This is a genomic window from Streptomyces sp. NPDC006711, assembly GCF_042869775.1.
Classification (GTDB): domain Bacteria; phylum Actinomycetota; class Actinomycetes; order Streptomycetales; family Streptomycetaceae; genus Streptomyces.
Genome location: NZ_JBIAGO010000003.1, coordinates 56463 through 114133 on the forward strand (window position 1 = coordinate 56463; position 57671 = coordinate 114133).

General features: G+C 74.2%; 21 protein-coding genes (1 of these 21 only partly in view). 19 read left to right on the forward strand and 2 right to left on the reverse strand.

What is annotated here, in order from left to right:
• Positions 1 to 5166 carry the 5' portion of a PA14 domain-containing protein gene (locus ACFYM2_RS08095; RefSeq protein ID WP_388834366.1) on the reverse strand. It extends 582 nt beyond the left edge of the window, so the window shows 5166 of its 5748 coding nt (coding positions 1-5166); its start codon is at positions 5164 to 5166; the stop codon falls past the left edge of the window.
• Between the two features lie 746 nt (positions 5167 to 5912).
• Here ACFYM2_RS08095 and ACFYM2_RS08100 point away from each other — a divergent pair.
• On the forward strand, positions 5913 to 8954 hold the full coding sequence (locus ACFYM2_RS08100; protein ID WP_388834369.1) for a BTAD domain-containing putative transcriptional regulator: 3042 nt from the start codon (positions 5913 to 5915) through the stop codon (positions 8952 to 8954).
• A 64-nt stretch (positions 8955 to 9018) separates the two neighbouring features.
• Here ACFYM2_RS08100 and ACFYM2_RS08105 read toward each other — a convergent pair whose 3' ends face one another.
• Entirely contained in the window at positions 9019 to 9198 is a 180-nt protein-coding gene (locus ACFYM2_RS08105; protein ID WP_358994037.1) for a hypothetical protein, read from the reverse strand.
• Positions 9199 to 9722: 524 nt separating this feature from the next.
• Here ACFYM2_RS08105 and ACFYM2_RS08110 point away from each other — a divergent pair.
• The 18 genes from ACFYM2_RS08110 to ACFYM2_RS08195 all read left to right on the forward strand — a co-directional run bounded on the left by ACFYM2_RS08110 (position 9723) and on the right by ACFYM2_RS08195 (position 57575).
• Positions 9723 to 10943: a BTAD domain-containing putative transcriptional regulator gene (locus ACFYM2_RS08110; RefSeq protein WP_388834372.1), complete on the forward strand. Its 1221-nt coding sequence runs from the start codon at positions 9723 to 9725 to the stop codon at positions 10941 to 10943.
• A 200-nt stretch (positions 10944 to 11143) separates the two neighbouring features.
• Complete coding sequence (locus ACFYM2_RS08115; RefSeq protein WP_388834375.1) at positions 11144 to 13969, forward strand: penicillin acylase family protein; 2826 nt, start codon at positions 11144 to 11146, stop codon at positions 13967 to 13969.
• 345 nt (positions 13970 to 14314) lie between these two features.
• Positions 14315 to 15373 carry a ketoacyl-ACP synthase III family protein gene (locus ACFYM2_RS08120; RefSeq protein WP_358994046.1) on the forward strand — a complete coding sequence of 353 codons (1059 nt, stop codon included), beginning with the start codon at positions 14315 to 14317 and terminating at the stop codon, positions 15371 to 15373.
• Positions 15370 to 16917: an AMP-binding protein gene (locus tag ACFYM2_RS08125; RefSeq protein WP_358994049.1), complete on the forward strand. Its 1548-nt coding sequence runs from the start codon at positions 15370 to 15372 to the stop codon at positions 16915 to 16917. The genes ACFYM2_RS08120 and ACFYM2_RS08125 overlap by 4 nt, the downstream gene beginning before the upstream one ends.
• The gene (locus ACFYM2_RS08130) at positions 16907 to 18391 is read left to right on the forward strand and encodes a type III PLP-dependent enzyme (protein ID WP_388834379.1); all 1485 of its coding nucleotides are present in this window, start codon (positions 16907 to 16909) and stop codon (positions 18389 to 18391) included. The genes ACFYM2_RS08125 and ACFYM2_RS08130 overlap by 11 nt, the downstream gene beginning before the upstream one ends.
• A gap of 5 nt (positions 18392 to 18396) precedes the next feature.
• A complete protein-coding gene (locus ACFYM2_RS08135) occupies positions 18397 to 18666 on the forward strand; it encodes a phosphopantetheine-binding protein (protein WP_358994055.1) in 270 nt (89 codons plus the stop codon).
• A 57-nt stretch (positions 18667 to 18723) separates the two neighbouring features.
• Positions 18724 to 19728: a TauD/TfdA family dioxygenase gene (locus tag ACFYM2_RS08140; protein ID WP_388834382.1), complete on the forward strand. Its 1005-nt coding sequence runs from the start codon at positions 18724 to 18726 to the stop codon at positions 19726 to 19728.
• A 125-nt stretch (positions 19729 to 19853) separates the two neighbouring features.
• The gene (locus ACFYM2_RS08145; RefSeq protein ID WP_388834385.1) at positions 19854 to 21059 is read left to right on the forward strand and encodes a hypothetical protein; all 1206 of its coding nucleotides are present in this window, start codon (positions 19854 to 19856) and stop codon (positions 21057 to 21059) included.
• A gap of 242 nt (positions 21060 to 21301) precedes the next feature.
• A complete protein-coding gene (locus tag ACFYM2_RS08150) occupies positions 21302 to 21538 on the forward strand; it encodes an MbtH family NRPS accessory protein (protein ID WP_350228447.1) in 237 nt (78 codons plus the stop codon).
• 110 nt (positions 21539 to 21648) lie between these two features.
• The gene (locus ACFYM2_RS08155) at positions 21649 to 27258 is read left to right on the forward strand and encodes an amino acid adenylation domain-containing protein (protein ID WP_388834388.1); all 5610 of its coding nucleotides are present in this window, start codon (positions 21649 to 21651) and stop codon (positions 27256 to 27258) included.
• Positions 27255 to 28832: a pyridoxal-phosphate dependent enzyme gene (locus tag ACFYM2_RS08160; RefSeq protein WP_388834391.1), complete on the forward strand. Its 1578-nt coding sequence runs from the start codon at positions 27255 to 27257 to the stop codon at positions 28830 to 28832. The genes ACFYM2_RS08155 and ACFYM2_RS08160 overlap by 4 nt, the downstream gene beginning before the upstream one ends.
• Positions 28829 to 32248, forward strand: a complete 3420-nt coding sequence (locus tag ACFYM2_RS08165) for an amino acid adenylation domain-containing protein (protein WP_388834393.1) — start codon at positions 28829 to 28831, stop codon at positions 32246 to 32248. The genes ACFYM2_RS08160 and ACFYM2_RS08165 overlap by 4 nt, the downstream gene beginning before the upstream one ends.
• Positions 32245 to 33600, forward strand: coding sequence for a serine hydroxymethyltransferase (gene glyA / locus ACFYM2_RS08170; RefSeq protein ID WP_358994074.1), 1356 nt, complete (start codon positions 32245 to 32247; stop codon positions 33598 to 33600). Before ACFYM2_RS08165 ends, glyA begins: the two co-directional genes overlap by 4 nt.
• Positions 33601 to 33638: 38 nt before the next feature.
• Positions 33639 to 38201, forward strand: coding sequence for an amino acid adenylation domain-containing protein (locus ACFYM2_RS08175; RefSeq protein WP_388834396.1), 4563 nt, complete (start codon positions 33639 to 33641; stop codon positions 38199 to 38201).
• Between the two features lie 71 nt (positions 38202 to 38272).
• Complete coding sequence (locus ACFYM2_RS08180) at positions 38273 to 44680, forward strand: amino acid adenylation domain-containing protein (RefSeq protein WP_388834399.1); 6408 nt, start codon at positions 38273 to 38275, stop codon at positions 44678 to 44680.
• Between the two features lie 74 nt (positions 44681 to 44754).
• Positions 44755 to 45864, forward strand: a complete 1110-nt coding sequence (gene vioD / locus ACFYM2_RS08185) for a capreomycidine synthase (protein ID WP_388459974.1) — start codon at positions 44755 to 44757, stop codon at positions 45862 to 45864.
• Between the two features lie 58 nt (positions 45865 to 45922).
• A complete protein-coding gene (gene gntD / locus ACFYM2_RS08190) occupies positions 45923 to 46954 on the forward strand; it encodes a guanitoxin biosynthesis L-enduracididine beta-hydroxylase GntD (RefSeq protein ID WP_358994086.1) in 1032 nt (343 codons plus the stop codon).
• A gap of 91 nt (positions 46955 to 47045) precedes the next feature.
• Positions 47046 to 57575 (forward strand): amino acid adenylation domain-containing protein, encoded by a 10530-nt coding sequence (locus ACFYM2_RS08195; RefSeq protein WP_388834403.1) that lies wholly within the window; start codon positions 47046 to 47048, stop codon positions 57573 to 57575.
• The last annotated feature ends 96 nt before the right edge of the window (positions 57576 to 57671 follow it).

A 57671-nucleotide genomic window follows, 5' to 3' on the forward strand; every position in this document is an offset into this window, starting at 1 on the left:
GGGCTCGCCGACGGTGGCGTCGGTGCCGGGGTCAGTGGCCCTGACCTCGTCGCCTTCGTGGATCTCGCTGATCGGCTTCGTACTGCCGTCGGCCATCTCCACCAGGGTGTCCGAGGAGAACGAGTTGCACTTCTCGACGGCCGTGGCGGCCTTGCCCAGCGTCGACGCCTCCTTGGCGGCGGACTTGGCCACGGTGCCGGCGAGTTTGCCGCCGGGGATCATGCCGAGCGCGTCCATCGCCGCCGCGGCCTTGTTGCCCTGGGCGAGTTGGCCGGCCGCGGCCACTCCGGAGGACACCGTCCCGATCGGCCCGGGTACGTAGGCGACCACCTCGGCCGCGGTGGTCGCCACGTGCACGACCGACTTCCAGGAGAACGTCCCCGCCAGATCGACCCCGTTGACCGGGTCCGCGTTGACGTAGTCGTAGTCGTTGGCCGAGCCGCCCGCGACCGGGTCGACTTGCAGGAATCGGCCCAGGACCGGCAGGTAGACGCGGGCGCCCATTTCGATGGCCTGTTGTCCGGCCAGGTGCTCCACCGGGCGTTCGTGCTGGCCGAGCCAGCCGAAGTCCATGCCGCCGGCGGCCGTTGCCGGGTTCGGGAGGTCGGTGAAGGCGCCGGTGGTGGGGTCGATGTTCTGGCCGTACGGGTCGTAGAGGCGGATGTCGCCGGTGCGGGCGGCGGTGCCGTCCGCGGTGAACAGGACGTCGCCGTGGATGTTGGGGTAGGACCAGTTGGTGGTGGCGGCCCGGTCGTAGTTCTTGGTCAGGAGTACCCCGCCGGGCAGCGCGACGATCCGCTGGAGCAGGCCGCCGTCCTTGTCCAGGATGAGATCCGCGTCGTCGTCCTTGGAGCTGTAGGAGTAGCGGGTGGTCCCGTTCTTCGAGCCGTCGAGGGCACCGGTGACCGTGCGGGCGGTCAGCCGGTCGGCCGCGTCCCTGGTGTAGGCGATCGCGGTGCCGGACGCCGTCGTCGTGCGGACGTGCCGCTTGGTGGAGTCGTACCCGAGGGTGTCGCCCCCGAGCTTGACGGTGTCGCCGTGGTCGTCGTAGGCGAGGGAGAGCGTGAGGCCGCCGCTGGTGGAGGTCAGCCGGTCGGCGCCGTCGTAGCAGTAGGCGGTGGTGACCGGGGAGGCGCCGTTGAGGCTGTCGGTGGACGCCGTGCGATTGGTGTTCAGGCCCGCTGTCCTGGCCGGCCCGCAGCCGTCGGCCGGGTCGAAGCGGTAGGTGAGCTGGTGGTGCGGGACGCTCGCCGCGACGAGCCGGCCCACGGTGTCGTAGGCGTAGGAGTAGTTCGCGGCGGTCTTCCCGTCGGCCGTCACCACCTCGTCGGTGACCCGGCTGTCACGGGAACGGGTCACCGTGTCGACCACCGTGGAAGCGGCGGTCTTCCAAGTCAACGCCGTCGGCTTGCCCGCGTCGTCGCGCGCCATGGCGTCGAGGCGGGATCCGTTGCCGTAGGCGACACCGGCCAGTTCGGTGGCGGTGTCGTAGGCGGGGGTGGCGACGGTGGTCCCGTCCACCTTGACGTCGGTCAGCTGGTTGGCGTCGTTCCAGGCGTACGCCACGGTGCTGGAGACGCCCTTGACCGTGGTGGTGTCCTTGATGAGCCGCCCGACCTGGTCGTACGTGGCGTTGGAGGTGACGCCGTTGGCGTCGGTGTAGCCGACCTCCTGGCCCAGCAGATCGACCACTGTGGTGATCGATCCGTTTTCGTCGGTCATCTTCGACGTCAGCGGATCACCGCCCACCGCGAAGTCGACGGCCACGGTGCGCGCCGGCTGCCCCCCGTACGCGGGCGCGCTTTTCTTGACCATCCGGCCGCGTACGTCGTAGCTGGTGCAGGCCCACGGCTCCTCGTTGGTCCGCTGCGCCACCACCCGGCCCGCCTCGTCGTACACCGTCTCGCCCGTCAGCGCCGGGCCGCTGCCCGGTTTGGGGGTGGTGGACGTTTTGCTCATGCCGCCCTGGTTGGCGGCCGGCGCGTTCGGGTCGCACGGGTTGGCGCGGGTCTCGTGGTCGCCGTAGTACACGGTCGTGCCGCGCTTGTCGGGGTCGGCGATGTCACCGGCGGGCAGCGCGGAGGCCAGCTTGCGCGAGTACGTCTCGCCCGGGCGCTCGTAGGTGGACCGGGCGGTGAGGTTCAGTCCGCCGGGGTCGGCCGTGGTGGACACCATGAGCCCGTACACCGGGTCGATGCCGGCGGCCGGATCGGAGTAGCCGCCTGCGCTGTGCTTGGTGGGCGCCCGCTCCGTGGTGCCTCCGGAGCCGTCCTCGGTGGTGGAACCGGTCGCCAGGCCGTACCGAGGCGCGAGCTTCGTGCCGGGCACGGGCGCCGGCGCGCCGGCGCCCGGCGGGCTCCAGGTGAAGGTGAGCGCGCCGGTCGTGCCGGAGCGGTTGTAGTAGTCGACGCGGACGCGGTGTCTGCTGCCGGCCGTGGTGTTGGTGTACTTGCCGGCGACCGCAGTGGCCGGCTTGTCACCCCAGCCGTCGACGGTCAGCACGTCGTCCACCCACAGGCGCACGCCGTCCACCGCGGTGAACCCGAGCCCGTAATCCCCGGCGGCGGGGAACTCCATCTCGCCGGTGAACCGCCCCGACCAGCCGGCGTTGTTCGCCACCGGCGGGCTCGTCCCCCACGAGCGCGACAGGGCCCCGTCGACGGCGCCGACCCCGGTGGCGAACACCCGCGGAACGCCTGCCAGTTCGGGGCTGTCGTAGTAGGCGGCCGACAACCCCGTCAGACCCTCGTCGTAGTCGGTGTGGGTGTGCGGCATTTTGGGTGCGCACGCGCGGGTCGGGGTCTGCCCGTCGAAGCAGGACGCCGGCGCGGGGCCGTACCGGTCGATGGGGCGGTCGGCGTGGTCGTACACCGTGGTGGAGCGCCGGCCCGCGCTGTCGACCGCCGCGGTGGCCTGGTCCTTGGCGTTCCACTCCGCCGATATGCTCGCCCCGGTGAAGTCGGTGGTGACCAGCGTGCGGCCGGCGTCGTCGTACGTCACGGTGCGGGAGCGGGTGGAGTCATAGACCCCGGCCAGGGCCACGGTGGCCTGCTTGCGCTCCAGGTAGTACTGGTAGAAGTGCTCGCCGCGTCTGTCGCTCGAGCGGCCGTCCGGGGCCGGGGCCAGTACCTGCACCGCGCGCAGGGCCGGTGGTTCCTGGGGCTGTTCGATCACGGAGTCGTAGCCGATCACCGTACAAGCGGCGGCGACATCGCCCGTGTTGGTGCACCCGTTCTCGGCGGACGGGGCCTGGCGGGCCACCCAGTCGTAGGCCAGGCTGCCGCGCAGGGTGGCGAGCGGGCCAATGCTGTCGAGGGCCTTCTGCCTCTCTTCCTCGTTGTCGCCCGCCTGGTCGTAGCGCTCCTTGGCCGAGGCCCGGCCGACGTAGTCGAAGTCCTGCATGTCGGCGCCTGGGTTCTCGATCCGGGCCAGGGTGCCCAGCTGGTACCAGAGCCGGGTCTCGCTGCCGTCCCAGTAGTGGATCCGGCACAGCATCCGCGGCGGGGCAGGGTCCGAGCCCGGCGGCCGTGACACCCCTCCGTAGCAGCTGTCGCTGTTGTCGGTGTTGTAGAACAGCTGGTGCGACCGGCCCGAGACCGGGTCCTTGATCTGGGTCAGCCGTGGCGGTGTCCCGCTGTAGACGTACTGCAAGGCGGCCGGTTTCTTGCCGTCCAGGACCGATTCCACCGCGGCCAGTGTGCCGTCGGGGTTGAACAGCGACACCGTGTCGCCCTCGGTGAGCGTGATCCGGCCCGTGCCGTCGAAGGCGAGCACACCGTCCTCACCCACGGGCGGCGTGTATCCGCCCGTGGACGCCTTGGTCCAGGTGTGCTTGCCTCCGGCGCCGTCGGTGAGCACCACCGAACCGTCCAGCATCTCGGCGTGGCTGTAGCCGCTGGACTGCGCCGACAGCGTCCACCCGGCGGGCAGAGACTGCGAGTCCGCCGAGAACAGCCATTCCGTCGGTACGATCCGCGGTTCGAGGTTGTGGCTGCGCTGGTCGTCGGGGCCCGTGGTGCTCTTGGCCCACAGCACCATGCGGGGGCGTTGATCCGAGTGGTGGTACAACTCCACGCGCAGCGGGACCAGTTGGCCGGCCTTCAGGGCGATGTCGTGGTCCTGGTGCGGGCCGGGCAGCAGGAAGTCGTCGCCGGGGTCGGCGGCTTCGGGATTGTCGTAGACGAGTTTGTCGCCCAGCCAGACGCGCGCGCCGTCGGTGTGCGCGCCCGCGAACCGGAAGTCACCGGTGACCGGGGCCTTGAACTGGCCTTCCCAGCGCACGACGAACCAGTTCTTGTCCAGGGCGGGCGGCATCGGATTGTCCCGCCACGGCAGGTTGTCCGGGTTGCCGCTCCAGGTCATGCCCCAGTCCAGGTTGACCTGCGACTCGCCGCGCACCATCACCGGCAACGTGTCGGGGGTGCCAGCGTGGTTCGGATCGTTGAAGTACGAGGCGCGCACGCCATGCGGTGCGCCCTCACGGGAGTTGTAGGCGAGGTTCACGCCGGCCGGTCCGCCCACCGTCTGGAACGCCGGCCCGCCGGCCTCGATGTGCGCGTTGCCGTTGAACAGGTTCACCGTGACCGGACCCAGGTGATCCGTGGGCGCCGGCCCCGGATCCCCCACCCGCTGATTGAGCGTGAAGTGCCCGACCCACTGCGGCGGCGTCGCGGTCGGCGCGCCGGACGTCGCGGTGGCCGCCGTCCAGGTGTAGCGGCCGCCGTCGTGCAGCACGTGCTTGGGGACCGTCCATTGGGGCTGGTCCAGGCAGCCGGAGTCCACCACGCTGCCCGAGCGTCCGTCGAAACCGGTGGAGATCTTGAAGCAGTACAGGATGCCGTCACCGGCCGGGGCCACCTGCAACACCGGTGTCTCGGTGGCCACCACCGCGCCGTCGATGGGCGCGACCAGGCTCGTCCGGGGGGCGGGGCCGGCGTCACGCACCGTTCTTCGCGCGTCGAACCGGGCGTGTTTACCGGTCGCCAGGGGTGTGAAGTCCGCCTTGGGCTGCTTGGGTTCGGCCTGTGGCTTCTGCCGGGCCCCGGACGGCACCGACAGGATCGGCAGGTTCCGCGGCACCTGTCTCGGCGCCGCCGCGGCCGCCACGGGCGGCACCGCCTCCGTCTGCGCCAGTGAGACCACCAACGCCAGCGCCAAGGTCAACATGATCGCCCGCATGCACGACCGCACGGACCACAGCGCTCTGCCGCCGCCTCTGGTCACAGCTCCTCCAACGTCGTCGACGTCCGTCGGAGCCCACGGCGGGACCCACCGCGCGTTCTCCCCGTTTGCGCGCCCGGCGGGTCGAGCCGGGCGGCGACTGTGATGGTGCGGTACAGGCGGCGCGTGGGGAACAGAAGCGGTGCACGTTGGCCGGAATCACCAAACGCCGGAGCGTCCGGCGGAACACCTCCCACGTCGCGCACCGGGCCCCCTCCCACCTTCCTGTCAGGGACATGCTCAACCCGTACGCTCCCAGGGACGTGGAAGCGGAGGGTGCCAACCCGCGCACGTCGTGAGCCAGTTGGCGTGGACCATTCGGTGGCGCGGGGTACGTTCGCCGGTCCCGGCGCGGCCGGTCACCCTGGCCGAGGCGACCATGAAGCGGTGGCCCGTGCGTCGATGCCGGGAGGACACGCGCGCCTTCCGGGCGGATCCGCTCACTTTCGGCTGGACCTCGCGGATAGCGCTCGCCCTCCGCGTCCCGCACCCCGGAAGATGGACATGTCGACTGTTGAGGGAGATACCTGCCCGAACGTCCATCGTCGTGGGGACGTTCGGGCAGACCCGGTTCGGACGAGTGAGGACGTCGCGCCGCCCGGTGTGATAATCGAGAGCTGATCGTCGGGGGTGTGGGGGCATCCCGTAGCGGCGGCACGACCAGCGAGGCCGATGGGAAGGATGACGGATCCATGGGGGAGGCCATCCGGTTCACCGTGCTCGGGGCCGTGCGGGCGGTCCGGGGCGGTGACACCCTCACCACCGGCTCGCCGCAGCAACAGGCGCTCCTGGCCGCGCTGTTGCTGCGGTCCGGTCGGGCCGTGCCCGCCCATGAGCTGATCGCCGCCGTCTGGGGCGACGAGGCGCCGGACTCCGCCCTGTCGAGTCTGCGCACCTACGCGTGGCGGCTGCGCGGGATCGTCGAGGAGGACCGCTCCTGCCCCAAGGTCCTCGTGTCGCTGCGCGACGGCTACCAGCTGCTCGTTGGGCCCGGCGCGGTGGACGCGCTGTACGCCGAGGAACTGGCGGCCGATGCCGCGCGGGCCCGGGCGGCGGGCCAGGAGGAGGAGTGCGGCAGGCTGCTCACCGAATCCCTCGCGCTGTGGCAAGGCGAGCCACTGGCGGGGGTGCCGGGGCCCTTCGCCGAACAACAGCGTTCACGGCTCACCGCGCTGCGCCTCGCGCTCCAGGAGGAACGCTTCGCGCACGATGTGCGTCAGGGCCGCTTCGCGCTCGTCATCCCGGACCTCATCGGCTTCACGCAGGAACACCCGCTCCAGGAAAGGCCGTACGGCTTCTTGATGCGCGCCCTGTACGTGACGGGCCGCCAGGCCGACGCGCTCGCCGTGTTCGGCCGGGCCCGCCGGACCCTCGCCGATGAACTGGGCATCGACCCGGGCCCCGAGCTGAGCGCGCTGCACCGACAAATCCTGGCCAACGATCCGCTTCTGATGGGCCGCGTGGACGGCGCCCCGGAACCGGGCACCGGGCTCACCGCGCCTCCCGCGCCCGAGGCCTCGGCCGTGCACGACGCCGGGCCCGCCGCCCCGCACGCCCCCGAGCCGCCGGCGCCGACGCGGCCCGCCCAGCTCCCCGCCGACATCTCCGACTTCACCGGCCGCGCCGGCCAGGTCCAGGCCCTGTACCGCGCGCTCACGGCCCCCGCCCGCCCTTCGCTCACCATCGTGTCCGTCACCGGCATGGGCGGCATCGGCAAAAGCACCCTCGCCCTCCAGGTCGCCCACCAGGCCAAACCGGACTTCCCCGGCGGCCAGCTCTACGCGGACCTGCGCGGCAACGGCCTGGAACCGGCCGACCCCGGCGCCGTCCTCGGCAGTTTCCTGACCGCTCTGGGGATCCCCGGCCAGGGCCTGCCCGCCTCCACGGAGGACCGCGCCCTGCTCTTCCGTACGGCACTCGACGGCCGCCGCGTCCTGGTCGTGCTCGACAACGCGCGTGACCCCGCGCAGATCAGGCCGCTGCTGCCCGGCTCGGCCGACTGCGGCGTGATCATCACCAGCCGGGCCATGCTCGCAGGGCTCTCCACCACCCTCCAGAGCGACCTGGACGTCTTCGACACACGGGAGGCCATCGCCCTGCTGCGGGCGATCGTGGGAGCGGAACGCATCGGCGCGGAACCCGAGGCGGCGGCCGAACTGGTCGCCCTGTGCGGCCACTTGCCCCTCGCCGTGCGCATCGTGGCCGCGCGGCTCGCGGCCAGGCCGCGGTGGCGGGTGGCGACCATGACCGGGCGCCTCGCCGACGAACGGCTGCGCATCGGCGAGCTGCGCGCCGGGGACCTGGGCGTGGCGGCCGCCTTCGAACTCGGCTACCACCAGCTGCCCCGCCCCCAGGCCCGGGTGTTCCGGCTGCTTGCCCCCGTCGCGCGGCAGGGCATCGGAACGGCGGCCGCCGCGGCCGCCCTCGGCCTGGACGAGTACGACGCCGAAGAACTCCTGGAGTCCCTGGTCGACGCGGCCATGCTGGAGGCGCCGCTGCCGGGCCGCTACCGCTACCACGACCTCGTGCGCTCCTTCGCGCTCCAGCTCGTGGTGGTGGAGCGGCCGGGGTCCGAACCTGCGGAGAGCGAGGAGGCGGCCGCCGCTCTGGGACGGCTCCTCGATCACCTTCTGGACGGGGCGTGTTCGGCCTTCCAGGCGATGGTGCCAGGCGACCCGGTCGGCGCGATCCTCGGCGGCAGGCCCGAGTCGGGCCCCCATTTCGCCACGCTGGCCGAGGCACGCGCCTGGGTGGCGGCCGAATTCGACTGCGCCGTCAACGCGGCGGCCCTGGCCGCCCAGAGCCCGGCCAACGCCGGCCCGCGCATCCTGCGCACGGCGGGCGATCTGCTGGTCGCCCTCAGCCCGTTCGGCCGGGACATCCCCTACCGTCAACTGGCCGCCGCCGCGCGCAAGGTGGCCGACACCGCGGCGGCCCACGGCGACGACCAAGCGGAGGCCCGGGCCCGTTTCGTGTGCGGCAACGCCGCCGTCCAGTACACCCAGCTGGCCGAGGCCGAGCTGCACACCCGGCTCGCGACCGAGGCCTGCCAGCGGGCGGGGGACGAGGTCATCCTTCAGCAGATCCTCAACGACCGGGGCCTGATCGCCCAGTGGCAGCGGCGCTTCTCGGACGCGGTGGACTTCTACGACCGCGCCACCGAGCTGGCCCGCGAGCTCGGCCACCGCTCGGGCGAGCTCATCACCGTCCTGAACGCCGCCCAGGCCCGGCTGCGCAGCGGCCGTCCCGCCGAGGCGGCGCAGGCGTGCGAGGGCGTCCTTGAGCGACTGCGTACCGTACGGGATCCGCACGGGACCTCCTACGCCTGGTACGTCCACGGGATGGCGCTGCACGAACTGGGGCGGCGGGCCGACGCCGTGGCGAGCTACACCGCGTGCCTGGACATCTGCGCCTCGGCCCGGCTGCGGGGACGCGAGACGCAGGCCAGGTTCCGGCTCTCGGACAGCCTGCGGGACCTGGGCCGATACGACGAGGCGCTGGCGCAGGCCGAGCAGGCGCTGGGCCTCAGCGAGGAGTTGGGGTCCCAGCGCGAGCGCGGGCACTGCCTGCTGGCGCTGGCCCGCGCGCTGGCGCAGACCGGCGCGAGCGGCACGGCCCTGGCCCGTGCGCGTCAGGCCCACGACGTGTTCATGGGACTCGGCCTGCCCGACGCCGATCAGGCCGAGCTTCTGGTGCGGTCGCTCGGCGGCCTCGTGGGGGCCGTGGAAGGGTGAGCAGCCCGGCGACGGGGGAGGCGCCGGACTGCTCGGTCTGAGGGCGCGCATGGCGCGCGGCGGTTCAGCCCTGGCTGTTCCACTCGTCGATGTTGGATGGGCCGCCGGCCCGGACGCTCACGGTGTTCGCCGACGCCTGCGTCCCGTCGTGGGAGACGGCCACCGAGACCAGCGAGGCGGCGCACACCGCGGTGACCAGGACCGCGGCCTTGCGCAGGATCAGGGACTTGATGGATCGCTTCATGAGGTGCCGTCCGCTCCGTGGATCGTCGTGCCGAGTACGGGGAGAGCCGGTATCCGTCGTGGAGGCGGCTGCTCGGTGACCACTTTGGTCCCCACCGATCTACGGCGGATATACGCCGGATAGGAGGCCGTTCGCGCGGCCCCGGCGGGCTTGAGGATCCCACGTATATGCCTCCCGTGCAGCATTTCTCGTCAGACGGTGGCCGCCCTTGGCCCACGTCCTGACGCGAGCGAACCAGGGAGTGGCATGGACGGTGGCGAACCGGTGTCCGGCTTCGGTCGACCGCTCGGGCTCCGGCACGGACGCGACGGCCCTGCCGCGCCCGGCCCCTCCTGTGGAGCCTGACCTCAACTCGACCCGACCGCACGGACGTCGGCGACGCGTGACCGGCGCCGCCGACCCCACCGCACCACCGGGACCGCGCTCCGCTCCGTCACGGCGCCGGTCGGCCACGCCCACGCACCGTACTCCCACAACTGCGCCCGAGCCGTCCCGCGACGGAGCCCGGCTCGGCGGAGGTCCGCATGACTACCGCTCTCCCCTCCTCGACCGCCCTCTCCTCCTCGCCCACGCTCCCCTCCTCGGCCAGTCTCCCCTCCTCCGCCCTTCCCGCTCCCGCCACCGGTCTGCCGGCCGGCCTCAGCTTCGAAGTGCTCGGGGAAGTCCGGGGCTGGCGGGACGGCGTCGAACTCCCCCTCGGCGCGCCCCGGCAGCGCGCCCTGCTCGCCGTCCTGCTGCTGCGCGCCGGCTCCCCTGTCGGCCGCGACCACCTGCTCGACGGAATCTGGGGCGACGCCGCCGTACTGGACGGCGCCAACCTGGTGCAGGCCTACGTCTCCAAGCTGCGCCGGCTCTTCGAGCCCGGCCGGGCCCCACGCGCCGCGAGCGAAGTGCTCACCCGCATCGGCGCCTCCTATCGGCTTTCCGTCAGCCCCCAGCAGTGTGATCTGGGCCGGTTCCAGCAGTCCGCCGCCCACGCGCGGGCACTGCGTGCGTCCGGTCAACCAGGCGCCGCTGAGCGGACGTTGGCCACCGCGCTGGACTCCTGGCCCGGCCCCGCGCTCACCGGCGTGAGCGGTCCGCTGCTCGACGTCGAGCGTGCCCGGCTCGCGGAACTGCGCCTCGCGGTCGTCGAGGAGCATGCCGAGCTCGCCCTCGAACTCGGCTGCCACGCGCGCCTGGTGCCGCATCTGACGGTCCTCACCGCCGAACACCCCTACCGCGAACGGCTCTGGGCCCTTCTGATGGTCGCGCTCTACCGAGGCAGCCGGCAGGCCGACGCGCTGGCCGCCTACCAGCGCGCCCGGCACACGCTGATGGAGAACCTGGGACTGCTGCCCGGGCCGGAACTGCGCCGGATCGAGGAGGCGATCCTCGCCGGACGCCCCGACCCGCTCGCCCGCCGCACGCCATCCGGCGCGGCCGACGCCGCGCCCGGTCACGACGAGCCGAGTCACGACGAGCTCAGTCACGAAGACCCGTCTCACGACACGTCGGCGCAGCACGGCGCGGCGGGCTTCGGAGCGAGTGGCTTCGGCGCGGCGGGCTTCGGCGCGGCTCGCGGCGGGCCGCGTGATGGCGGGGTCGGCGGGGTCGGCGGGCTTTCCGTCGGGGCGCACGCGGCGAACCCCGTGCCCGGCCGCCCCCGGCTGACCCTGGTCGGCGCGGCGCGGACTTTCCCGGCCGCACCCTCCGCCTCCGGTCACGGCTCCTGGCCCGAGGGAGCGGCCCGGCTGGCCCGCTGAGCCGACGGGCGTACGCCGACGGAAACGCCTCCGACGGGCAACTACCGCTCAAGGCAGCCCGGTTGCACCTCCCCCGCCTCCACCTCTTCGCCGGTCTCCACGACCCGGCCCCCCACCGCCGCCGTGCGCCGCGTTCCCGCGTCCGCGCACGGCGGCCGTCGCCATGGCCGCCATCCCGCCGATCAAGGAAGCACCGCCCCATGACAGTCCAGACCGACACGTCCCCGCCGGACGATCCCCGTCCCGCCACTGACCCCGACGCGGACACGCCGGCCCCAGCCGGCTCCGGCCCCGGGGCCCAGGACGCCCCCACGTCCACTTCCGACGCCGCCACCCCCGCGCCCCGCTCCCGGCGTCGGCGCGTGCGGCGGATCGTCAAGCGTGCCGCGGTCGCCCTCACCGCGCTGATCCTGCTCGCCGTCGGCTCACTCGCGGGGTACGCGTACTGGACGGTCCACCGCTCGCTGCCGCGACTGTCCGGCGCCGTCGCCGTGCCCGGCCTGGACGGTGAGGCCCGGATCGTCAGGGACGCCTCCGGCATCCCGCAGATCTACGCGGCCAACGCGCACGATCTGTTCATGGCCGAGGGCTACGCCCAGGCCCAGGACCGCTTCTGGCAGATGGACACCCAGCGGCACGTCACCTCCGGCCGGCTCGCCGAGATGTTCGGGCCGAGCCAGGTGCAGACGGACAAGGTGGCGCGCACCTTCGGCTGGTACCGGGTGGCCGAGCAGGAGGTGACGATGCTGTCACCGGAGACCCGCGCGTATCTGCGGGCCTTCTCCGACGGGGTGAACGCCTATCTGGCCCACCACCAGGGCGCCGAACTCTCGGTGGAGTACCCGGTGCTCGGCTTCGTCTCCGGCGACTACCGGCCCGAGCCGTGGACACCGGCCGACTCGGTCTCCTGGCTCAAGACCATGGCCTGGAACCTCAATACGGGCATGATCGACCAGTTCCAGCACGCGATGCTGGCGGCCCGGTTGCCGGCCGGGACGGCGGACGCCCTCTCCCCCGCCTACGACTACCAGCGCTGGTCCCCGATCGTCCCGGACCGGGCGTCCGCCAACGCGCCGCAGGCGCAGACCATGGCCGCGACCCCGGTCCCCGCTCCGGTCTCGCCCTCGGCCCCGACCCCGGACCCAGCCCCGTCCCCGGCCCCAGCCCCGACTACGCCTGTTCCCGCGACCGGCGCCGTCTCCCCCGCCACAGCCACCGCCCCTACCACCCCCGCCGTCCCCGACGCCGCGTCGGCCGCGCTGGCCGACAGTGCGAAGGTGCGTACCGTCCTGGCCGCCGTCCTCGGCCCCCAGGGCACCGGCATCGGGTCCAACTCCTGGGTGGTGTCCGGCAGTCGGACCACCACCGGCAAGCCGCTGTTGGAGAACGACCCGCATCTGACGCCCTCGCTGCCGGGCATCTGGTACCAGGTCGGCCTGCACTGCACGCGGTCGGGCCCGGACTGTCCCTATGACGTCGCCGGCTTCACCTTCGCCGGCATGCCGGGCGTGGTGATCGGCCACAACGCGGACATCTCCTGGGGCTTCACCGACCTGGGCGCCGCCGACTCCGACCTCTTCGTGGAGAAGGTCAGCGGCTCCGGGTACGAGTACAAGGGCGAGCGGCTTCCGCTCACCGTCCGCAAGGAGACCATCAAGGTGGCGGGCGGCCACCCGGTCGACCTCACGGTGCGCTCCACCCGGCACGGCCCGCTGATATCGGACGTACTCAAGTCGGCCGACGAGGTCGCCGACGACGGCAAGGAACCGGACGTGCCGCCGCACACCGCGCGGGACGGCTACGCGGTCGCCATGCGGTGGACGGCGCTCGACCCCGCGCCCACCATGAACGCCCTCTTCGCCCTCGACCGGGCCAGGGACTGGGACGGCTTCCGTGCCGCCGCCGCTGCCTTCGCCTCACCCGTACAGAACATGATCTACGCGGACCGGGCCGGGAACATCGGCTACCAGACACCGGGCCGCATCCCCGTGCGCGAGGCGGGTGACGGCCGCCGGCCGGTGCCGGGGTGGACCGGGGCGTACGACTGGACCGGCTATCTGCCCTTCGACCAGTTGCCCACGAGCTTCAATCCGCCCGAGGGTTACATCGTGACCGCCAACAACGCGGTCGTCGGGCCCGGCTACCCCCACCTGATCGGCAGCGACTGGGGCACCGGCTACCGCAGCCGGCGGATCATCGACCTCATCAAGCAGGCCGGCAAGCTGGACGTCGCGGCGATGGAACGGATCACTCAGGACACCTGGAACGGCAATGCCGCCACCCTGGTGCCGCAGCTGCTGCGGGTCCAGGTCGGCGCGGACGCGAAAGGCGCCCAGGACCTGCTGCGCGGCTGGGACTTCACCCAGGGCGCGGACTCGGCTCCCGCCGCCTACTTCAACGCGGTCTGGGCGGAGTTGCTGAAGGAGGCGTTCACCGACCGGCTGAGCAGGGCCGGGGTGAAGAGTTACGCCTACCCCGACGGCGGCGGACGCTGGTTCGACGTGGTGCGCGGTCTGCTCGGCCAACCCGACAGCCCGTGGTGGACCAGCGCCACCGACCCCTCCGTCCATGGCCGGGACGCGATGCTGCGCCAGGCGATGGAGCGGGCCGCATCCGACCTGCACAAGCGGCTCGGTGACCAGCCGCAGAAGTGGCGCTGGGGCGCCCTGCACACCCTGACGCTGCGCAACGCCACCCTCGGCACCGGCGGGCCGGCACCCTTGCAGTGGCTCCTGAACGCCGATCCGATCGGCGTCGGCGGCGGCACCGACACGGTGATGGCCAACGGATGGGATCCCCAGAAGGGCTTCGAGGTGATCTGGGTGCCGTCGATGCGGATGGTCGTGGACATGGCCGACTTCGAGCGTTCCCGCTGGATCAATCTGACCGGCGCCTCCGGCCACGCCACCGCGGACACGTACACCGACCAGACCAAGCTCTGGGCCGACGGCAGCAGCCTGCCGTGGCCGTACGGCGCGGCGGCGGTGGACAAGGCGGCCCGCGACCGCCTGCGCCTCACGCCCTGACGCGAACGCGCCACTGCCGCCCGAGGTTCCGCTCACGCGACGGTGCCCGGTCCCCGCTCCACGCGGGGGCCGGGCACCGTCGCGTGAGCCCTTGCGCGCCCGGCGCCGCGCGCTCCCCCCGGGCGCCACCAGAGGGAGTTCAGTGGATCGTCAGACCGGCTGGGCCGCCCGGTCAGGGGGACGTCAGCGGGGCGCAAGGCCGCTGCCGGTCGCGCGTCAGACACAGCCCAGACCGCCACCGACGGACGCTCAGTGCGGGACAACCGCGCGGCAGGACGCGGACGGCAGGCTCGGGAGCGACAGTCACCCCGGGCGTCCCGCCACGGGGCCGGAGATCGGAGAGACATGCGCTGGGAGCAGGTGTATCTGGCCGGCACGGGCGTCTGGCTCGGTGACCGCGCGGACGCCGCTGAGGCGGTCGCGGACGGTGCGTACGACGCCGAAGAACACGCCGTCAACCAGATCCACTCGGTCAGCTCGGCCACGGCCGGCGGAGCGGACGATCCGGCCGCGCCCGAGATGGCGGTCCGCGCGGCCCGGACCGCGCTGCGCCGGGCGGGCCGCGCGGCGGAGCGGGTGGGCACCGTCTTCCACAGCTATCTGTGGTTCCAGGGCGCCGAGTTGTGGCCGAGCGCCGCCTACGTGGCGCAGCACACGGTGGGCCCTTCGGTGCCCGCCTTCGACCTGTTGCAGCAGTGCAACGCGGGCCTGGCAGGACTTGAACTGGCCGCCCGGCAGCTCCGCGCGCGCCGGCCCGGCGAGGACGAAGCGGTGCTGCTCACCACGGCCGACCGTTTCGCGCCGCCCGCCTTCGACCGCTGGCGGGCCGAGCGCGGCCTGGTCTACGGCGACGGAGGCACCGCGCTGGTGCTGAGCTCCGCCCCCGAGGGCGCGGCGGCCCGGCTCCTGGCGACCGCGACCCGGGTGGACAACTCCCTTGAGGGACTGGCCCGTGGCACCGGATTCCGCGCGGGACCCGAACAAGAGCCCCGGCCCGTGGACTTGGCGGCGCGGGCCGAACAGTACTTCCGCGCCGAACGCAATCTGCGGGCCGCGACCACCCGCACGGCCGAGGTGGCGGCCGAGTCGATCCGCGCCGCGCTTGCGGACGCGGGGACCACGATGGAGCGGATCGACCGGGTGGTGCTCAACGCCACCGGTCAGCAGCGGATGCGCTGGCAGCTGGAACACCAGCTGGGCGTGGACGAGAAGTTCTCCAACTGGGAGTTCTGCCGTGACGTGGGGCACCTGGGTGCCGGGGACCATGTCGCCGGCCTGAACGAACTCCTCGAAACCGGCGAGGTCGGCGAGGGGGACCGGGTCCTGCTGGTCGGCGGGGGCACCGGCTACAGCTGCACGAGCGCGGTCGTGGAGATCACCGACGCGTCCGGGTGGTACGCGTGAGCGCCCCGGTGTCGGCGGACACCGCCGCGCACTCCCACCCCCTTCTCTCCCCTCCGCTCGACGACACCCTCGTCGTCGACCTTCTCGACGCGGCGGCCGCCGCGCGCCCCGGGGCCGTCGCCGTCCGGGACGGGCACGGAGCCTGGAGTTACGCCGAACTGGCCGACGCCAGCCGGGCGGTGGCGGCCGGCCTGGCCCGGCTCGGCGGTGTGGTGCCAGGTGACCGGGTCGTGGTGCGGCTCGGCAACCGGCGGGAGTTCGTCGCGCTCTATTACGGCGTGCTGCGCGCCGGCGCCGTCGCGGTGCCGCTCAACCCGGAGATGAAGGCGTTCGTGCTGCGCGGCGTGCTCGCGGATGCCTCGCCCGCCGTGGTCGTGCTGGACCCCTGTGAGCCGGAACAGGTCCACGAGGCCGTCGCCGCCTGCGGAGCCCGCTCCCTCACCCCCGCCGATCTCCTGGCCTACGACGCCGTCGCCCTCGACACCACGCCCCGCCCCTGCCCCGACGCGCTCGCCCAGTTGCTCTACACCTCCGGCAGCACCTCCGCGCCCAAGGGTGTGATGGGCACCCACCGCCACGTGGTGTTCGCCGCCCGCGCGATCGCCCGCCGTCTCGGCTACCGCCCCGACGACGTGGTGCTCGCCGCGCTGCCGCTCTCCTTCGACTACGGCCTCTACCAGCTGCTGCTGGCGGCGATCGGCGGGAGCGAGCTCGTCCTGGCGGACGCGGCCGCGCCCGTGCGCGCCATGAACGTACTGCGCGAGTGCCGGGCCACCGTGGTGCCGGTGGTGCCCTCGCTCGCGGAGATGCTGTGCCGGCTCGCGGCTCGCGGCGCACCACCTGAGCATGTGCGGCTCTTCACCAACACCGGTGCGGCGCTCGCGGGTTCGGCCATCGAGGCGCTGCGCGCCGGCTTTCCCGGCGCGGCCGTGGTGGCGATGTACGGGATCACCGAGTGCAAGCGGGTCACGATCGCGGAACCGGACGCCGACCTGGTCCGGCCCGGCTCGGTGGGCCGGGCCCTGGACGGCACCACGGTCGAGGTACTGGACGCGCGGGGCGACGCACTGCCGCCGGGTGAGGTCGGCGAGATCGTCGTCGGCGGTCCCCATGTCATGGCCGGCTACTGGAACGCGCCCGGCCTGACCGCGCACCGCTTCCGGCCGGACCCGCGCACCGGACGGATCCGGCTGCACACCGGCGACCACGGCCGCCTCGACGCCGAGGGGCACCTCTACTTCTCGGGTCGCGTGGACGACCAGTTCAAGCGGCGCGGCGTCCGCATGGGGACGCCGGAGATCGAGGCCGCGGCCCTGGACGTGCCGGGCGTACGGGCCGCCGCCGCTCTGCCGCCACGGGACGGGCTCGATCTGCGCCTGGTCGTCACCGGCGACGACGGTCTCGCGGCCTCCCTCGTCATCGAGGGCCTTGAGCGGCGCCTGGAACCGGCGAAGGTGCCCGCCACCTGCCGGGTCATCGCCCGGATGCCCCTCACCCCCAACGGCAAGATCGACCGGAAGGCCCTGGACACCGATGAGCACTGACATCTGCCCCACGGGCCCGGCCCCGGCGGCCCGTGCCGAGCCGCCCCCGTCGCAGGACCTGCTCGCCGCCGACCTCGTACGCCGCTACGGCAGCCCCCTGTACGTCTACGACCTGCGCAGGGTCGAACGGGCCGCCGAAGACCTGCGCGCGGCGCTGCCCGAGCACTCCCGCCTGTACTACTCGCTCAAGGCGAACCCGCATCCCGAGCTGGTGCGCACCCTGCGGCTCGCGGGCGCGCTGCCGGAGATCTGCTCGACCGGGGAGCTCGCGGCGGCTCTCGCGGCGGGCTTCGACGGCGGCGACTGTCTCTACGGCGGCCCCGGCAAGACCGCTGGGGAGGTGCGCGAGGCGCTGGCCGCCGGGGTACGCACCTTCTCGGTGGAGTCGCCCGCCGATCTGCGCCGGGTCGGCGCCCAGGCGCGCTCCCTGGGGGTGACCGCGCGCTGTCTTCTGCGCGTGAACGGCGCCGGCGCGGGCGCGGGTGTCGGTCTGCGGATGACCGGCGGGGCCTCGCAGTTCGGCCACGACATCACGGACGGGCTGCCCGACTTGTCCCAACTGCTCGTCGCTGGAACGCAGTTGTGGGGGCTGCACTTCTTTCCGCTGACCAACGCCGTCGATCCGGCGGGGCTGCTGGCCGAGGCGGTCGCCTCGATCCGTACCGCCGCCGCCCTTGAGGCCCACTGGGGCGTGCCGCTGCGGATGCTCGACCTCGGCGGCGGCTTCGCCTGCCCCTACGCGGCGCCGGGCGAGCGGCCGCGCTACGACGCCTTGCGCGCACCGCTGACGGCCGCGCTGGACGAGCATCTGCCGGGCTGGCGGGGGCGGTTGGAGCCGTCGTTCGAGTCCGGGCGGTATCTGGTCGGTGACAGCGGTCGCCTGATCTGCACCGTCACCGAGGTCAAGGAGAGCCGGGGCACGACGTTCGGCGTCCTCGACAGCGGTATCAATCATCTGGGCGGTCTCTCCGGGGTGGGCCGGCTGCCGTCCCTGCGCGCCGAACCGCTCCGGGTCGCTGAGCCGGGGGCCGAGACCGAGTCCGGGGCCGAGACCGACCGGGTGGATGCGGCGGCCGCCGGGCACGAGGCGGGCCAGACCCGTCGGGTGACCCTGGTCGGCCCTCTGTGCACCCCCGCCGACGTGATCAGCCGGGCCACCGAAACCGTGCCCCCTCGGCCCGGCGCCCTGCTGGCCGTGCCCAACGTCGGGGCGTACGGAGCGACCGCGAGCCTGCTCGGGTTCCTCAGCCGGCCCGCGCCCGTCGAAGTCACCGTGCGGGACGGCCGCGTTGTCGGCGCCGGCCGGCTGACCCTCACGCGCGAGCCGCTTCCCGTCCACGAGCCCGCCACCCAGGCCTGCGGCGCCGACGGCACCCCCGACGGCACCCCCGACGCCACGGCCGCGAGCGACACCGGTGCCCGGCCGGGCACCGACCACCACCGCGACCCCGCAGGTCGCACCGCGAGGAGCTGAACACCGTGATCACACAACCCCGTTGGGACGAGCGGTACGAGCGCGTTCTGACCGCGCTGCTGCCCAGGCTGGCCGATGAGCGGCCGCTGTCCGCCGAGCGCGGGCTGCGGTCCGCGGGGCTCGACTCGATGGCCGTCGTCGAACTGCTCATCCAGCTGGAGGAGGCCTACCACGTAGCCATTCCCGACGAGGAGTTGGGGCCCGAGGCCTTCGAGACCGTCGGCAGCCTGTGGGCCGCGGTCGCCCGGCAGCTCGACGCGGCCGGCCCGCGCTGACCGTCCCGGCCGTCCGATGGCCGGACGGCCCGACCGCTTCGAGAAAGGCTGGCAGCTGTGCCGGTTTCACTGGACATCGACATAACGACACCCGATCTGGTCCTGACCGGGGCCGAGACGAGCGCCACCGAGCGGGTCGCCGCGCTCCTGTGCGCGGGCCCCGAGGCGCGGATCGACGAGCCCGCCTGGGTGGCGTCGGCCCGCGACCACTGGGAGGAACTGCCCGCCCGGCTGCGCCGCACGCTGCGCTCCTTCCGCCGCGACCCGGGCCCCGGCGGCGCGCTCCTGGTGCGCGGGCTGCCGGTCGCCGCGCCCGGCCTTGGCGCCACACCCGTGACGGACGGTTCGGTGCAGCGCACGGCCAACGTGCCCGCCGCCGTGCTGATGCTCGCCGCGTGCGGGCTCGGTGACCCGGCCGCCTTCCGGCCGGAGAAGACCGGCGCGCTGGTGCAGGACGTCGTGCCGGTGCCCGGACGGGAGGACTTCCAGGGCAACGCGGGCTCGGTGCTGCTCACCTTCCACAACGAGAACGCCTTCCACCCCCACCGGCCGGACTTCGTCATGCTGCTGTGCCTGCGCGCCGACCCGGGCGGCCTCGCCGGGCTGCGCACCTCCTGCGTGCGCGAAGTGCTGCCGCTGCTCGACGACGCGAGCAGAACGGCGCTGCACCTGCCGGAGTTCCGCACCGCGCCGCCGCCCTCGTTCGGCGGGGCCGGCGGCCTTGCCGAGCCGCACCCCGTGCTCACCGGGGCCCCCGACGACCCGGATCTGCGGGTCGACATGGCTGCCACCAAGCCGCTCACCGAGCGGGCCTCGGCGGCCCTTGAGGAGTTGCGGCGGCTCTTCGAGCGCACCGCGCGCACGGCCCGTCTGGAGCCGGGCGACCTGGCCGTCGTCGACAACCGGATCACCGTGCACGGACGTACCGCCTTCCGTCCGCGCTTCGACGGCACCGACCGCTGGCTCCAGCGCACCTTCGTCCTCGCCGACCTGCGCCGCTCGCGCGCCCACCGCGCGGGCGACGGCCATGTGCTGGCCGACCCGGCCCCGCACGACGCCTGACCCCGCGCCCCCCCGCAGCCTGGTCGGCCCGGTCCCGCAAGGCCCGCGCCGGCCAGGCTGCGCCGTCCTGCCCGTGAACCTCCGGGCCGTCTCCCGGCCCGGCCGCACACCACAACGGAGCGACCGTGACCGCAGCACTCTCCTCGGCCCCCGGGGCCGGGCATGCGCCCGCCGTCCGTACGGACACACCCGCCGACGACCCGTCCCGAGCGCCCGGCGTCGGTGGCCCCAGCCTGATGGCGGCCCGGCCCGAGCCCGCCGACCTCGACCCGCGCCGCGCGCTGCGGGAACTCGCGCGCTGGCGCGGCGCGGGTCAGGACGCCGCGAGTTTCCCCTATCGCGCGGTGCTCGGCCACTACCGGACCGTCGGCAAGAACGCGGTCGGTGACGAACTCCTGACGGCGCTGCGCGCCATCCGTCCCCAGGGTGGCGCGGGGCCGGCGCGGCTCCTCGCGGACTGGCTGCCGCAGGTCGTGGACGGCCGCCACGGCGACTACGCCGGCTATGCGGGGATCCCGGTCTACACGTCGCTCGCCGAGAACGGCGCGAGCACGGACCACGTGATCACCGCCCTGCTCGCCGACATCGTGGAGACCGAGACGGCCACGCTGGCCGGCGCCCCGGCCGGCCGGCCCAGGGCCAGGGCGGCGCTGCGTGCCCTCATCGCGGCAGCGGGACTCGCGGCCCGGTACGGGACGACGAGCACGCCCCGCGCGCCCGACGAGGACGCCGCCCTGGTGCGCGCGGGCGCCGAGGCGGCCCGGGCGGCGCGGGAGAGGGTCACGGCCGACGTGCTGCGGGCCGTGGAGCTGACGCTGACGCCCACCACCCGCAGCCATGACGAGCAGATGTTCATCCGGCTCATCCAGATCTTCGAGGCGGTCTTCGCGGCGGTCGCCCGGGCCGTGGCGGCGGCGACGGAGGCGGTGGGCACGGGCCGGATCGACCTGGCACAGAAGCTGCTCGACGAGGCGACCCGCCATGTCACCGGCACATCCGGGGTCTTCCGGGTGCTGACCACGATGCCCAAGGACGCCTTCGCGGTGATACGGGCCAACACCGACGGGCGCAGCGCGGTGCAGTCCCGGACCTACCGGGCCGTGGAGCGCTCCTGTCCTACGCTGCACCTCGCGCTGGTGCGCAGTGGCCTCCCTGAGGCCGAACTCGCGCCCGCCATGGCCGAGTTGGACGCGGCGTGGGGCGCGATGAAGCGTACCCACTGGGGCATCACGATGAAGGTCATCGGCACCGTGCGCGGCACCGGCGGCACCGACGGCGCCTCCTATCTGCGGGAGGCCGCCGAGGTCCGGCTCTTTCCCGCGCTCGGCTGACCCACCCCCTTTCAGACGGCGTTCAGTGAGCCGTCAGTACGGCGCAGGCGGCACGACGGGGGACCGTCCGGCCGCGCACAGGACCGGGCCAGGGCGCGCCCAGGGGCCGCCAAGGGCAGGCCAAGGGCGCCGTCAGGGCCGGACGACAGCATCGAAGACAGAGCGGCCGGCCCCCACGGCCCGCCCGCTCGGCGGCACCCGACACGGCCGCCGCCATCCACCCACCGGATCGGAGCGCAGTGATGAGCAGCGAGGACACCACCGTCTACCAGGTCGTGGTCAACCACGAGGAGCAGTACTCGATCTGGCCCGCCGACCGGGAGCTGCCCGCCGGCTGGCGTGCCGAGGGCGTACGGGGCGAGAAGGCGCAGTGCCTGGCCCACATCGACGAGGTGTGGACGGACATGCGGCCGCTGAGCCTGCGCCGGGCGATGGAGCAGCAGGCCGCGGGGGCCGACGCGGTGCCGTCCGCCGGCTGAGGGCGAGCGCCGCGGCGCGAGCAGCACCGCCGCGACCGGCGGGCGGCGCCCCGGGTGACGGCGGCGGCAGGGACAGGGCATCGGACACCGAACGGTAAAGGGAACAACGCGTGGACCCGCGACTTGAGCATCAGGACTGGATCTCGGCGATCGCCGCCACCGCGGCGGCGGATCCGGACCGTACGGCCTTCGAGTTCTCCGGAAGGGAGGACGCGCCGGCCGAGCGGCTGAGCTACGGGCAGCTCGACCGGCGGGCCCGGGCCGTCGCGGCCCGGTTGCGGCGGCGCGGTCTGACCGACTCCCCGGTGCTGCTGCTCCAGCCGCCCGGCCTCGAGTACGTGGTGTCCTTCGTCGGCTGCCTGTACGCGCGCGCCGTCGCGGTGCCGGTCTACCCGCCCAACCGCCGCCCCCGCTCCCTTGAGCGGCTGGTGGACATCGTCGCGGACTGCGGGGCGACGGTGGCGCTGACCACCGCCGCCGTCCGCGAACGGCTGCTGCCCGGCGACCCGGACGGCGCGGTGATGGACGTGCTGCGCCTGCTCGCCAGCGACCGGGTGCCCGAGGAGGAGGCCGGGGACTGGGTGCGCCCGCGCGTCGACGCGGACACGGTGGCGTTCCTCCAGTACACCTCCGGCTCCACTTCGGCGCCGCGCGGCGTGGTGCTGACCCACGGCAATCTGCTGCACAACTCGGCGCTGATCCAGCGGGCGTTCCGCACCACCGTCCGTACGCGCGGCATGTCCTGGCTGCCGCTCTTCCACGACATGGGCCTCATCGGCGGCATGCTCCAGCCGTTGTACTACGCCGGCTCCTGCTCGCTGATGGCGCCCACCGCCTTCGCCCAGGACCCGCTGCGCTGGCTGCGCGAGATCAGCAGGACCCGGGCCACGGTGAGCGGCGGCCCCAACTTCGCCTACGACCTGTGCGCCGATCTGGCCACCCCCGAGATGCTGGCAGGACTGGATCTGAGCAGCTGGGAGGTGGCGTTCAACGGCGCGGAGCCGGTGCGCGCCGAGACCTTCCGCCGGTTCGCCGACGCCTACGCCCCTGCGGGCTTCCGCGCCGATGCCTTCACCCCGTGCTACGGCCTCGCCGAGGCCACCCTCATCGTCTCGTGCAAGCCGCACGGCACCGCCCCCGCCCGCTTCCAAGCCCCGAACACGCTGCTCGCCGGCGTACCCGACGAGGCCCCGGGCGCGCCCGGTTCGGCGGCCGCCAGCGGGACCACCGAACTCGTCAGCAGCGGACGCCCGGACGGCTCCCAGCGCCTCGAAATCGTCGACGCGCTCACCCGGCGGCCCGTGCCGGCCGGGGCGATGGGCGAGATCTGGCTCTCGGGTCCGAGCGTGGCCCAGGGCTACTGGAACCGTCCCGAGCACAGCGCCGCGACCTTCGGTGCCCGCCTCGCCGATGAGGCGGGGAACGACGAGAGCGCCGACGAACAGACGGCCAAGGACCGCCCCGCCTTCCTGCGCACCGGCGACCTGGGTCTGCTGCACGAGGGCGAGCTGTACGTCACCGGGCGGCTCAAGGACCTGATCATCGTCCGTGGCCGCAACCACTACCCGCAGGACATCGAGCGGACCGTCGCCGGCGTCCACCCCGCGCTGCGCGCCAACTGCGGCGCCGCCGTGCAGGTCGAACTGGCCGGCGCGGCCGAGCTGGTGATCGTGCAGGAGGTGTCGCGCGACCATCAGGACGACGACCTGGCGGCGCTGGCCCGCGCGGTCCGTGAAGGCGTCGCCGAGGCCCACGGGGTGCGGCCGGCGGCGGTGGTCCTGATCCGCGCCGCGACGCTGCCGCGCACGTCGAGCGGCAAGGTGCAGCGCCATGTGTGCGCCGCCTCCTACTTGGCGGGGGACCTCACGGCGCTGGCGCACAGCGGCCGTCCGCAGGGCGCGGCGGCCGAGCGGTCGGTGGCCCTGGACGCCGGTGCGCTGCGCGCGGCGGACCCCGCGACGCGTCCCGCGCTGCTGCTCGCCGCGCTGCGCGCCCTGCTCGCCGCGCGCCTCGGCATGGCCGCCGACGACCTCGCTCCCGAGCACCGGCTCGCCGAACTCGGCCTCGACTCGCTCGGCGCGGTCCGTCTGCGGCACGAACTGCGCACCACGCTCGGCGTCGACCTCGCCCTGACCGAAGCGCTCGCCCTCGACCTGTCCGGCCTCTCGCGGCTGCTCGCCGAGCGCTTCGCGGCCGGGGCCCAAGCGATCGAACCGACGGTGGTGGCCGAGGCCACCGAGCCGGGCGACCACCCGCTCTCCCCCAGCCAGGCCGCCCTGTGGTTCCTGCACCAGGTCGCTCCGGAGAGCCCCGCCTATCTGGTCTCCGCCGCGTTTCGGGTGCACGGCGCTCTCGATGCGGCCGCCCTGCGCACGGCTCTCGCGGCTCTGTCCGAGCGGCACGCGGTGCTGCGCAGCACCTTCCCGCGCACCGGATCCGGTCCGGTGCAGCGGGTGCACGCGGCCCTTGAGCCCGCCTTCGAGCAGATCGACGTCTCCGTCCTGAACGCCGCCGAACTCGCCGGTCTGATGACGGAGACGGCCGAGCAGCCCTTCGACCTGGAGGCCGGACCGCTGCTGCGGGCCCGGCTGTTCACCGGCGCCGACGACGGCCACCGCCTCGTCCTCACCGCCCACCACCTCGTGGCCGACCTGTGGTCCCTCTCGCTCCTCCTCGACGAACTGGCCACCGGCTACCCGGCGGCGCTGGGGGGCGAACCCGCCCCGGCCCCCGCCGCCGCCGTCCCGTTCGCCGCCTTCGCCCGCCGCCAGGCCGAGCTGCCCGGCACCGCGAGCGGACGCCGTCAACTGGAGCAGTGGAAGCGGGAGTTGGCAGGAGTCCGGGCCGGCACCTCGCTCCCCGCCGACCTCCCGCTGCCCGAGCGTCAGCGGCTGCGCGGCGCGGCCGTACCGCTGGCCGTGGACAGCGCCACCACCGAGGCGCTGACGGCCCTGGCCCGGCGCGAGGGCAGCACCCTGTACACGGTGCTGCTCGCCGCCTTCCAGCTGCTGCTCGCGCGCTGCACCGGCGAGTGGGACGTGGTCGTCGGCACCCCCACCCACGGCCGCGCCGACGCCGCGTTCGCCGGGACGGTCGGCTCTCTGGTCAACACCGTGCCGCTGCGCACCCGGATCGAGGCCGCCGAACCGTTCACCGCCCTCCTCGCCCGCGTGCGCGACGGCGCCCGCAGGGCTCTGGACGGCTCCGACGTGCCGTTCCCCGCGCTGATCGAGCTGATCCGCCCGGACCGCGATCAGGGCGGACGGCCGCTGGTACGCACCCTGTTCAGCCTGCAACAGGCACCCGGTGGCCACGCCGAAGCGCTGGTGGCGATGGCCACCGGTCGTGACGGCGTCCCCTTCACGCTGGGCGCCCTGGACTGCTCGACGCTTGCGCTGCCGGTCGGCGGCAGCCAGTTCGACCTGCACCTCACCCTGGGCGCCGCCGAGGGCGGGCTCGCCGGTTCGGTCCGCTACGACACCGACCGTTACCTGCCACGGACCGCCGAACACTTCGCCGCGCGCTTCGTCACCCTCCTGTCCGCGATCGCGAAGGACACCGCACGCCCGGTCGGCGCGCTGCCGCTGCTGCCCCCGGCCGAGCGCCGGGCCGCCCTCGCCGAGGGCAACGACACCGCGCTCGCCTACGATCCCGCCGACGGCGTGGTGCGCCGCTTCGAGGCCCAGGCCGCCCGGACCCCTCGGGCCGTCGCGGTCACCGCCGCCGGACCGCAGGACGGTGAGCAGCTGGACTACCGCACACTCGACCGGCTGGCCGACGGCGTCGCGGCGCGGCTGCGCGCCCTTGGCGTCGGTCCGGGTGACCACGTAGCCGTCCTGCTCCCCCGCACCCCGCCTCTCCTGGCCGCGCTGCTCGGCGTGCTCAAGTCCGGCGCCGCCTATCTGCCGCTGGACCCGGGCCACCCGGCCGAACGCCTGGCGCTCGTGCTCGCCGACGCCGGCGCCGCCGTCGTCCTGACCGACCTGCCGGACGAACGCGTCCCGGCCGGCGACTGGACGGTCCTCGCACTCGATACCGTCGAAGAGGCCGAGCGCGCCGACGACACCCTGATCGCCCCCGAGTCCCCCGCCTACGTCCTGCACACGTCCGGCTCGACCGGCCGTCCCAAGGGTGTGGTGGTGCCGCACCGGGCGCTGGCGAACCTGCTGGCCTCCTTCGAGCGCGACCTGCCGCTCGCCCCCGGCGCGGGCTGGCTCTCCGTCACCACGCCCGCCTTCGACATCGCCGCGCTCGAATACTTCCTGCCCCTGGTCCATGGCGCGACCGTGCACCTGGCCGACGCTGCGACGGCCGGCGACGGCTCACGCCTGCGCGGCTGCCTGGAGACCGGCCGGGTCAGCCACCTCCAGGCCACGCCGGTGACCTGGCAGCTGCTCCTGGACGCGGGCTGGTCCGGCACTCCGGGTCTGACCGCGCTGTGCGGCGGGGAGCGGCTGCCGGCGGAGCTCGCCGCCGAACTCCTGTCCCGTGGCGTACGGCTGTGGCACGTGTACGGGCCGACCGAGACCACCGTGTGGTCGGCGCGCGGCGAGCTCACCGAGGCCGGCGGAGCACTGCCGCTCGGCTCGCCGGTCGCCAACACCCGGCTGTACGTGGTCGATTCGGCCCTTGAGCCGGTCCCGTCCGGGGTCACCGGTGAACTCCTCATCGGAGGCGACGGCCTGGCGCACGGATATCTGGGCCGTCCCGGACTGACCGCCGAGCGCTTCGTGCCGGACCCGTTCGCCGCCGTACCCGGCGCGCGGCTCTACCGCACCGGTGACCTCGTCCGGCGCGGCCCCGATGGCGCGCTGCTCTTCGTCGGCCGCGCCGACACCCAGGTCAAGCTGCACGGGCACCGCATCGAACTGGGCGAGATCGAGACCGCGTTGGAGCGGCTGCCCTCGGTACGCCGGGCCGCGGTCGTGGTGGACGGCGAGGGCGCGCGGGCCCGCCTTGTCGGGTACGTCGAGCAGCGGGAGACGCCCGCGGCGCCGGCCGAGCTGCGCGAGCGACTGCGCCGCACCCTGCCCGGCTATGCCGTGCCCTCAGTCCTCATGACACTGGACGAGCTGCCCCTGACCGCCAACGCCAAGGTCGACCGGCGGGCCCTGCCCGCGCCCCGGGCCGCCGTCGCGCCGGAGACCCTGGAGGAGCCGGTCGGCGCGACCGAGCGACGGATCGCGGCGCTCCTGGCCGAACTGCTCGAAGTCGAGCGGATCGGCCGGCACGAAGACCTCTTCGAGCGGGGCGCCCACTCGCTGCTCCTGGCCCGCTTCGCCGAACGGGTCCGCGCCGAGTTCGGCGCCGCCCCCGCACTGCACCAGCTGTTCGAACGGCTCACGGTCGCGGCCGTGGCCACGCTGGTGGAAGCGGCCGCCGCCCGTCCGGCCGGGACGCCCGCCGGCCGCCGGGCCCCGGTCCGGGTGGACCGGTCCCGCTACACCGTCGACCGCGCCCCCGACGGCACCCTGCGCCGGGCTCCGGGCGGCGCCACGGGCGGCCCGAACGTGGGCCCGGGTTCGCCAGCGAGCCCGATCGCCGACGTGGTCGCGGACTCGTCCGCGAGCCGGGTCGCCGACTCCGCCCTGGGCACGCACTCGCCCGCGAACCCCGTCCCCGGCGCGGTCGCCACCCCGGCCGCCCGCTCCGTCGTCAGCTCGGGCTCCGCCGTCGGCCCGCGCTCCGCCGTCGGCCCCGGCGCGGGGGAGGCACGATGACCGCCGCCCCGCCGCTCCTCGCCGACCGGACGAAGACCGGCCCGGATCCCGCGTCGAGCCGTCCGTACCTGCTGCGCTGTCCCGTCTGCCAGGAGAGCTACCAGGACGACGGGCTGCGTCTCGACTGCGCCGTGGCCCACCGCCCCGGCCTCCTGCGCACCGAGTACGCCGCCTCGTTCGCCCCCGCCCCGGCCAGCGGCCCGTTCCGCTACCGCTGCTGGCTGCCGACCCGGGGCCAGGTCCTGCCCGAGAGCCGTGGCGGCGCCACCTACCGCGCCGAACGGCTCGGCCGCGCCCTTGGCCTGAAAGAGCTGTGGGTCGCGTTCAGCGGTTACTGGCCAGAGCGCGGCGCGACCCTGGCCACCGGCAGCTTCAAGGAGCTGGAGGCGCAGGCCGTGCTGGCCCGGCTGCCCGAGCGGCCACCGGTCCTGGTGGTCGCATCCGCCGGCAACACCGCCGCGGCCTTCCAGCGGGTCTGCTCGGATCAGGGCGTCGAGTGCGTCCTGGTGGTACCGGACGCGGCACTGCCCGCGCTCGCCGCGGCCGGCGAACGCGCCTACTGCGTCCGGCTGGTGACGGTGGCGGGCGACTACAGCGACGCCATCGAGCTGGCCGACGCCATCGCCACCCGGCCGGGCTTCCAGGCCGAGGGCGGCACCCGCAACGTGGCCCGGCGCGACGGCCTCGGCACCGCGTTCCTGTCCGCCGCCGAGACCATCGGCCGACTGCCCGACCACTACGTACAGGCCGTGGGCAGCGGGGCCGGCGCGATCGCCGCACACGAGGCCGCCCGGCGGCTGCTGGCGAACGGTATGCCGGGATCGAAGCGGGTGCCGGTGCCGGACCGTATGCCGGAGCCGGCGCGTGCGGCGGCGTCGGACGGGAAGCACGCGCTGCCCAGCGGCGCGAGCACTCGGTCCGGGGCCATGGAAGCCGGGACCACAGAGTCCGGGGCCACAGGGTCCGGGCCCACGGGGTCCGGGCCCACGGGGTCCGGGCCCACGGGGTCCGGGCCCACGGGGTCCGGGCCCACGGGGTCCGGGCCCACGGGGTCCGGGGCCATTGATGTGCGGCTCGGCGGTCTACCGCAGCTGACGCTCTGTCAGAACACTGATTACGCACCGATGTTCCACGCGTGGCAAAACGGTTCGGCCGAGCCGGACGTCCGCTCGGAATCCGCGACACGGGCGGCCGTGGCCCGGGCGTACGCCCGGGAGCTCACCACCCGCACACCGCCCTACGCCGTGGCCGGCGGGGTGCGCGAGATTCTTGCCGAGAGCGGCGGGGAGCTGCGCGTGGCGGACCGCGCCGAGGCGGTGGCCGCCGCACGGCTCTTCGCCGACGCGGAGGGCATCGACATCGAACCCGCCGCGGCGGTGGCCGTCGCCGGGCTGCGCCAGGCGGTCGCCGCCGGACAGATCCGGCCGGAGGAGACCGTGCTGCTGCACGTCACCGGCGGGGGCCGGGCCCGCCGCCGTGCGGCCACCCGCGCGCCCGTCGCGACCGGTCCCGACCTGAGCATCCCGGCCGGGCTCGACGTCCGGGCCGCCGCCGACCTGGTGACCGGCGCATGACGCCGCCCGAGAACGTCCCCCAGGTGACGCTCAGGACAAGCGAGTTGCGGCACACCTCGATCCCGGCGCCCATCGACATCCACGCCCCCGCGCTCCCCGAAGCCGCCACCCCTGTCCCCCACTCCCCCCACTCCCCCTCCGAACCGTCCGGTCGGCAGAGAGCAGAGCAGACCATGCAGCAGTACGCCTTTCCCGCCACCTCGGCCCAGCGCCGGATCTGGCTGGTGGAGCGGCTGACCCCCAAAACCAGCGCCTACCATCTGCCGTTCGCCCTGCACCTGGACGGGCCCCTCGACACCGCCGCCCTGACGGCCGCGCTGGCCGAACTGGTCGGCCGGCACGAGTCGCTGCGTACCCGCTTCGAGGAAGTCGACGGCGAGCTGACGCAACTGGTCGGCGAGGAGGCGGCGTTCGCGTGGGAGACCCGCGAGACCCCGGCCGACGAGCTGGCCAGCGTGCTGGCCGCCGACGCGGCGCGCCCCTTCGACCTGGGCGGGGGCCCGCTGCTCCGGGTGGTGCTGCACCGCCTGGCCCCGCAGCGCCACGTACTCGCGATCACCCTGCACCACCTGGTCGCCGACATGTGGTCGATCGGCATCCTGCTGGCCGAGCTGGCCCTGTGCTACGCGGGCCGGGCGGCGGAGCTGCCCGAACTGCCCATCCAGTACGGCGACTTCGCGGTGTGGGAGGGCGAGACCCGAGCGGCGGACGAGGAGCAGGACCGGGCGTACTGGCGCACGGCGCTGAGCGGCGCGCCCGAACTCCTTGAGCTGCCCGGCGACCGCCCGCGTCCGGCCGCGCAGTCCCTGCGCGGGGCAGCCCTTCCCGTGGAGCTCACGGCCGAGCTGTCGGCCGGGGTACGGACGCTGTGCCGCCGGGCCGGGGTCACGCCGTTCATGGCACTGCTGGCCGCCTTCCAGAGCGTCGTCGCACGTCACAGCGGCAGCGAGGACATCGTGGTCGGCACCGGCGCGGCGGTGCGCCCGGCGGAGGCGGAGGGGCTGATCGGCTGTTTCATCAACATCCTGCCCGTCCGTACCTCGCTCGCCGGCGACCCGACGTTCACCGAGCTCCTGCACCGGGTCCGTGCCGCCGCGCTGGCCGCCTTCGACCACCGGTCCCTGCCGTTCGAGCGGATGCTGCCGGAGCGGGTGACGGGCCCGGTACTCAGCCACAACCCGCTGGTCCAGTCGCTGCTCCTGGTGCAGAACGCACCGCTGGCCGCGCCCGACCTGCCGGGGCTCGCGGTGACCGTACGGGAGGTGCCGCGCGGCGGCGCCCAGGTCGACCTCAACCTCCAACTCCGTGAGATGGCAGGACAGTTCACCGGGACCGTCGAGTTCGCGAGCGACCTCTTCGACGCGCCGACCGTCGAGCGGCTGCTCGGCCACTGGCGCACCCTGCTGACCGCCGCCGTCGCCGCGCCCGACACCCGTCTTTCGGCGCTGCCGCTCCTGACCGGCCAGGAGCGGCAGCGGGCCCTGGTGGAGTGGAACGACACGGCGCACGCCTACCCGGCGGCGGGGTCCTTGCTGCATGAGCTCTTCGAGGAGCAGCGGGCCCTTCGCCCCGAGGAGCCGGCCGTCGTCGCCACGACCGGCGAGCTGACCTACGCGCAACTCGACGCGTTCGCCGAGCGCGTCGCCGCGCGGCTCACTGCGCTCGGCGTGGGGCCCGACACCACCGTCGGGCTGTGTCTGACCAAGGGCCCGGCGCTCGTGGCCGCCGTGCTCGGTGTGCTCAAGGCGGGCGGCGCCTATCTGCCGCTGGATCCGGCCTACCCCGCGCAGCGCCTCGCCTTCATGCTCAAGGACGCGGCGCCGCCGGTGGTCCTCACCGAGCGCGCCCTGGCGGAGCTGCTGCCCGACACGGGCGCCGAGCTCGTCGAGATGGACGACGCGCAGGACTGGCCCGCCGCCCGGCGGCGTCCCGCCCTCGTGAGCCCGGACCACCTGGCATACGTCATCTACACCTCGGGTTCCACCGGCACGCCCAAGGGCATCGCCGTCCCGCACCGGGGCGTCGTCAACAACCTGCTCGACCTCAACGGAACGTACGGCATCGGGCCCGGCGACCGCGTGCTCGGCCTGTCCTCCCCGAGCTTCGACATGTTCGTCTACGAAACGCTCGGCATCCTGGCCGCCGGCGGCGCGGTGGTCGTGCCCCACCCCGACCGGGCGCGCGATCCGCACCACTGGGTGGACCTGGTGCGCCGCCACGGGGTGACGGTGTGGAACTCGGCGCCGGCGCTCGCCGATGCCTTCGTACGGGCCGGTCAGGAGCGGGGCGTACGGCTGCCGAAGCTCAAGGCGGCCTTTCTCGGCGGGGACTGGATCCCGGTCGCGCTGCCGGAGCGGTTCCGCCGGATCGCGCCCCGGCTCGCGTTCATCGCGCTCGGCGGCGCCACCGAGGCGTCCATCCACTCGATCACCTACCCGGTCGTGGAGAGCGACCCGGCGTGGACGAGCATCCCGTACGGCCGTCCGATGATGAACCAGCAGGCCGTCGTCCTGACGCCGGCCCTGGAGCCCGCCCCGGTCGGCGTGCCCGGTGAACTCTGCCTGGCGGGCCGCGGGTTGACACGGGGCTATCTGCGCCGCCCCGGCCTCACCGCCGACCGCTACCGTCCGCATCCGGCGGCCGGCAGCGGCCCGGTGCCCGCCGGCGCGCGCCTCTATCGCACCGGTGACCTCGCCCGCACCCGCGCCGACGGGGTGATCGAGCTGATCGGCCGCCTCGACCACCAGGTCAAGCTGCGCGGTCTGCGGATCGAGCTGGACGAGATCGAGGCGGTGCTGCGCCGTCATCCGGGGGTCGAGCGCGCCGTGGTCACGGCGCGCGGCGAAGGGGACGAGCGGCGCCTGGTCGGGTATGTGGTGCCCGCCGGGGAAGCCCAACTGGCGCCTTCGGCAGCTGAGTTGCGGGCGCTGCTCAAGGCGGACCTGCCCGAGTACATGGTCCCGGCGGTGTTCGTCACCCTCGACGCGCTGCCGCTGTCCCCCAACGGCAAGGTGGACCGGGCCGCGCTGCCCGAGCCCGACGAACGGGCCGACCGCGAGGGCGCCGTCTTCGTGGCCCCGCGCGACGACGTCGAACGGGTCCTCGCCGCGCTGTGGGCCCAACTCCTGGATGTCGACCAGGTGGGCGCAGAGGACGACTTCTTCGCGCTGGGCGGCCACTCACTGCTCGCCACCCGGCTCGCCTCGGCGCTTTTGGAGACCTTCGGCGTCGAGTTGCCTCTGCGCGACCTGTTCGAGGCGCCCACCCTTGCCGAGCAGGCGCGGCGCCTCGCGGCACGGGGCCGGGAGGCGGGCGCCGATGTCGCCGCAGTGGCCGAGATCGCGGCCGGACTGCTGGAGATGACCGACGAGGCGGCCCACGGGCTGCTCGTCGCCCACGAGAAGGGCCTGGCATGACCACCTCCACGAGCACCGGCGTCCTGGCCGGTCACGCGAGCCTCGGCGCGCACCGCCTGGCCGCCGCCGACCCGCTCCTTTCCGGGCTGCTGGAACGCGAACACGTCCGGCAGAGCGAGACCCTGGCCATGGTGGCCGCCTCCAGCAGCGCCGACCCCTCGGTCCTGGCCTGCGCCGGAGCGACCATCTCCAACGTCACCACCGAGGGCTACCCCGGCGCCCGCTACCACGCGGGCTGCGAGGTCGTCGACGAGGTCGAGCGGCTGGCGGTCGCACGGGCCCGCTCGCTGTTCGGCGCCCAGTACGCCAATGTGCAGCCGCACTCGGGCAGCACCGCCAACCAGATCGTGCTGTGCACCCTGATGAAGCCGGGCGACACCCTGCTCGGCATGGAGCTGAGCGCGGGCGGCCATCTCACGCACGGCTCGCCGGCCTCGGTGTCGGGCCGGTTCTTCCACGCGGTGGGCTACGGCACCGACGCCGACGGCCTTCTCGACTACGGGCAGGTGGCCGACCTCGCCCGCGAGCACCGGCCCAAGGTGATCGTGTGCGGCGCGAGCGCCTACCCGCGCACCGTGGACTTCGCCCGGTTCCGGCGCATCGCCGACGAGGTCGGCGCCTATCTGCTGGCCGACATCTCCCATATCGCCGGATTGGTCGCGGCCGGTCTGCACCCGAGCCCGGTCGATCACGCGCACGCCACCACCACCAGCACCTACAAGCAGTTGTACGGGCCGCGCGGCGGACTCATCCTGCTGGGCCAAGACGCCCCGACGGTGCTGCCCGGCACCCGGCGCACGCTCAGCCGGGCCATCGCGCACGGCACCTTCCCCTTCCTCCAGGGCACCCCCGATCTGGGCGCGGTGGCCGCCAAGGCGCGCGCCTTCGACATCGCCGCCCAGCCGGAGTTCCGCGCCCTGGCGGGACGGGTGGTGGACGGCGCCCGCGAGCTGGCGCATGCCTTCGCCGGCCTCGGCCACACCCTGGTCACCGGTGGCACCGACAACCACATGGTGCTGCTCGACGTCGGCCGGCGCGGGCTGACCGGCGCGATCGCCGAGGCCGCGCTCGCCGACTGCCGGATCGTCGTCAACCGCAACCGAATACCGGGCGACCCGCACGGCCCCCGGGTCACGAGCGGCATCCGTTTCGGTACCAACACGCTGGCGCTGCGCGCCATGGGACCGGCCGAGATGCGCCGCTGCGCCGCACTGGTCGACCGGGTGCTCACCGCCGTGACGCCCAGCGGGGAGCGCGATTTCACGCTCGATCCGGCCGTCCGCGACGAGGTGCGCGGCGAAGTCGCCCGGCTCTGCCGGGAGTTCCCGCTGCCGCACCATCTGCCGGCCTGACCCCCGTCCACGCCACCCAACGCCCCGGGATCACCCACATGAGCCAGTCACCCCAGCGCACCGCGCTCTCCGCCGACAAGCGCCGCCTGCTCGCCCAGCTGCTCAAGGAGCATGGCCTGTCCCGCCCCGACGCCGCCGACCTGATCGCCCGCCGCCCCCAGGGGGTGCGCCTTCCGCTGTCCTTCGCACAGCAACGGCTGTGGTTCGTCGAGCAGTTCGCGGGACCGAGCCCGCTCTACAGCATCGCCTGCACCGTCCGACTGACCGGCGACCTCGACGCCGGCGCGCTCGAAGGGGCCCTGAACCGTGTCGTGGCCCGGCACGAGGCGCTGCGCACCACCTTCCACGCCGAGGACGGCAGGGCCGAGCAGATCGTGCACGACCGGGTCACGGTCACCCTCGCGCTCGTCGACCTGTCCGCTCCGGGCGAGGACACCCGCGAGGCCGCGCTGTCGGAACTGATCGCACAGGAGAGCCGCCGCCCCTTCGACCTGGGCTCCGGCCCGCTGCTGCGCGCCACCCTGGTCGGGCTGGCGGACGATGAACACCTGCTGGTGCTCACCATCCACCACATCGTGGCGGACGGCTGGTCCCTGGACATCCTGGTGCGCGAACTGGCCCACCACTACCGCGCGGGCGCCCCCGAGCTGCCCGAACTGTCCACCCAGTACGCCGACTTCGCGCTCTGGCAGCACGGGCGGGTCTGCGGTGAGGCGCTGGAGTCGCAGCTGGCCCACTGGCGTGAGCGGCTGGCCGGCGCGCCCAGCGTCGTGGACCTGCCCACCGACCGGCCGCGCACCGTCCAGCAGAGCTTCGCCGGCGCCTGCTTCCCCTGGCGGCTCGAAGGCGACCTCGCCGCCCGCCTCACCGCGCTGGCCCGCGAGCACGACGCGACCTTGTACATGGCGCTGCTCGCCGGGTTCATGGCCGTCGCGCAGCGGTGGAGCGGGCAGAACGACCTGGTGGTCGGCTCGCCCGTCGCCAACCGCAACCACCCGCAGACGGAGGGTCTGATCGGCTTCTTCGTCAACATGCTGCCGCTGCGCGCCGACCTGTCCGGCAATCCGTCCTTCACCGAACTGCTGGGCCGGGTAAGGGAGTCGGCGCTCGCGGCGTACGCCCATCAGAACGTGCCGTTCGAGCGGATCGTGGAGGAGGCGCGCCCGGACCGCGACGCGCAAGGCCGCACCCCGTTCGCCAATCTGCTGCTGGTCCTCCAGAACACCCCGGAGACCCGGATCGAGCTGCCGGGCCTGCGGATGGACGTGGCCGCGGTCGACACCGGCACCGCCAAGTTCGATCTGCACCTCCAGGTCACCGAGACCCCGGAGGGCCTGACGGGGCTCGCCGACTACAGCACCGAGCTGTACGACGAGCGCACCGTGCGCCGCTTCATCGACCAGTGGCTGCGCCTGCTCGCGGCCGCCGTCGAAGCCCCCGCCACCCGGCTCGACGCGCTCCCCCTGCTCGGCGCCGCCGAGCGGAGCGCGGAGCTCATGGCCGGCGCCGCGCGCGGATCCACCGCCCCGGCGGCGCGCAGTCTTCCGGATGCCTTCGCCGAGCAGGTGCGGCTGCGGCCCGACGCCATCGCGGTCGGCTGCGGCACCGAGCGGCTGACGTACGCCGAACTCGACCGCCGCTCCGACGCGCTGGCCCGGCGCCTTCGCGCGCTCGGTGTGGGCCCCGAGAGCCGGGTGGCGATCTGCGTCGAGCCGTCGGCGCGGCTGGTCACGGGGATCCTTGGCATTGTGAAGAGCGGCGGCGCGTATGTGCCGCTCGATCCGCGCCATCCCGCCGAGCGCCTTGCCTTCACCCTTGCCGACTGCGGCGCGGTGGCTCTGGTCGCCGACCCGGAGCACGCGGGGCTCCGCGGCGGCCTCCCCGTCCTCGCGGTGGACCAGCCGCTCTCCTCGGAGCCGTTGGAGCCGGCCCGGCTCCAACCCGGCCACCTGGCGTACGTGATCTACACCTCCGGCACCACCGGCCGCCCCAAGGGCGCGCTGCTCACCCACGCCAACGTGCTGCGGCTGTTCGAGGCGGCCGCGCCCGATGTGGCGTTCGGCCCGGACGACGTCTGGTCGCTCTTCCACTCGGCCGCGTTCGACTTCTCGGTCTGGGAGATCTGGGGCGCGCTCCTGCACGGCGGCCGCGTCGCCGTCGTGCCGCAGGAGGCCCGGCGCACTCCGGCCGCCTTCCACGCGCTGGTCCGCGCGGAGGGCGTCACGGTGCTCAGCCAGACCCCCACCGCCTTTCGCCAGTTCGCCGACGCCGACGCGGCGGCCGTCACCTCGGCGGCGCGGCCGCTCGCGCTGCGGCACGTCGTGTTCGGCGGCGAGGCCCTTGAACCGGGCGCGCTGCGCGACTGGGCCGCCCGGCACCCCGAAGGGCCCCGCCTGGTCAACATGTACGGCATCACCGAGACCACGGTGCACGTCACGGCGCACACCCTCGAAGCGGCCGGGCTCGACGCCCCCGGCAGCGTGATCGGCCGCCCCCTCGCCGACCTGGCGGTGCACCTCCTGGACGGGCGCGGCGAACCGGTGCCGGCCGGTATCCCCGGTGAGCTGTGCGTCGGCGGACCCGGCCTCGCCCGTGGCTATCTGGGCCGGCCCGGCCTGACCGCCGATCGCTTCGTGCCCTCTCCGCTCGGCGACGGCGAGCGGCTGTACCGCAGCGGCGATCTGGCCCGCAGGCTGCCCGACGGGACGCTTGAGTACCTGGGCCGCGTCGACCAGCAGGTCAAGGTGCGCGGGCACCGCGTGGAGCCGGGCGAGATCGAGGCGGAGCTCGGCGCCCACCCGGGCGTGCGGCACGCGGCGGTGCTGCCTCGCGAGACCCCGGACGGCGGCACCGGCCTGGTCGCGTATCTGGTGCCCGACGCGGACGCCGACGGCGAGGCTTCGCCCGCCGGGGGCCGGGCGGCCGACGCGGAGCAGGTCACCCAGTGGCGCACCGTCTTCGACACCGCCTACGAGCAGTACGAGCAGGCCGGTGGCGCCGACCCCACGTTCAACATCCGTGGCTGGACCAGCAGTTACACCGGTGAGCCGATCCCCGCCGAGGAGATGCGGCGCTGGGTGGAGGACACCGTCGCCCTGGTGCGCGCCACGAAGCCGATGCGGGTCCTGGAGATCGGCAGCGGCACCGGGCTGCTCCTGTTCCGGCTGGCCGGCGGGTGCGAGCAGTACACCGGACTCGACCTGTCGTCCAGCGCCATCGCTCACGTACGCCGTCATCTGCCGGCCGACTGGCAGCACGTGACGCTGCTGCGCCGGCCGGGCCACGAGCTGGACGACCTCAAGGGCGACGCGTACGACACCGTCGTCGTGAACTCGGTGGCTCAATACCTGCCCAGCGCGGGCTACTTGGTGGACGTGCTCACCAAGGCCGCCGGGCTGCTCGCACCCGGTGGGCGGATCGTTGTCGGCGACGTGCGCCACCGCGCCCTGCTGGAGGCCTTCCACGTCTCGGTGCTCGAAGCAGGCCGGCCGGCCGGGGCGGACGACGCCGAACTCGCCCGCCAGGTCCGCCAGGCCGTGCGGCAGGAGAACGAGCTGCTGCTCGACCCGTGCTTCTTCGAGTCCCTGCGCCAGGAAATCCCGCGCATCGGCCGGGTGCAGGTGCTGCCCAAACCCGGGCGCGACCGCAACGAGATGACCCGCTACCGCTACGACGTGGTGCTGCACCTGGACACCGAGACCGTCCCCGCTCCGGTGCGCACGGTGGCGTGGACCGGCGGCGAGCCGGCGGCGCTGCTCGACGGCTCCCCCGTCGTCGTCACCTCCATCCCCAACACCCGGGTGCACGCCGACGCGGTGACCGCCGCGCGGCTCTGCGGCGAGGACACGGGCATCGACGCCGCCGATGAGGCCGTCGGTCTCGATCCGCAGGACGTACGCGACATGGCGGCCCGGCTCGGGTACGCCGTCGAGCTCAGCTGGGCCACCGGGGACCCGCTCGGGCGCTTCGACGCCGCGTTCCGCCCGGCCGGCACCGACGCCGGCACCGCGCTGCCTCCGGCCGGAGACTGCGCCGGCCTGCCGTGGCCGCACTGGGCCAACGACCCCCATCGCGGCCGGATCGCCCGCACCCTGGTGCCCCGGCTCCGCGCCCATCTGCGCGAGCGGCTGCCGGAGTACATGGTCCCGGAGGCGTTCGTCACCCTGGAGACGCTGCCGCTGACCGCCAACGGCAAACTCGACCGCGCCGCGCTGCCCGCGCCGGACTGGTCCACCGGGTCCACCGCGCTGCTCGCGCCGCGCGACGACACCGAGCGGGCCCTGGCCGAGATCTGGAGCACGGTCCTCGGCGTGGCCCGGATAGGGCTCGCCGACGACTTCTTCCACCTCGGCGGCCACTCGCTGCTCGCCGTCCAGGTCACCGCGGCGGTACGCGAGTCCCTTGGCCGGGATCTGCCGGTACGGGCGCTGTTCGAGGCGCCGGTGCTCGCCGCGTACGCCGAAGCGGTGCGCGGCGCCCCGGCCGCCGAGACGCACCAGGACACGGCGGCGCCGGTGCGCGAGGCCGTGCCGGCCGACGGCGCCGGGTTCGACGACCTGTCCGCCGAAGAGCTGGCCGCGCTGATGGGCGGCGAGCTGTGATGCCCGCCGCGTCCGCGCCGCCCGGCGCGTCCCTCCCCTCCCCCGACCCCGATCCTGTGAAGGAGCGTCCCGTGGCCACCGGCCCCCGCACCGCCGAGGTGCTGCCCACCTCCGCCGCCCAGCGCCGGTTCTGGCTGATCGACCGCCTCGAGGGCCCCAGCGGGGTCTACAACACCGCCGCCGCGCTCCGGCTGCGCGGACCGCTCGCCACCGAGGGTCTGCGCGACGCCTTCCAGCTCCTGGTCGACCGGCACGAGGCCCTGCGCACCGTGTTTCCGGCCCGCGACGGCGTCCCGGTCCAGCTGGTGCTGCCGCGCCGGGCCTTCGAGCTGAAGGTCACCGACGCCGCCGGATCGAGCGAGGCGGAGGTCCAGGAGCTGGCGGGCCGTCTCGCCGAGCAGCCCTTCGACCTGGCCAAGGGACCGTTGATGCGCGCCGAGCTGATCGCGCTCGGGCCCGGTGAGCACGTGCTGCTCGTGGTGCTGCACCACATCGTGGTGGACCGGTGGTCCTTCGGCCTGCTCATGTCCGAGCTCTCGGAGTGCTACGCCGCGTCGGCCGAGCGACGCCCCGTCCGGCTGCCCGAGCTGACGGCGCGTTACGCCGATCACGTGGCGGGACGCCAGGCCGTGCTCGACGGCGGCCTCGACGAGCGGCTGCTGGCCTATTGGCGCGACCAACTCGCCGGTGCGCCCCAGGCGTTGGAGCTGCCCTGCGACCGCCCGCGCGCGGCGGTCCGCACCTTCCGCGGCGCGAGCGTGCCGGTGCGCCTGGACGCGGGCCTCTCGCAAGGGGTGCGCGACGTGGCCGCCTCGACGGGCGCGACCCCGTTCATGGTGCTCCTGGCCGCTTTCCAGGCGGTCCTCGCCCGGCACGCGGGCGTCGAGGACGTGGTGGTGGCGACCGGGCCCGCCACCCGGGCGCCGGGCACCGAGGCGCTGGTGGGCTCGCTGGTCAACACGGTGCTGCTGCGTACGTCGCTGGCCGGCGACCCGAGCTTCGCCGAGCTGGTCCAGCGGGTGCGGGGCACCGCCCTTGACGCCTTCGACCACCAGGAGCTGCCCTTCGACCGGCTCGTGGAGGAGCTGGCGCCGAGCCGTGACCTGTCGCGCAATCCGCTGGCCCAGGTCGGCTTCGTCCTCCAGAACGCGCCGGCCACCACGCCCGCCCTGTCCGGGCTCGCCGTGGAGCCGGTGGCCGTGGCGCGGGACAGCGCGCACATGGATCTGGACCTCCAACTCGCCGACGTCGAGGGGTGTTTCACCGGTTTCGCGGAGTTCGCCCGCGATCTGTTCGACGCTTCGACGGTGACCCGGATGCTCGGTCACTGGACCACCTTGCTGAGCGGGGCCGTCCGCGCGCCCGGCACCCGTCTTTCCGAACTGCCGCTGCTCACCGCCGCCGAGCTCGACCAGGAGCTGCACGGCTGGAACGACACCGACGGCGAGTTCCCCGCCGCGCTGCGGGTGGACCAGCTGTTCACCCGGCAGGCCGCCCGCACGCCCGGCGCGGCCGCGGTGATCGACGCGTCGGGCACGCTCACCTACGCGGCGCTCGACGCCTGGGCGGCCCGGATCGCCCACCGGCTGCGGCAGGCCGGGGTCGGTCCCGATGTGCCGGTCGCCCTGTGCCTGGAGCGCGGGGCCGGGCTCAGCGCGGCCATGCTGGGCACGCTGCGCGCCGGCGGCGCCTTCCTCGGCCTCGACCCGGCCTATCCGGCCGACCGCCTCGCTCACATGCTGGCCGACGCGCGCCCGGCCGTGATCCTCGCCGACGCCTCCACCGCGAACGCGCTTGTGGCGGACGCCGAGGTGGTGCTGCTCGACGACATCGCCGCCGACGCAGCGGAGTTCGGCCGCGCCGACACGGGGCCGGGCAGCACGCAGGAGTGCGCCGGCGCCGGCGAGGCCAACCTGGCCTACCTCGTCTACACCTCCGGCTCCACCGGGCGGCCCAAGGGCGTGGCGGTGAGCCACCGCGCCATCGTCAACACCTTTGCCGGGCTTGCCCGTTCACACGGTTTCGGACCCGGCGACCGGATGATCGCGCTGCACTCGCCGAGCTTCGACCCCGCCGTGCACGACTGCCTCGCCCCGCTCGTGGTGGGCGCCACCATCGTCTTCCCCGCGCAGGACGCCGCCCGTGATCCCTGGCACTGGGCCGAGCTGGTCGGGCGCCACCGGGTGACCGTGTGGTCCATGGGACCGGCCGGTACCGAGGCGATGCTGGCCGCCGCCGAAGAGCACGGCCTGCCCCTGGACAGCCTGCGCGCCGCGCTGGTCGGCGGCGACGTACTGCCGCCCGGGCTGCCGCCCCGGCTGCGCGCCGCCGCGCCCGGCTGCCGGGTGGTCAACTCCGCCGGCGTGGCCGAGGCCGCCTTCTGCAACAACGAGTACCCGGTCCCCGAGGACGCCGGGCCGGGCCCGCTGCCCTATGGCCGCCCCCTGCTCAACCAGCGCCTCCTCGTCCTCGACCGGCTGCTGCGCCCGGTTCCGGTGGGCGTGCCGGGCGAGCTGTGCGTGGCGGGCGAGGGCCTGGCCCGTGGCTACCTGGGCCGTCCGGGCCTGACGGCCGAACGTTTCGTGCCGCACCCCTACGGCCGGGCGCCGGGCGAGCGTCTTTACCGCACCGGCGACCTCGCCCGGCGCCGCCCCGACGGCGAGCTCGAACTGCTCGGCCGGGCCGACCACCAGGTCAAGATCCGGGGCTTCAGGGTCGAGCCGGGCGAGGTCACCGGCGTCCTGCTCACCCATCCGGCGGTGGCGGACGCCATCGTGGTGGCCCACGAGGCAGGTCCGGGAGAGCGCCGCCTCGCCGCGTACTGGGTGACCGCGCCGCACACTCCGGCATCCGGCGCCGAGCTGGCCGCCTGGCTCCGCGAGCGCCTGCCCGCCCACATGGTGCCCGCGCTGTGGACACAGCTCGTGGCCCTGCCGCTCTCAGCCAACGGCAAGGTGGACCGGGCCGCGCTGCCCGCGCCCGCCGCGTCGGGCACCACGAGCACGCGCGTCGCACCGCGCACCGACCGCGAGACGCGGATCGCCGCCATCTGGCAACGCCTCCTCGAACTGCCCGAAGTCGGCGTCCTGGACGACTTCTTCGCCGTCGGCGGTCACTCCCTGCTCGCCAACCGGCTCGTCAGCGCCGTGCGCGCCGAGTTCGGCGTGGAGGTGCGGCTGCGGGAGGTGTTCGCCGCGACCACGGTGGCCGCCCAGGCCGAACTCGTCGGGCGGCTGCTGAGCGGCGAGGGCGCGACGGACACCGCGCCGCTGCCGCCGATCACCCCGGCGGACCCCGCGCAGCCGCTGCCACTGTCCTTCGCCCAGCAGCGGATGTGGCTGTTCGACCGCTTCGCCCCGGGCAACCCGGCCTATCACGTACCGACGGCCGTACGGATCGGCGGCCCGCTCGACCCGGTGGCGCTCGCCGCGGCGCTGCGGGCCCTGATGGACCGGCACGAGGTGCTGCGCGCCGTCGTCGTGGCAGGTGAGGGCGCGCCCACCCAGCGCGTGCTGCCGTCCGGTGCGGCCCCGCTGACCGTACGCGAACTCGGCTCCGGCGAAAGCGTCGAGACGGTGGTCGAGGCCTTCGTGACCCGTCCCTTCGACCTCGCGGCCGAGGCGCCGCTGCGCGCCCTGCTGCTGCACACGGCTCCGGCCGAACACGTCCTGGTCCTGGTCATCCACCACATCGCGCTCGACGGCTGGTCGATGGCCGTGCTCGTCGAGGACCTGGGTGCGCTGTACGACGGCCGGGAACTGCCGGCGCTGCCGGTGCGCTACGCCGACTACGCGCGGTGGCAGGCCGACCGGGCCGACGAGGGCCGCTGGGCCCAGCAGCTCGACCACTGGCGCGCACGCCTCGCCGGACCGCTGCCCGCGCTCGACCTGCCGGCCGACCGGCCGCGTCCCGCGACCCCGAGCCTGGCCGGCGCGGTCCACGAGTTCACTCTGCCCGCCGAACTGACCGAGCGGCTGCGCTCGTTGGGATCCCAGCACGGCGCCACACTCTTCATGGTGCTGCTCGCCGGCTACCAGGCGCTGCTCGGCCGGCTGTCCGGCGCCACCGACGTGGTGGTCGGCACGCCGGTCGCCGGACGCGGACAGCGCGAACTGGACGGCGTGGTGGGCTGCTTCGTCAACACCCTGGCCCTGCGCGGCGACTTGTCCGGAGACCCGGCCTTCACCGACCTGCTGTCGCGTGTCCGCGCCGGTGCGCTCGCCGACTTCGAGTGCCAGGACGTGCCGTTCGAGCAGGTCCTGGACGCCGTCGGCGCCGAGCGCGACCCCGCGAGGCACCCGGTCTTCCAGACCATGCTGACCCTCCAGAGCGCCCGCCCGCCCCGGACCGGCTTCGACGGCCTGCGCGTGGAACCCATCGAGGCGCGCACCGGGTCCTGCCTGATGGACCTGATGTTCACCGCCGACGAGCAGGACGGATGCCTGGCGTTCTCGGTGGAGTACGCCACCGACCTCTTCGACGAGCAGAGCGTCGCCCGTCTCGCCCACCGCTTCGGCGTGCTGCTCACGGCCGCCGCCGACGCGCCGGACACCGCGCTGTCACGACTCGCGCTGCTGGACGCCGAGGAGCGCCGCACCGTCCTGACCGACTGGAACGCCACCGCGCGCCCGTTCCCGTCCGGCGGCCTGCACGACCTGGTCGCGGCGGCCGCCGCCCGCACCCCCGACGCCCCGGCCCTGGAGTACGAGGGCCGCGTCACCACCTACGCCCATCTGGAGGCCGCCGCCGAACGGTGCGCCGCCCGCCTGCGCGCCCTCGGCGTCGACGGGCAGAGCGTGGTCGCGGTGCACGCCGCCCCCACCCCGCTGCTCGTCACCGCCCTGCTCGGCGTGATGAAGGCAGGCGCCGCCTTCACCACACTCGATCCCGAACTGCCCGAACCGCGGCTGCGCCTGCTCCTGGACCTGTCCGGCGCGCACCTGGTCCTCACCGACGACGGCGTACCACGCCCCCTCTTCGACAAGATCACGGTGGTCCCGATCGAGGCACCCGACGAGCCCGCCCGGGCCGTCCGGGTGCCGCAGGCCCCGACCGAGCCGGACGCGCTGGCCTGCGTCTTCTTCACTTCCGGCACCACTGGAACCCCCAAGGGGTCGATGTTCACGCACGGGGGCCTGGTGAACTTCACCCTCGCGATGGCGCGGGAGTTCCGGCTGGCCCCCGGCGACCGCTTCCTCCAGCTGGCCTCCACCGGCTTCGACGTCCTGCTCGAAGAGCTGTTCCCCGCCCTCGCGGCCGGCGCCACCGTGGTGCTGCCCGGCTCCCGCCTCCTGACCCGAGGCGTCGACCTGACCGGATATCTGGCGGAGCACCGCATCAGCGGCCTGGAGCTGACCACCGCGTACTGGCACGACTGGGTCGGTCAACTGGAGCGTACCGGCGGCCAGTTGCCCACAACGCTGCGGTTCGTCGCGATGGGCGGCGAGCGGGTGCGCCGCGACCGGCTCGCCGCCTGGCAACGGTACGGGGTCGCGCTGGTGCATGTGTACGGGCTGACCGAGGTGACCTGCACCTCGACCACCCTGCGCGTGGAGGACGAGGCGGTGGGCGGCGACGGACTGCCGATCGGCCGCCCGCTGGCCAACACCCGGGTCTATCTCCTGGACCCGTCCGGCCGGCCCGTGCCCATCGGCGCCCCGGGCGAGCTGCACCTGGGCGGCGCGGGCCTGGCCCGTGGCTATCTCGGCCGCCCGGGCCTGACCGCCGAGCGCTTCGTGCCCGATCCGTTCGGTGAGCCCGGCGCCCGGCTCTACCGCACCGGTGACCTGGCGCGCCACCGGGCCGAGGGCACCGTGGAGTTCATCGGCCGCGCCGATCAGCAGGTGAAGATCCGGGGCCACCGGATCGAGCCAGGCGAGGTGGAGGCCCAGCTCGTCGAGCGGACCGAGGTCGGCTCAGCCGCCGTGGTGGTCCGCGAGGACGAGCCGGGCGAGAAGCGTCTGGTCGCCTATGTGGTGGCCGCCGCCGGCCGCGATCTGGACGTCTTCGAACTGCGGGCCGCGCTGCGCGAACGCCTCCCGGCCCATCTGGTGCCGTCCGCGATCGTGCCGCTGCCCGCGCTGCCGCTGAACGGGAACGGCAAGCTCGATCGCGGGGCGCTGCCACGGCCCGGCCGCGCCGAACTGGCCCACGGCGCGGCGGCCGCGCCCCGCACCCCCCTGGAGAAGGAGATCGCGGAGCTGGCCGGCGAACTGCTCGGCCTGCCGGCGGTCGGCGTCCACGACAACCTCTTCGATCTGGGCCTGCACTCGCTGCTCGCCACGCGCTTCGCCGCCCGGGTCCTCGACGCCTGCCGCGTCGAGGTGCCGCTGCGGGTCTTCTACGAGGCCCCCACCGTGGCCGAACTCGCCCTCAGGATCGTGCAGTTCCAGGCTGAGGCGAGCGATCCGGACGATCTGGAGCTCCTGCTCGCGGAGCTGGAGGCGGAGGACGGCGCCACCGACACCGCCACCTCCTGACCCCGGCCCGAACTCCCGGCGCACCCGCCGCCTTCCACCCCGACCGGCCGCAACCCGGCCCCTGGAGGAACCCCATGCCCATCGCCCCGGCCCTGCTGGAGGACTGGCTCCGCGAGCGGTACTTCACCACCACCTACGACATCAGCAGCAGCGGCGTCGAGAACTACACCGTGGACCAGGTGCTCGCCCTGGCCGGCACGAGCGCCGCCTCGCTCGGCGGCATCATGTTCCGCGACAGCCACTCCCTCGGCGCCGAGCCGCTGCGCGCCGCGCTCGCCGAGCGGCACGGCACCGACCCCGGCTCGGTGATCGCCACGCAGGGTTCGAGCGAGGCCATCTATCTGGTGATGCACGCCCTGCTCGAACCGGGCGACGAGATCGTGGTGCAGGCCCCGGCCTACCACGCCCTGGTCGAGGTGGCCGCGTCGATCGGCTGCCGGATCGTCGAGTGGGCGATGCGCACCGAGCACGGTGTGGTCACCAACGAGGACGAACTGCTCGCGCTGATCGGCCCGGGCACCGCCATGGTGGTGGTCAACTTCCCGCACAACCCGACCGGCGCCACGGTGACCGAAGCCCAGCAGGGCGCCATCATCAACACCTGTGCGCGGTACGGGACTTGGCTCGCCTGGGACAACGCCTTCAGGGACCTGGTGTACGACCGCGCGCCGCTGCCCGACCCCACGCCTCTCTACGCACGGGCGGTCTCCTTCGGCACCCTGTCCAAGGCGTACGGGCTGCCGGGGCTGCGGGTGGGGTGGGCGCTGGCCGCGCCCGACGTCCTCGCGGGGTGTGTGCGCCGCCGCGACTACACGAGCCTCGCGCTCTCCCCACTGGTGGAGGCCGTCGCCACGCATGCCGTGCGCCACGCCGACGAGCTGCTGCGCCCCCGGCTCGCGCAGGCCACCGCCAACCGGGCGGTGCTCGGCGACTGGCTGGCCCGCCACCGCGACCGGGTGGCCGCCGACCTGCCGGCCGGCGGGGTCACCGTCTTCCCCGAGCTGACGACGGTGGACGACGTGACCGTGTTCGCCGACCGGCTCGACCGCGAGCACGGCGTGCTGGTGGTGCCCGGCGCCTGTTTCGGCGCCCCCCGGCACATCCGGCTCGGCTTCGGCGGCGCGCGCGACGAACTCGTCGCGGGCCTCGACAGACTCGCCGCCCTGCTACCCGTGGCCGGCTGACCCGCGCGCCGCGCCCCACCGAACCTTTCGCACCCACCGACCCGAGGTGACCCGCCCGATGCACACCCTCACACTCGACGCCGCCGACGCCGACGCGATCGCCTCCCTGCTGGATGAGCTGGCCGACCGGTACGCCGACGTCGAGGACCAGGCCTTCCAGGACGAGCTGACCGTCCAGTCCCACCGGCTGCCGCTCGCGCTGCGCCGCTTCCTGACCGATTTTCGGCTGCACGAGCCCGCCGGGGCCTGCGTGGTCTCGGGCTACCGCGTCGATCAGGACCGCGTCGGCGCCACCCCGGCGCACTGGCGCCACCGCGACGGGCTCTCGCCCGCGCTCCGCGAGGAAATATTCCTCCTGCTGTGCGGGGCGCTGCTCGGCGAACCGGTCGCCTGGGCCACCCAGCAGGACGGATACCTGGTGCACGACGTCCTGCCGGTCAAGGGCCACCAGGACGAGCAGATCGGCACCGGCAGCAACCAGACCATCTTCTGGCACGTGGAGGACGCCTTCCACCCCTACCGGGGCGACTACGTGGGCCTGCTCTGCCTGCGCAACCCCGACCGGGTGCCCACCACTTTCGTCGGCGCCCAGGACCTGGAGATCTCCGCCGCCGACCGCCGCGTCCTCGCGGAGCCGCGCTTCTTCATGCTGCCCGACAACTCCCACCTCCAGATGCTGGACAGCGGGCCCGGCCGGCCCCTGACGGGCGGCTCGCGGCTCTTGGACGCCGCGTACGAGCGCCTGAAGCGGATGCTGGAGGACGCAGCGCCGGTGCCGGTGCTCTTCGGCTCACCGCACGACCCGTATCTGTGCCTGGATCCGTACTTCATGGATCTCGACCGGCTCGATGCGCAGGCCCGGGGCGCGCTGCGACGGCTCTCGGACGAGATCGACCGCCGTCTCGGCGGCGCCGCGCTCGCCCCCGGCGAGATCGTCTTCGTCGACAACTACCGCGCGGTGCACGGCCGCAGCTCGTTCACGGCGCGCTTCGACGGCACCGACCGCTGGCTCAAGCGGATCAATGTCGCCCGCGATCTGCGCAAGTCCCGCGACGCCCGGGCCGCCGCCGGCTCCCGCGTCCTGTTCTGACCCGGGCCCGCCGGACCCGGCCTCCGTACGCCCGGCACCGCCTTCCACCACCCGCCTTCGGGCCCGCCTGACCTTCTCCGGGGAGAGCACCGTGAGCACCACCCGCACCGCCGCCGACGCCACCGCCGACGAAACCGCCCGCCGCATCGCCGGCCTGTCGCCCGAGCAGCGGGCCAGGCTGGAGGCACGGCTGCGCGAGCGGGCGGCGCGGCGCCCGGCCGCGCCCGCCCAGGGGGTGCCGCGCCGCGCGCCGGGGACTTCGGTGCCGCTCTCCTTCACCCAGGAGCAGATCTGGCTGGCCCAGCAGCTCGCCCCGCGCTCGGCGGCGTACAACGTGCCGATGGCGGTGGCCTGTTCGGGCCCGCTGGACGGCGAGCGGCTGGCCGGCGCGTTCCGCGCGGTGATCGCCCGGCACGAAGTGCTGCGCACGACGTTCGGCGCCGGAAGCGACGGGCTCCCCGTCCAGCTGGTGCACGACGAGGCACGGTTCACGCTCCCGGTGACCGACCTCAGTGATCTGGCACCGGGCGATGCGGAGGCGCGGGTGCGCGAGCGGCTTGCCGAGGAGGCCCGCACCCCGTTCGACCTGTCGTCCGGGCCGCTGCTGCGGGCCGCGCTGCTGCGCACAGCGGAGCGGGAGCATGTGCTCGCGCTGACGGTGCATCACATCGTGGCCGACGCCTGGTCGGTCCAGGTGCTGCTCGCCGAGGTCTCGGCGGCCTACCGGGCGGCGGACGGGCCCGGGGGCGCGGCGCCCGCGCCCCTGCCGGTGCAGTACGGCGACTTCGCCGCCTGGCAGCGCGGCCGCCTGGAAGGCGCGGCCCACAAGGAGAGCCTGCGCTACTGGCAGCATCGGCTCGCCGGCCTCAGCGAGACACCGCCCCCCGCCACCGCGACAGCGCGTCCCGAGGGCGGGCCGGGCGCCGGCACCCACAGCGTCGAGCTGCCCGCCGATGTCACGGCCGGACTGCGGGCGCTGGCCGCGGAGCACCGCACCACGCTCTTCACGGTGGCGCTCGCGGCCCTCCAGGTGCTGCTGCACCGCTACGGTGGACAGCCGGACCCGGTGGTCGCCACGCCGGTGGGCGGCCGCGAACGCACCGAACTCGAAGGCCTGATCGGCTGTTTCGTCAACACGCTGCTCCTGCGCGGCGACCTGAGCGGAGAGCCGACGTTCACTCAGCTCCTGGAGCGGGTCACCGAGGCGACCCGGCGCGACTTCCAGCACCAGGAGGTGCCGTTCGAGCAGCTGGCCGCGCAGCTGCGGGCCGGCTCCCCCGACGGCCTCGCCCGCACCATGCTCGTCCTCGACCAGGCCACCCCGGCCCAGGGCTCCGGTCAAAACCCGGCGGGCGCGGAGGAGTTGGTGCTGCGTCCGCTGGAGGGGGCAGGCCCTGCCGACGCCAAGCGCGATCTGACGTTCACCGTCTCGGACACCGGCGCCACCCTGGTGCTGACGCTGGTCCACCGCACCGACCGCTACGAGGAGCGCTCCGCCGAGCGGCTGCTCGGCCACTACGCGACCCTGCTGCGGGAGGCGTGCGCGAAGCCGCACCGGCCGGTCGGCCGGCTGCCGCTGCTGAGCGCCGCCGAGCGCGAGCTCGTCCTGGACACGTGGAACGACACCGCCCTCGAGGTGCCCTCCGGCACCTTCCACGGCCGCTTCGCCGAGCAGGCCGCGCGGACCCCGGACGCCGTCGCGGTGGTCGGCGCCGACGGCACGTACCGCTACGGCGACCTCGACCGGCTCGCCAACCGGCTCGCCCACCACCTGCGCGCCCTCGGCGTGGGTGCCGAGACCCCGGTGGGGATCTGCCTGGAGCGCGGGGCGTGGACCGTGGTGGCCCTGCTCGCGGTCCTGAAGGCGGGCGGCTGCTATGTGCCGATCGACCCGGCCCAGCCACGGGAGCGGATGGCGATGATGCTCGCCGACACCGCCGCTCCCGTGGTGATCACCCGCGCCGCGTCGGCGGGTCCGCTGCCCGAGGGCGTGCGGGCGGTCGTCGTGGGCGAGGCGGACCTCGGCGCGCTGCCCGACACCCCGCCCGATGTGAGCGTCGATCCGGCGCGGGCGGCGTACGTCCTGTTCACCTCCGGGTCCACCGGGCGCCCCAAGGGCGTGGTGGTCGAGCACCGTCAGCTGCTCAACTACCGTACGGCCGTGGCCCACGCGCTCGACCTGGCGGACGGCGCCGGGTACGCGATGGTGCAGCCGTTCACCTTCGACTCGTGCCTCACGGTGCTCTCGGCGGCGCTCCTCGGCGGCGGCACACTGCACATGGTGGACGCCGACACCGCATCGGACGGGCGGCTGCTCGCGGCCTACTTCGCCGAGCACACGGTGGACTACCTCAAGATCAGCCCCTCGCACCTGGCAGCGCTGGAAGGACCCGGCGCCGCACACCGGGTGCTGCCCCGACGGGGCCTGATCCTGGGGGGCGAGGGCTCGACAAGCACCTGGGTGCGCGAGCTCCTGGGCCGCGCCGAGTGCCGGGTCCTCAACCACTACGGGCCGACCGAGACCACGGTCGGCGTGACCACGCACCGTCCCTTGGCGCACGAGCTCGCCGCCACCGCGACCGTGCCCATCGGCCGGCCCCTGGGCAACGTGCGGGCGTACGTCCTGGACGGCGCGGGCGAGCCGGTGCCGCTCGGCGTGCCCGGTGAGCTGTTCATCGGCGGCGCCCAGGTCACCCGGGGCTATCTGGGCCGCCCGGGCCTGACCGCCGAACGCTTCGTGCCCGACCCGTTCGGCGCGCCCGGCGCCCGGCTCTACCGCACCGGCGACCTGGCGCGCCGCCTGGCGGACGGGGCGATCGAGTTCCTTGGGCGCCTCGACGACCAGGTGAAGATCCGGGGCTTCCGTGTCGAACTGGGCGAGGTGGAGGCGGCGTTGGCCGCCCTGGAGTCGGTGGCTTCGGCAGCGGCCGTGGTCCGCGAGGAGCACGCGGGAGAGCGTCGGCTGGTCGGCTATGTCGTGCCCGCGCCGGGCGCCGAGCTCGAAGTGGAGTCCCTGCGCGCCGAGTTGAAGTCGTCCCTGCCCGGCTACATGGTGCCATCCGCCCTGGTGGTGCTCGACGCCCTCCCCCTCACCCCCAACGGCAAACTCGACCGTCGCGCTCTGCCTGCGCCGCCGCGCCAGGAGTCAACGAGCGGACGCGCCGCCCGCGACGAGAGGGAAACCGCCCTGTGCCGGATCTTCGCCGAAGTCCTCGCCACCGACCGCGTGCCGGGCATCGACGAGAGCTTCTTCGACCTCGGGGGCCACTCGCTGCTCGCGATGCGCCTGGCCGCTGTCATCCGTACCGAACTGGGCGCGGAGATCGGTGTCCGCGACATCTTCGAGACGCCCACCGTCGCGGCCCTGGCCGCCCGCCTGGAGCAGGCCGGGCCCGCCGCCGCGCTGTCGCCGCCGGCCCCCGCCGAACACCGGCCCGCCCGCATCCCGCTCTCCCACGCGCAGGCCCGCCTCTGGTTCCTCAACCGCATGGAGGGCGAGAGCAGTGCCTACGCGATGCCCATCGTGCTGCGGCTCACCGAGTCCGTCGACACCGCCGCCCTGCGGGCCGCTCTCGACGACGTGGTCGAGCGGCACGAAACGCTGCGCACGCTCTTCCCCGAGACGGACGGCGAACCCCGCCAGCACATCCTGCCCGCCGCCCCCGGCCTGGTGGAGCTGACCGTGGCCGGCGCGGACGAGACCTCGGCCCGGTCCCGGATCACCGAGCTGTGCGCGAGGCCCTTCGACCTCACGAACCAACTCCCATTGCGTGCCGCGCTTTTCACCCTCGCGCCCGACGAACACCTCCTGGTCCTCGTGCTGCACCACATCATCGGTGACGGCCTGTCCATGCGCCCCCTCACCCGGGACCTCACCACCGCCTACCACGCCAGGGCGGACGGCCGTGCGCCCGTGTGGAGCCCGCTGCCCGTCCAGTACGCCGACCACACCCTCTGGCAGCGTCGGCACCTCGGCGACCCCGACACCCCCGGCACCCCGCTGCACGACCAGCTCACCCACTGGACCACCCACCTCGCGGGCCTGCCCGACGAGATCCCCCTGCCCACCGACCACCCGCGACCCGCCGAGCCCAGCCACCGCGCCGCCCGGCACACCAGCCGGACCGACGCCGCCATCCACGACCGGCTCGCCACCCACGCCCGCAGCCACCAGGCCACCCTCTTCCACACCCTGCACGCCGCCCTCGCCACCCTCCTCACCCACAACGGCGCGGGCACCGACGTCCCCATCGGCACCCCCACCGCGGGCCGTGCCCACCCCGAACTCGACGACCTCATCGGCTTCTTCGTCAACACCCTCGTCCTGCGCACCGACACCAGCGGCGAGCCGACCCACACCCAGCTCCTGCACCGCACCCGCGACCTCGGCCTGACCGCCCTCAGCCACCAGGACCTGCCCTTCGAACGGCTCGTGGAAGCCCTCAACCCCCCGCGCGCATCCCACCGCCATCCCCTCTTCCAGACCGTCCTCACCCTCAACACCGCCACCGTCGAGCAGGATCAACTCGGCGCGGCCGACGTCGACTTCGAGAGCGCGGCGAAGTTCGACCTGTCCTTCACCGTCACCGAACACCACACCTCGGGCGGCGCCCCCGACGGTCTCACCGTCACCATCGAGTACGCCGCCGACCTGTTCGAGCCGGTCACCGTCCAACGGCTCGCGGACCAGTTCCAGCGCGCCCTGCGCAACGCCGCCCACCACCCCGACGTCCCCCTGCCCGCCCTGGACCTGCTCGGCGAGAGCGGCCGGGCCGAACTGGCCGCCCTCGCCACCGGCGCCGCCCATCCGCTGCCGGACGCCGCCCTGCCGGAGCTGTTCGCCGCGCAGGTCGCCCGCACCCCGCACGCCACCGCCCTCACCCACGGCGCCGACACCCTCAACTACGCTCAACTCGACGCCGCTACCGCCCACTTGGCCAGGCACCTGGTGGAGCTCGGCGCGGGCGGGGAACGCCGGATCGCCATCCTCCAGGAGCGCTCGGCGGCCCTGGTGGTGTCCACCCTGGCGGTGGTGCGGGCCGGCTGCGCGTATGTGCCGCTGAGCGAGAGCTGGCCGGCCGAGCGGATGGCGCTGGTCCTCGACGACACCGGCGCCGACCTCCTTCTGGTGGACGCCGCCACCCGTGACCTGCCATTGGTGCGGGACCGGGCCGCGACCGGGGTACGGGTGGTGGACGTGTCGGCCCCGCTGCCCGACAGCGCCGTCCAGCACCTTCCCGCCCTTCAGGCCGACCGGCTCGCCTACGTGATGTACACCTCCGGCTCCACCGGCCGCCCCAAGGGCGTGGCCGTCACCCACGCGGACGTCGCCGCGCTGGCCGGGGACCACTGGTGGCGGCGCGACGGTCATCACGAGCGGGTCCTCTTCCACTCCCCGCACGCCTTCGACGCGGCGACCTACGAGCTGTGGGTGCCGCTCCTCAACGGCGGCGAGGTCGTGGTCGCGCCGACCGGCGCGCTGGACGCCGCGCGTCTGGGACAGCTGATCGCCCAGCATCGGGTCACCGCGCTCTGGCTGACCGCCGGCCTGTTCCGGCTGATCGCCGAGGCCGCGCCCGAGAGCCTGGCCGGTGTGCGGGAGGTGATGACCGGCGGCGACGTGGTCCCGGCGGACGCGGTACGCCGCGTGCTGGCCGCCCACCCCCGGCTGCGCGTGGTCGACGGGTACGGTCCGACCGAGACCACCGTCTTCGCCACCCGGCATCCCATCGCCTCTTCGGACCGGCTCGGTGACACCGTGCCGATCGGCCGCCCCCTGGACAACACGCGGGTCCAGGTCCTGGACGCCGGACTGCGCCAGGTGCCGCCGGGCGTGCCCGGTGAGCTGTTCATCGGGGGCGCCGGGGTCGCGCGCGGATATCTGAACCGCCCCGGACTCACCGCCGAGCGGTTCCTGCCCGATCCGTTCGGCCAGCCGGGTGCCCGCATGTACCGCACCGGCGACCTCGTCCGCTGGCGGTACGACGAGCGGGGCGAGGGGCGGCTCACGTTCATGGGCCGCACCGACGACCAGATCAAACTGCGCGGCTTCCGCGTCGAACCCGCCGAGATCGAGGCGCACTTCACCAACCGTCCCGACATCGCCCAGGCCGCCGTGCTGCTGCGCGAGGACCAGCCGGGCGACCAGCGGCTCGTGGCCTATCTCGTCCCCGCCGCCGCCTCGCCCAGCACCCCCGACCCGGCCGAGCTGCGCGCCGACGCCGCGGCCCAGCTGCCCGCCCATCTGGTCCCGTCCGCCGTGGTCCTCCTGGACGCCCTGCCGCTCACCGCGCACGGAAAGCTCGACCGCCGCGCCCTGCCCGCCCCCGGCGCGTACGCCACCACGAGCGCGCCCTCCCGGGCTCCCCGCACCCCGCACGAGGAAGCCCTGTGCGCCCTCTTCGCCACGGCGCTGGCCATCGACCAGGTCGGCATCGACGACAACTTCTTCGAACGCGGCGGGCACTCGCTGCTCGCGATGCGCCTGATCGCGTCCGTACGGGCCGAGCTGCGGGCGGACGTCGAGGTACGCGACCTCTTCGAGGCACCGACCGTCGCGGCCCTGGCCGAGCGTCTGGCCGGTGCCCGGGCGGCCGTCACGCTGCCGCCGCTGGTCCGCGCCGAGCCCCGGCCCGAGCGGATCCCGCTCTCCTCGGCGGGGACCCGCCTGTGGTTCCTCAACCGCATGGACGAGACCGAGCGCGCGTCCTACAACATCCCGGTGGTGCTGCGCCTGTCCGAGGCGATCGACACCGGCGCGCTGCGGCAGGCGGTGGACGACGTGGTCGCGCGGCACGAGACGCTGCGGACCGTCTTCCCCGCCCATGACGGCGAGCCGTACCAGGAGATCAAGCCGGCCGCTCCGGGTCTGGTGCCGCTGGACGTGGTGGTGAGCGACGAGGCGGGCGCCCGCGCGCGGATCGCCGCCCTGTGCGCCCGGCCCTTCGACCTGACCACCGAACTGCCGCTGCGGGCAAGCCTGTTCACCCTCGCACCGCAGGACCACCTGCTGGTCCTTGTGCTGCATCACATCGCCGGTGACGGCCTGTCGATGCGACCGCTCAGCGCGGATCTCACCACCGCCTACCACGCCAGGTCCCAGGGCCGCGCCCCCGGCTGGGCGGCGCTGGCCGTCCAGTACGCCGACTACGCCCTGTGGCAGCGCCGCCACCTCGGCGACGCCGACACCCCGGGCACGGTGCTGCACGCCCAGCTCACGCACTGGAGCGCTGTCCTCGCCGGCCTCCCGGAAGAGATCGCCCTCCCCACCGACCATCCCCGCCCGGACCACCCCACCCACCGCGCGCGGATCCACACCGTCCGCACCGGCCCCGCCGTCCACCGCCGCCTCCTCGCGCACGCCCACACCCACCAGGCCACCCTCTTCCACTCCCTGCACGCCGCCCTTGTCACCCTCCTCACCCGCAACGGCGCGGGCACCGACGTACCCATCGGCACACCCGCCGCGGGCCGTGACCTGCCGGAACTGGACGGCCTTGTCGGCTTCTTCGTCAACACCCTCGTCCTGCGCACCGACACCAGCGGCAACCCGAGCCACACCGAGCTCCTGCGCCGCACCCGGGACGTCAGCCTGACCGCACTCGCCCACCAGGACCTCCCCTTCGAACGGCTCGTCGAGGCCGTCAACCCCAGCCGCTCCCCGCACCGCCACCCCCTGTTCCAGACGGTGCTCACCTTCAACGACACCGGCGCCACCGGACCCGAACAAGGCGCCGCCGACGTCGAGTTCGAGGGGGCGGCGAAGTTCGACCTGTCGTTCACGGTCACCGAGCACCACACCGAGGACGGCGCCCCGGACGGTCTCACCGTCACCGTCGAGTACGCGGCCGACCTGTTCGAGCCGGCCACCGTCGAGCGCCTTGCCGGCCAGTTCCAGCGGATCCTGGACGCCGCCGCCGAGCAGCCCGACACCCCCATCATGGCCACCGACCTGCTCGACGAGCGCGAGCGCCAGGTGCTGTTCCGCGAATGGAGCGGCCCCACACGCGCACTTCCCGGCCTCACCCTGCCGCAGCTGTTCGCCGCGCAGGTCGCCCGCACCCCCCACGCCACCGCCGTCACCTGCGGCGCCGACGCCCTCACCTACACCCAACTCGACGCGTCCGCCAACCGGTTGGCCCGCCACCTGGTGGCCCTGGGCGCAGGACCCGAACTCCTGGTGGCGCTCGCCGTGCCGCGCTCGGTGGAGACCCTGGTGGCCGTGCTCGCGGTCCTCAAGTCCGGCGCGGCCTACCTGCCCATCGACCTCTCCCACCCGGGCGAGCGGATCGCCCACACCCTGACCGACGCCCGTCCGCTGTGTGTGCTCACCACCACGGAGGCGGCCGCGCTGCTGCCCGCCACGGGCCATCCCCGGCTGCTCCTGGACGCCCCGGAAACGGCGACCGCGCTCGCCGGCCAGTCGGCCCACGATCTCACCGACGCCGACCGCGCCGCCCCCCTCTCCCCGCGCAACCCGGCCTACGTCATCTACACCTCCGGCTCCACCGGCCGCCCCAAGGGTGTCGTGGTCGAGCACCACTCGCTCGACGCCTACCTGGCGTGGGCGCGCGAGGCCTACGACAGCGTGGCCGGCCGGGCCCTCGTCCACTCACCGGTCTCCTTCGACCTCACCGTGACCGGTCTGTTCGCCCCGCTCACCAGCGGCGGCACCGTCCAGCTGATCGAACTCGACGACCAGGCGCCCACGGCGCGGGAGTTCGAACGGCCGACGTTCGTCAAGGCCACCCCGAGCCATCTGGCCCTGCTGACCGCACTGCCCGAGCGCTTCTCGCCCAGTGAGCAGCTGGTGCTCGGCGGCGAGTCGCTGATGGGCGAGGTCCTGGACGAGTGGCGCCGGCGGCACCCGGGCGCAGCTGTGATCAATGAGTACGGCCCGACGGAGACCACGGTGGGCTGCACCGAGTTCCGTATCGAACCCGGCGACACCGCGCCCTCCGGCGTGATCACCATCGGAAAGCCGATCTGGAACACCCGGATGTACGTACTCGACGATACGCTGCGGGCGCTGCCGATCGGCGTCGGCGGCGAGCTGTTCATCGCCGGTGACCTGGTCACCCGCGGCTACCTCGGCCGGCCCGGCCTGACCGCCGAGCGCTTCCTTCCCGACCCGTTCGGCGAGCCCGGCGCCCGGATGTACCGCACCGGCGACCTCGGCCGCTGGACCCGCGACCAGCAGGGCGAAGGACGGCTCGAATTCCTCGGCCGCACCGACGACCAGATCAAACTGCGCGGCTTCCGCGTCGAACCCGCCGAGATCGAGACGTACTTCACCAACCGTCCCGACATCGCCCAGGCCGCCGTGCTGCTGCGCGAGGACACCCCCGGCGACCAGCGGCTCGTCGCCTACCTCGTCCCCGCCCCCGGCGCCGCGCCCGACCCCGGTGAACTGCGCGCCCACGCCCGCGCGCACCTGCCCGCCCACCTCGTCCCCTCCAGCACGGTGCTGCTCGACACCCTGCCTCTCACCCCCAACGGCAAGCTCGACCGCCGCGCCCTGCCCGCGCCCGCCACCGCGCGGACGTCGGCCGCGCGAGCCCCCCGGACCCCGCACGAGCACATCCTCCGCGACCTGTTCGCGTCCGCCCTCTCCCTGGACAGCGTCGGCATCGACGACAACTTCTTCGACCTGGGCGGGCATTCGCTCCTCGCGGCCCGGCTCACCGCCAGGATCCGTACCGAGCTGAACGTACAAGTCGGTCTGCGGGCGCTGTTCGAGACACCCACGGTGGCCCTGCTCGCCGAACGGATCGCCGCGGACGGCGGCGCCGGGGACGACGCCGGACTCGGGCAGCTGCTGCCGCTGCGCACCGGCGGCTCACGTCCGCCGCTGTTCGCCGTGCACCCCGGCGGCGGGCTCGGCTGGTGCTACTCCGGGCTCGTACGCCACCTCGACCGCGACCGTCCGCTCTTCGCGCTCCAGGCCAGGGGGCTGGACGGCGCGGGTGAACTGCCGCACAGCGTGGCCGAGATGGCCGCCGACTATGTGCGGCTGATCCGCGAGGTGCAGCCGAGCGGCCCCTACCATCTGCTCGGCTGGTCCTTCGGCGGCACGGTGGCACACGAGATGGCGCGGCTGCTCCAGGAGGAAGGCGACGAGGTGGCGCTGCTCGCCCTGCTCGACTCGCACCCCACCGGCCGGTTCCGGCACGCGGGCCGGCCCAGCGACGCGGAGATCCTTTCGCTGGCGCTCGACGGGCTCGACCTCGACGGACTCGCGCTCGCGACGGCCGGGCCCGTGGACGCGGCGCACACCCTGGGGCACGGTCTTCCGACCGCGGAGGCCGTCCTTGAGCTGCTGCGGGAGCGCGGCAGCGTACTGGGCGGACTCGACCCGGACGCGCTGGGCCGGCTCGTGCGGGTGACGGCCAACAACCTGGCGCTGGCTCAGGGCGAGCGGCCGGGCCGTTACCGGGGTCCTGTGCTCTTCTTCGAGGCCCTGCCAGGGCGTGGCGCCGACGGTGTCCCGCTGGCCGAGCTGTGGAGGGAGCACGTGGAGGGCCCGGTGGAGAACCATCCCCTGGACATCCCCCACAGCCGCTTCACCACCCCCGAGGCGCTGGCCCAGATCGGCCCGGCCCTCGCCGCGCGTCTGCGCTGACCCGGCGTTCGGGGTGGTGCGGGCCGGTCGCGTGGTGCGGGCCGGTCGGGCGGCGCGGGCCGCCCGGGGTGGTGCGGGCCTGGTCGGGTGGTGCGG

What these genes read in the sequence shown, in the direction of transcription:
- ACFYM2_RS08130 (WP_388834379.1), top strand. Translation starts at nt 16,907, where the DNA reads ATGAGCACTGACATCTGCCCCACGGGCCCGGCCCCGGCGGCCCGTGCC.
- ACFYM2_RS08100 (WP_388834369.1), top strand. Translation starts at nt 5,913, where the DNA reads ATGGGGGAGGCCATCCGGTTCACCGTGCTCGGGGCCGTGCGGGCGGTC.
- ACFYM2_RS08120 (WP_358994046.1), top strand. Translation starts at nt 14,315, where the DNA reads ATGCGCTGGGAGCAGGTGTATCTGGCCGGCACGGGCGTCTGGCTCGGT.
- ACFYM2_RS08165 (WP_388834393.1), top strand. Translation starts at nt 28,829, where the DNA reads ATGACGCCGCCCGAGAACGTCCCCCAGGTGACGCTCAGGACAAGCGAG.
- vioD (WP_388459974.1), top strand. Translation starts at nt 44,755, where the DNA reads ATGCCCATCGCCCCGGCCCTGCTGGAGGACTGGCTCCGCGAGCGGTAC.
- ACFYM2_RS08175 (WP_388834396.1), top strand. Translation starts at nt 33,639, where the DNA reads ATGAGCCAGTCACCCCAGCGCACCGCGCTCTCCGCCGACAAGCGCCGC.
- gntD (WP_358994086.1), top strand. Translation starts at nt 45,923, where the DNA reads ATGCACACCCTCACACTCGACGCCGCCGACGCCGACGCGATCGCCTCC.
- ACFYM2_RS08115 (WP_388834375.1), top strand. Translation starts at nt 11,144, where the DNA reads ATGACAGTCCAGACCGACACGTCCCCGCCGGACGATCCCCGTCCCGCC.
- ACFYM2_RS08105 (WP_358994037.1), bottom strand. Translation starts at nt 9,198, where the DNA reads ATGAAGCGATCCATCAAGTCCCTGATCCTGCGCAAGGCCGCGGTCCTG.
- ACFYM2_RS08110 (WP_388834372.1), top strand. Translation starts at nt 9,723, where the DNA reads ATGACTACCGCTCTCCCCTCCTCGACCGCCCTCTCCTCCTCGCCCACG.
- ACFYM2_RS08160 (WP_388834391.1), top strand. Translation starts at nt 27,255, where the DNA reads ATGACCGCCGCCCCGCCGCTCCTCGCCGACCGGACGAAGACCGGCCCG.
- glyA (WP_358994074.1), top strand. Translation starts at nt 32,245, where the DNA reads ATGACCACCTCCACGAGCACCGGCGTCCTGGCCGGTCACGCGAGCCTC.
- ACFYM2_RS08150 (WP_350228447.1), top strand. Translation starts at nt 21,302, where the DNA reads ATGAGCAGCGAGGACACCACCGTCTACCAGGTCGTGGTCAACCACGAG.